53 protein-coding genes (2 of these 53 only partly in view) are annotated in these 56,613 nt (G+C 60.2%); 18 read left to right on the forward strand and 35 right to left on the reverse strand.

Going from position 1 to position 56,613, the window contains the following annotated elements; all coding sequences use genetic code 11:
- Positions 1-228: the 5' portion of a hypothetical protein gene (locus BLL52_RS10055; protein WP_139313363.1), read on the reverse strand. It extends 111 nt beyond the left edge of the window; only the first 228 of its 339 coding nucleotides appear in the window; its start codon is at positions 226-228; the stop codon falls past the left edge of the window.
- A 53-nt stretch (positions 229-281) separates the two neighbouring features.
- On the opposite strand from BLL52_RS10055, the gene polA reads away from it, so the two are divergent.
- Positions 282-3,143: a DNA polymerase I gene (polA, locus tag BLL52_RS10060; protein ID WP_075586538.1), complete on the forward strand. Its 2,862-nt coding sequence runs from the start codon at positions 282-284 to the stop codon at positions 3,141-3,143.
- 54 nt (positions 3,144-3,197) lie between these two features.
- On the forward strand, positions 3,198-3,860 hold the full coding sequence (locus BLL52_RS10065; RefSeq protein WP_075586539.1) for a hypothetical protein: 663 nt from the start codon (positions 3,198-3,200) through the stop codon (positions 3,858-3,860).
- Positions 3,861-3,955: 95 nt separating this feature from the next.
- On the opposite strand, the gene BLL52_RS10070 is transcribed toward BLL52_RS10065, so the two are convergent.
- The 3 genes from BLL52_RS10070 to BLL52_RS10080 form a co-directional block, all read right to left on the reverse strand.
- The gene (locus tag BLL52_RS10070; protein WP_075586540.1) at positions 3,956-5,329 is read right to left on the reverse strand and encodes a dihydrolipoamide acetyltransferase family protein; all 1,374 of its coding nucleotides are present in this window, start codon (positions 5,327-5,329) and stop codon (positions 3,956-3,958) included.
- Positions 5,330-5,332: 3 nt separating this feature from the next.
- Positions 5,333-6,337: an alpha-ketoacid dehydrogenase subunit beta gene (locus BLL52_RS10075; RefSeq protein WP_075587180.1), complete on the reverse strand. Its 1,005-nt coding sequence runs from the start codon at positions 6,335-6,337 to the stop codon at positions 5,333-5,335.
- Between the two features lie 155 nt (positions 6,338-6,492).
- Complete coding sequence (locus tag BLL52_RS10080) at positions 6,493-7,734, reverse strand: 3-methyl-2-oxobutanoate dehydrogenase (2-methylpropanoyl-transferring) subunit alpha (protein ID WP_075586541.1); 1,242 nt, start codon at positions 7,732-7,734, stop codon at positions 6,493-6,495.
- A 220-nt stretch (positions 7,735-7,954) separates the two neighbouring features.
- On the opposite strand from BLL52_RS10080, the gene BLL52_RS10085 reads away from it, so the two are divergent.
- Positions 7,955-8,866 (forward strand): dienelactone hydrolase family protein, encoded by a 912-nt coding sequence (locus BLL52_RS10085; RefSeq protein ID WP_075586542.1) that lies wholly within the window; start codon positions 7,955-7,957, stop codon positions 8,864-8,866.
- A gap of 73 nt (positions 8,867-8,939) precedes the next feature.
- Here the strand turns inward: BLL52_RS10085 and BLL52_RS10090 are convergent, their stop codons facing one another.
- The 3 genes from BLL52_RS10090 to BLL52_RS10100 all read right to left on the reverse strand — a co-directional run bounded on the left by BLL52_RS10090 (position 8,940) and on the right by BLL52_RS10100 (position 10,930).
- The gene (locus BLL52_RS10090; RefSeq protein WP_241839110.1) at positions 8,940-9,401 is read right to left on the reverse strand and encodes a high-potential iron-sulfur protein; all 462 of its coding nucleotides are present in this window, start codon (positions 9,399-9,401) and stop codon (positions 8,940-8,942) included.
- A gap of 190 nt (positions 9,402-9,591) precedes the next feature.
- A complete protein-coding gene (locus tag BLL52_RS10095) occupies positions 9,592-9,840 on the reverse strand; it encodes a hypothetical protein (RefSeq protein WP_075586543.1) in 249 nt (82 codons plus the stop codon).
- 172 nt (positions 9,841-10,012) lie between these two features.
- Positions 10,013-10,930: a LysR family transcriptional regulator gene (locus BLL52_RS10100; protein WP_241839112.1), complete on the reverse strand. Its 918-nt coding sequence runs from the start codon at positions 10,928-10,930 to the stop codon at positions 10,013-10,015.
- 116 nt (positions 10,931-11,046) lie between these two features.
- On the opposite strand from BLL52_RS10100, the gene lysA reads away from it, so the two are divergent.
- Positions 11,047-12,297, forward strand: coding sequence for a diaminopimelate decarboxylase (gene lysA, locus BLL52_RS10105; protein WP_075586545.1), 1,251 nt, complete (start codon positions 11,047-11,049; stop codon positions 12,295-12,297).
- 3 nt (positions 12,298-12,300) lie between these two features.
- On the opposite strand, the gene BLL52_RS10110 is transcribed toward lysA, so the two are convergent.
- The 5 genes from BLL52_RS10110 to BLL52_RS10130 all read right to left on the reverse strand — a co-directional run bounded on the left by BLL52_RS10110 (position 12,301) and on the right by BLL52_RS10130 (position 15,434).
- Positions 12,301-12,744 carry a Spy/CpxP family protein refolding chaperone gene (locus BLL52_RS10110; protein WP_075586546.1) on the reverse strand — a complete coding sequence of 148 codons (444 nt, stop codon included), beginning with the start codon at positions 12,742-12,744 and terminating at the stop codon, positions 12,301-12,303.
- Positions 12,745-12,898: 154 nt separating this feature from the next.
- Complete coding sequence (locus BLL52_RS10115) at positions 12,899-13,351, reverse strand: copper chaperone PCu(A)C (RefSeq protein ID WP_075587182.1); 453 nt, start codon at positions 13,349-13,351, stop codon at positions 12,899-12,901.
- 47 nt (positions 13,352-13,398) lie between these two features.
- Positions 13,399-14,016 (reverse strand): SCO family protein, encoded by a 618-nt coding sequence (locus BLL52_RS10120; RefSeq protein WP_075586547.1) that lies wholly within the window; start codon positions 14,014-14,016, stop codon positions 13,399-13,401.
- A gap of 74 nt (positions 14,017-14,090) precedes the next feature.
- Positions 14,091-14,447: a DUF2946 family protein gene (locus tag BLL52_RS21395; RefSeq protein ID WP_075586548.1), complete on the reverse strand. Its 357-nt coding sequence runs from the start codon at positions 14,445-14,447 to the stop codon at positions 14,091-14,093.
- A 75-nt stretch (positions 14,448-14,522) separates the two neighbouring features.
- On the reverse strand, positions 14,523-15,434 hold the full coding sequence (locus tag BLL52_RS10130; RefSeq protein WP_075586549.1) for a sulfurtransferase: 912 nt from the start codon (positions 15,432-15,434) through the stop codon (positions 14,523-14,525).
- Between the two features lie 354 nt (positions 15,435-15,788).
- On the opposite strand from BLL52_RS10130, the gene BLL52_RS10140 reads away from it, so the two are divergent.
- Positions 15,789-16,718 carry an MORN repeat-containing protein gene (locus BLL52_RS10140; protein WP_075586551.1) on the forward strand — a complete coding sequence of 310 codons (930 nt, stop codon included), beginning with the start codon at positions 15,789-15,791 and terminating at the stop codon, positions 16,716-16,718.
- A gap of 96 nt (positions 16,719-16,814) precedes the next feature.
- Here the strand turns inward: BLL52_RS10140 and BLL52_RS10145 are convergent, their stop codons facing one another.
- From BLL52_RS10145 to BLL52_RS10160, 4 genes are all read right to left on the reverse strand, one after another.
- Positions 16,815-17,702, reverse strand: a complete 888-nt coding sequence (locus BLL52_RS10145) for a DMT family transporter (RefSeq protein WP_075586552.1) — start codon at positions 17,700-17,702, stop codon at positions 16,815-16,817.
- Between the two features lie 169 nt (positions 17,703-17,871).
- Positions 17,872-18,999, reverse strand: coding sequence for an aromatic ring-hydroxylating oxygenase subunit alpha (locus BLL52_RS10150; protein ID WP_075586553.1), 1,128 nt, complete (start codon positions 18,997-18,999; stop codon positions 17,872-17,874).
- A 119-nt stretch (positions 19,000-19,118) separates the two neighbouring features.
- Positions 19,119-20,837, reverse strand: a complete 1,719-nt coding sequence (locus BLL52_RS10155; RefSeq protein WP_075586554.1) for a GGDEF domain-containing protein — start codon at positions 20,835-20,837, stop codon at positions 19,119-19,121.
- Complete coding sequence (locus tag BLL52_RS10160; RefSeq protein WP_075586555.1) at positions 20,834-21,892, reverse strand: extracellular solute-binding protein; 1,059 nt, start codon at positions 21,890-21,892, stop codon at positions 20,834-20,836. Before BLL52_RS10160 ends, BLL52_RS10155 begins: the two co-directional genes overlap by 4 nt.
- Before the next feature lie 135 nt (positions 21,893-22,027).
- Between BLL52_RS10160 and xseB the strand changes: the two genes are divergently transcribed.
- From xseB to BLL52_RS10180, 4 genes are all read left to right on the forward strand, one after another.
- Complete coding sequence (gene xseB / locus BLL52_RS10165; protein ID WP_139313364.1) at positions 22,028-22,273, forward strand: exodeoxyribonuclease VII small subunit; 246 nt, start codon at positions 22,028-22,030, stop codon at positions 22,271-22,273.
- Entirely contained in the window at positions 22,270-23,304 is a 1,035-nt protein-coding gene (locus tag BLL52_RS10170; protein ID WP_075586557.1) for a polyprenyl synthetase family protein, read from the forward strand. Before xseB ends, BLL52_RS10170 begins: the two co-directional genes overlap by 4 nt.
- A gap of 81 nt (positions 23,305-23,385) precedes the next feature.
- Positions 23,386-25,257, forward strand: coding sequence for a 1-deoxy-D-xylulose-5-phosphate synthase (gene dxs / locus BLL52_RS10175; RefSeq protein WP_075586558.1), 1,872 nt, complete (start codon positions 23,386-23,388; stop codon positions 25,255-25,257).
- Between the two features lie 135 nt (positions 25,258-25,392).
- Positions 25,393-26,475, forward strand: a complete 1,083-nt coding sequence (locus BLL52_RS10180) for a TRAP transporter substrate-binding protein (RefSeq protein WP_075586559.1) — start codon at positions 25,393-25,395, stop codon at positions 26,473-26,475.
- 77 nt (positions 26,476-26,552) lie between these two features.
- On the opposite strand, the gene BLL52_RS10185 is transcribed toward BLL52_RS10180, so the two are convergent.
- From BLL52_RS10185 to BLL52_RS10200, 4 genes are all read right to left on the reverse strand, one after another.
- Positions 26,553-28,358, reverse strand: coding sequence for a TRAP transporter large permease (locus tag BLL52_RS10185; protein WP_075586560.1), 1,806 nt, complete (start codon positions 28,356-28,358; stop codon positions 26,553-26,555).
- Positions 28,359-28,372: 14 nt separating this feature from the next.
- Positions 28,373-28,981, reverse strand: a complete 609-nt coding sequence (locus BLL52_RS10190) for a TRAP transporter small permease subunit (protein WP_075586561.1) — start codon at positions 28,979-28,981, stop codon at positions 28,373-28,375.
- A 299-nt stretch (positions 28,982-29,280) separates the two neighbouring features.
- Positions 29,281-29,613: a branched-chain amino acid transporter permease gene (locus BLL52_RS10195; RefSeq protein WP_075586562.1), complete on the reverse strand. Its 333-nt coding sequence runs from the start codon at positions 29,611-29,613 to the stop codon at positions 29,281-29,283.
- The gene (locus BLL52_RS10200) at positions 29,610-30,329 is read right to left on the reverse strand and encodes an AzlC family ABC transporter permease (protein WP_083633891.1); all 720 of its coding nucleotides are present in this window, start codon (positions 30,327-30,329) and stop codon (positions 29,610-29,612) included. Before BLL52_RS10200 ends, BLL52_RS10195 begins: the two co-directional genes overlap by 4 nt.
- Before the next feature lie 27 nt (positions 30,330-30,356).
- Between BLL52_RS10200 and BLL52_RS20765 the strand changes: the two genes are divergently transcribed.
- Positions 30,357-30,521, forward strand: coding sequence for a hypothetical protein (locus BLL52_RS20765; protein ID WP_156876206.1), 165 nt, complete (start codon positions 30,357-30,359; stop codon positions 30,519-30,521).
- Between the two features lie 79 nt (positions 30,522-30,600).
- Here BLL52_RS20765 and BLL52_RS10205 read toward each other — a convergent pair whose 3' ends face one another.
- The 15 genes from BLL52_RS10205 to gyrA all read right to left on the reverse strand — a co-directional run bounded on the left by BLL52_RS10205 (position 30,601) and on the right by gyrA (position 49,491).
- Entirely contained in the window at positions 30,601-31,485 is an 885-nt protein-coding gene (locus tag BLL52_RS10205; protein WP_241839113.1) for a patatin-like phospholipase family protein, read from the reverse strand.
- A 98-nt stretch (positions 31,486-31,583) separates the two neighbouring features.
- Positions 31,584-34,361, reverse strand: a complete 2,778-nt coding sequence (locus tag BLL52_RS10210; protein ID WP_075586564.1) for a sensor domain-containing diguanylate cyclase — start codon at positions 34,359-34,361, stop codon at positions 31,584-31,586.
- A 156-nt stretch (positions 34,362-34,517) separates the two neighbouring features.
- Positions 34,518-34,937, reverse strand: coding sequence for a DsrE family protein (locus tag BLL52_RS10215; protein ID WP_075586565.1), 420 nt, complete (start codon positions 34,935-34,937; stop codon positions 34,518-34,520).
- A 271-nt stretch (positions 34,938-35,208) separates the two neighbouring features.
- Positions 35,209-35,559, reverse strand: coding sequence for a ComEA family DNA-binding protein (locus BLL52_RS10220; protein WP_075586566.1), 351 nt, complete (start codon positions 35,557-35,559; stop codon positions 35,209-35,211).
- Between the two features lie 137 nt (positions 35,560-35,696).
- Entirely contained in the window at positions 35,697-36,725 is a 1,029-nt protein-coding gene (gene rfaD / locus BLL52_RS10225) for an ADP-glyceromanno-heptose 6-epimerase (protein WP_075586567.1), read from the reverse strand.
- The gene (gene rfaE1, locus BLL52_RS10230) at positions 36,722-37,651 is read right to left on the reverse strand and encodes a D-glycero-beta-D-manno-heptose-7-phosphate kinase (RefSeq protein WP_075586568.1); all 930 of its coding nucleotides are present in this window, start codon (positions 37,649-37,651) and stop codon (positions 36,722-36,724) included. The genes rfaD and rfaE1 overlap by 4 nt, the downstream gene beginning before the upstream one ends.
- The gene (lapB, locus tag BLL52_RS10235; protein WP_075586569.1) at positions 37,648-38,805 is read right to left on the reverse strand and encodes a lipopolysaccharide assembly protein LapB; all 1,158 of its coding nucleotides are present in this window, start codon (positions 38,803-38,805) and stop codon (positions 37,648-37,650) included. Before lapB ends, rfaE1 begins: the two co-directional genes overlap by 4 nt.
- Positions 38,795-39,136 (reverse strand): LapA family protein, encoded by a 342-nt coding sequence (locus BLL52_RS10240; protein WP_075586570.1) that lies wholly within the window; start codon positions 39,134-39,136, stop codon positions 38,795-38,797. The genes lapB and BLL52_RS10240 overlap by 11 nt, the downstream gene beginning before the upstream one ends.
- 102 nt (positions 39,137-39,238) lie before the next feature.
- A complete protein-coding gene (locus BLL52_RS10245) occupies positions 39,239-39,550 on the reverse strand; it encodes an integration host factor subunit beta (protein ID WP_075586571.1) in 312 nt (103 codons plus the stop codon).
- 83 nt (positions 39,551-39,633) lie between these two features.
- Complete coding sequence (gene rpsA, locus BLL52_RS10250) at positions 39,634-41,313, reverse strand: 30S ribosomal protein S1 (RefSeq protein WP_075586572.1); 1,680 nt, start codon at positions 41,311-41,313, stop codon at positions 39,634-39,636.
- A gap of 133 nt (positions 41,314-41,446) precedes the next feature.
- Positions 41,447-43,465, reverse strand: coding sequence for a bifunctional 3-phosphoshikimate 1-carboxyvinyltransferase/cytidylate kinase (locus BLL52_RS10255; RefSeq protein WP_075586573.1), 2,019 nt, complete (start codon positions 43,463-43,465; stop codon positions 41,447-41,449).
- Positions 43,466-43,487: 22 nt separating this feature from the next.
- On the reverse strand, positions 43,488-44,357 hold the full coding sequence (locus tag BLL52_RS10260) for a prephenate dehydrogenase (protein ID WP_075586574.1): 870 nt from the start codon (positions 44,355-44,357) through the stop codon (positions 43,488-43,490).
- Positions 44,358-44,436: 79 nt separating this feature from the next.
- A complete protein-coding gene (gene pheA / locus BLL52_RS10265) occupies positions 44,437-45,519 on the reverse strand; it encodes a prephenate dehydratase (RefSeq protein ID WP_075586575.1) in 1,083 nt (360 codons plus the stop codon).
- A 123-nt stretch (positions 45,520-45,642) separates the two neighbouring features.
- Entirely contained in the window at positions 45,643-46,734 is a 1,092-nt protein-coding gene (serC, locus tag BLL52_RS10270) for a 3-phosphoserine/phosphohydroxythreonine transaminase (RefSeq protein ID WP_075586576.1), read from the reverse strand.
- A gap of 69 nt (positions 46,735-46,803) precedes the next feature.
- On the reverse strand, positions 46,804-49,491 hold the full coding sequence (gene gyrA / locus BLL52_RS10275; protein ID WP_075586577.1) for a DNA gyrase subunit A: 2,688 nt from the start codon (positions 49,489-49,491) through the stop codon (positions 46,804-46,806).
- A gap of 246 nt (positions 49,492-49,737) precedes the next feature.
- Between gyrA and ompA the strand changes: the two genes are divergently transcribed.
- The 8 genes from ompA to glnA form a co-directional block, all read left to right on the forward strand.
- On the forward strand, positions 49,738-50,367 hold the full coding sequence (ompA, locus tag BLL52_RS10280; RefSeq protein WP_075586578.1) for an outer membrane protein OmpA: 630 nt from the start codon (positions 49,738-49,740) through the stop codon (positions 50,365-50,367).
- 315 nt (positions 50,368-50,682) lie between these two features.
- Entirely contained in the window at positions 50,683-51,096 is a 414-nt protein-coding gene (locus BLL52_RS10285; protein ID WP_075586579.1) for a hypothetical protein, read from the forward strand.
- 6 nt (positions 51,097-51,102) lie between these two features.
- Positions 51,103-52,524: a bifunctional enoyl-CoA hydratase/phosphate acetyltransferase gene (locus BLL52_RS10290; RefSeq protein ID WP_075586580.1), complete on the forward strand. Its 1,422-nt coding sequence runs from the start codon at positions 51,103-51,105 to the stop codon at positions 52,522-52,524.
- Between the two features lie 8 nt (positions 52,525-52,532).
- A complete protein-coding gene (locus BLL52_RS10295) occupies positions 52,533-53,720 on the forward strand; it encodes an acetate/propionate family kinase (RefSeq protein ID WP_075586581.1) in 1,188 nt (395 codons plus the stop codon).
- A gap of 62 nt (positions 53,721-53,782) precedes the next feature.
- Positions 53,783-54,538 carry a 16S rRNA pseudouridine(516) synthase gene (locus BLL52_RS10300; RefSeq protein WP_075586582.1) on the forward strand — a complete coding sequence of 252 codons (756 nt, stop codon included), beginning with the start codon at positions 53,783-53,785 and terminating at the stop codon, positions 54,536-54,538.
- Between the two features lie 135 nt (positions 54,539-54,673).
- Entirely contained in the window at positions 54,674-55,546 is an 873-nt protein-coding gene (locus tag BLL52_RS10305) for an EI24 domain-containing protein (RefSeq protein ID WP_083633892.1), read from the forward strand.
- The gene (locus BLL52_RS10310; protein WP_075586583.1) at positions 55,512-56,351 is read left to right on the forward strand and encodes a competence/damage-inducible protein A; all 840 of its coding nucleotides are present in this window, start codon (positions 55,512-55,514) and stop codon (positions 56,349-56,351) included. The genes BLL52_RS10305 and BLL52_RS10310 overlap by 35 nt, the downstream gene beginning before the upstream one ends.
- Before the next feature lie 220 nt (positions 56,352-56,571).
- A protein-coding gene (gene glnA / locus BLL52_RS10315) for a type I glutamate--ammonia ligase (protein ID WP_075586584.1) crosses the window boundary here: on the forward strand, positions 56,572-56,613 show its start. 1,374 nt of this gene lie beyond the right edge of the window; 42 of the gene's 1,416 nt are visible here — the first part of the coding sequence; the start codon lies at positions 56,572-56,574; the stop codon falls past the right edge of the window.

A 56,613-nucleotide genomic window follows, 5' to 3' on the forward strand; every position in this document is an offset into this window, starting at 1 on the left:
CACTTCGTCAATGCGCGTGGCGGCATCTTCGACAACGATGTGCTGCGTGATCTGCTCGGGCGCGCGTTTCGCGGCGTCTGCTGCACTGGCAGGTTGAGCGGCTGGTGGGCTGGCCACCGTCTGGGCTTGTGTCTGGGCCTGCGCCGAGCCGCAAAGCAGCAGGCACAGGGGCAGGGCGCAGGCCAATGCGCGGGCAGAAAGCTGCGTGGAGGTGTGTGTAAGGTGCATCATTTGATTGTAGTTGTGCCGCTATATCCCGGTGTCGCAGGCAAAATGCCGCCATGACTACTGCCCCAACCAAAACACTGCTGCTTGTTGACGGCTCCAGCTACCTGTATCGCGCCTTTTTTGCTGGCGGGGACGCCATGAGCGTGACCCTTGCCGATGGCAGCGTTCAGAAGACCGGCGCCATCCGCATCATGATCAACATGCTGCAAAGCCTGCGCAAAGAGGTGCCTGCCGCTTTTGCGGTGTGTGTTTTCGATGCCAAAGGCCCTACTTTTCGCGACGAGATTTACCCCGCCTACAAGGCCAACCGCTCGCCCATGCCGGACGACCTGCGCGCCCAGATCGAGCCCATTCACGAGGTGGTGCGCCTGATGGGCTGGAAGGTGCTGGCCATCTCCGGCGTCGAGGCTGATGACGTGATTGGCACCCTGGCCGCTACTGCCGACGCGCAGGGCATGCAGGTGATTGTCAGCAGCGGCGACAAAGACCTGGCGCAGCTGGTGAATGAAAACATCACCATCATCGACACCATGAATGGCCGTCGCCGCGACGTGGCGGGCGTGACGGCTGAATTTGGCGTGCCGCCGCACCTGATGCGCGACTACCAGGCGCTGGTGGGCGACACTGTGGACAACGTGCCCGGCGTGCCCAAGGTCGGCCCGAAAACCGCCGCCAAGTGGCTCAATGAATACGGCTCGCTCGATGCCATCGTGGCCCAGGCCGACAGCATCAAAGGCGCGGTGGGCGAGAACCTGCGCAAGTCGCTGGACTGGCTGCCCACCGGCAAAACCCTGGTCACCATCAAGACCGACTGCGATCTGAACGACTGGCTGCCCGCGTTGCCTGCTATGGATAAAATAGCTGTTGGCGCAATGAATACGGGGGCTTTGGCCGTTTTTTATGATAAATATGGGTTCAAAGGCCTGGCGCGAGCGCTGGCTGCCAGTGCGCCGGACGCCGCTGGCTCAGGCATTGAGGTCGGATCCGCGACGCGCAGCGCAGACGGCTCTGACCCCATTTCCGCACGATCACCCACCCGCGAACGCGATCTGTTTGACGACTCCGATCCCACTTCATCAGCCGACCCAGCGCCAACCGCCAAACCTGTCAGCACGCTGCGCTACGACACCATCCTGACCTGGGAGGCCTTCGATGCCTGGTTTGCCAAGCTGCAAGCCGCCGATTTGGTCGCCATCGACACCGAAACCACCTCGCTTGACGAGATGCGTGCGCGCATTGTGGGCATCAGCTTCTCAGTCACGCCTGGCGAAGCCGCCTACATTCCGCTGGCCCATGCTTACCCGGACGCCGCTGCGCAACTGCCGCTGGGTGAGGTGCTGGCCAAGATGAAACCCTGGCTGGAGGATGCGGCGCGGCACAAACTTGGCCAGCACATCAAGTACGACCGCCACGTGTTTGCCAATCACGGCATCGAGGTGCAGGGCTACGCGCACGACACCATGCTGCAAAGTTATGTGCTGGAAGTGCACAAACCGCACGGCCTGGCCAGCCTGGCAGAGCGCCATCTGGATCGCAAAGGCATCAGTTTTGAAGACCTGTGCGGCAAGGGTGCCAACCAGATCTGTTTTGATCAGGTGGATATTGCCAAAGCGTCCGAGTATTCCTGTGAAGACTCCGACATGACGCTGGATGTGCACTGCGCCTTGTACCCACAAATTGCCGCCAACGACAAACTGAAGTTTGTCTACGAACTGGAAATCGCCAGCAGCGAAACGCTGTACCGCATTGAGCGCAACGGCGTGCTGATCGACGCGCCGACACTGGCGGCGCAAAGCCATGAGCTGGGCCAACGTATCTTGCAACTCGAAAAAGAGGCGCACGAGCTCGCTGGCCAACCCTTCAACCTGAGTTCGCCAAAACAGATTGGTGAGATTTTTTTCACCCAACTCGGCCTGCCCATCGTCAAAAAGACCGCCACCGGCGCGCCGAGCACCGACGAGGAAGTGCTGGAAAAACTCGCCGAAGACTACCCCCTGCCCGCCAAAATTCTGGAGCACCGCGGCCTGGCCAAGCTCAAAGGCACCTACACCGACAAGCTGGCGCAACTCGCCCTGCCCAGCGACGGGCGCGTCCACACGCACTACGCGCAAGCCGTGGCGGTGACCGGGCGCCTTTCCAGCAACGACCCGAATCTGCAAAACATCCCGATCCGCACCCCAGAAGGCCGGCGTGTGCGTGAGGCCTTTGTGGCACCAGCAGGCTGCCTCATTGCCAGCGCTGATTACAGCCAGATCGAGCTGCGCATCATGGCGCACATCAGCGGCGACGCCGCGCTGCTACTGGCGTTTCACGACGGCATGGACGTGCACCGCGCCACAGCAGCGGAGATTTTTGGCGTCGATACCGCCCAGGTGAGCAGCGAGCAGCGGCGCTACGCCAAGGTCATCAACTTCGGCCTGATCTACGGCATGAGCGCTTACGGCCTGGCCAAAGCGCTGAGCATTGACAACACCGCTGCCAAAAACTACATCGCCCGCTACTTTGAGCGCTACCCCGGTGTGAAGCACTATATGGACCAAACCCGCACCCTGGCCAAAGCGCAAGGCTATGTGGAAACCGTGTTTGGCCGGCGTCTGTACTTGCCCGAGATCAACTCGCCCAACGGCCCGCGCCGCGCGGGTGCCGAGCGCGCCGCCATCAACGCGCCGATGCAGGGCACCGCGGCGGATCTGATCAAGCTCAGCATGGTCAAGGTGCAAAGCGTCATTGACGAACAAAAGCTGGCCACCAAAATGATCATGCAGGTGCACGATGAGCTGGTGTTTGAGGTGCCAGAGTCAGAAGTGAACTGGGTGCGCCACGAGGTGCCAAAACTCATGGCCGGTGTGGCGCACCTGAGGGTGCCGCTTCTGGCCGAGGTGGGTGTGGGCTTGAACTGGGATAAAGCGCATTAGGCGCAGGAAGCGCACCAAGCGCGGCGATACAAGGAGCATGTGACGATGGAACCGATGACAATTTTTGCCCTGACCGGCGCGGTGCTCGCAGCATCCCTGGTTTACGTGGTCATGAAAGTGAGCCACTTTGGTGAGAGTCAGATGCTGGCTGACAAGTTGTTGAGGGTGGAGACCGAAGCCGCCAACACCAAGAAAGAACTTCAGGGCTATAGCCACTACATCACCTGTCTAGACGCCAGTCGCCAAACCGCTGGCGATGCTCTGAAGGGGCCGGTGCTCACGCTCACCCGCGAGTATGTGCAGGTGGAGAAGCTGGCCAGAGGCCAACACCAACTCAGTGCCGACGCCACCGTGGTGGTCAGGTACGCGGTGGAGTTTGCCTATGCGCTGAATGTGAGCTCGGCCGGGCTGGCGCTGGCCCAAGCGACCAACGGTGTCAGCTTGAAGATCACCCGCCCCAGCTTGCTCGGCGACCCAAAAATAAAGACCCTGTCCAGCCAGATCATCTGCGCCCTGGATGTGCCCGACAAGCAGGCGGTGCTGGCAGATTTACAGGGAAAATTTGCGCCTCAAGCACGGGGCTATGGCGCCACCCTGGCGGGTGAAGAGACAGTGCGCAACTTGTGCAAGCTCAAGGCGATGGAGGCCGTTCGAGACGCAATGGCCCGGCAATCCGGCGTGCGGCACGTACCAGCCGTGTTTGCCGAGGTGAAGTAAGCCGCACCGGTTTCTGCGTCGTCAATACCCAATCGGTCGACCCGTTATTGGGTACGGGCAGACACCAGTGGCGGCAGGCCTTGCAGGCGCATCGGCTAACTGATGAACAGCGTGGCGGGGCTTTCGAGGTAGCCGCGTAGGCGCTGGATGAACTCGGCAGCGTTCATGCCGTCCACCACCCGGTGGTCGAAGGAAGACGACACATTCATCATCTTGCGCGCCACCACCATCCCTTTCAGGATCACTGGCTTTTCAATGATGCGGTTGGGTCCAACGATGGCCACCTCCGGGTGGTTGATCACCGGGGTGTGGCTGATGCCTGAGAGCGGCCCCAAGCTGGTCAGCGTGATGGTGGAGCCGCTGAGCTCCTCGCGGGTGGCACGGCCGCTGCGGGCGACTTCGGCCAGCCGGGATATCTCGGCGGCGCAGGCCCACACATCCAGCGTTTCGGCATGGCGGATCACCGGCACCATCAACCCGCCATCGGTTTGCGTGGCCATGCCTAGGTGCACTGCAGCGTAGCGAGTGATGATGGCCGCGTCGTCGTCATAACGCGCATTCACCTCGGGGTGCTCGCGCACGGCCAGCACCAGCGCCCGGATCAAAAACGGCAGCAGCGTCAGGCGCCCGCGTGTTTTGCCAAACTCGGTGTTCAGCCTTGCACGCAAGGCCTCCAACTCGGTCACGTCGATCTCTTCCACGTAGGTGAAGTGCGGAATGCGGCGCTTGGCCTCCTGCATCTTCTGCGCAATCTTGCGGCGCAGTCCGATGACGGGCAGCGTCTCTTCACGCGTGAGGCGGGCGTAGCGGGTGTCGCCCATCGCTGGCGCGCCTGCGTTGCCGTGGGCTGCGGCCTGGTCCAGATCGCCATGGGTGATGCGCCCGGCCGGGCCAGTACCAGCAATTTGGCTCAGATCAATACCCAGCTCCCAGGCGCGCCGACGCACCGCTGGGGCGGCAATCGGGCGGTCGTCTGGCGCCGGCTCAGGCACGGTATTCGGTGCGGCGGGGGCACTGCTGCGGGCAGCGGCGTCGACGGGGGTGGCTATTGTGGTCGGTGTTGCGTGAGGTGCTGCCTCAGGCGTTGCAGGGGGCGCTGCAGCGGGGGAGGCGGCTAGCGTTGTCGCGGCGGCAGAGGGCACCGACACCGGTCGCAGCGCGGAAGGTGCCTCTGCTGAGTCGGGTACTTCATTAAGCATAGCTACTTGCGCTTGTTCTATTAGGGCTGCAGCCGTTTTGATGTGAATAATAGGCGTGCCCACCGCCACCACCTGGCCGACCGCCGCGTCCAGCGAGAGCACGATGCCAGCCACATGCGAGGGGATTTCTACGGTGGCTTTGTCGGTCATCACATCGGCCAGGATCTGGTCCTCGGCCACCTCGTCGCCCACGGCCACGCGCCAGGCCACCACTTCCACCTCGGCAATGCCTTCGCCAATGTCGGGCATTTTGATACTTTGAATGAGCATGGCTCAGGCCTCCATCACACGTTTGAACGCCGCCGCCACACGCGCCGGGCCCGGAAAATACGCCCACTCCTGCGCATGCGGGTAGGGGGTGTCCCAACCGGTAACGCGCTCAATGGGCGCTTCCAGATGGTAGAAGCAGTGCTCCTGAATCAACGCTGTGAGCTCGGCGCCCAGGCCGTTGGTGCGGGTGGCTTCATGCACGATGACGCAGCGGCGGGTTTTCTTCACGGACGCAATGAGCGTGTCAAGGTCCAACGGCCACAGGCTGCGCAGGTCGATGATTTCGGCGTCCACACCACTTTCACGCGCAGCCGCTTCTGCTACATAGACCATAGTGCCATACGCAATCACAGTAAGGGCTAGACCCGGTTTATACACAGAAGCTGAATCTAAAGGCACGGTGTAATAGCCGTCTGGCACATTGCCCAGTGGGTGTTTGCTCCAGGGCACCACCGGTTGGTCATGGTGACCGTCAAACGGGCCGTTGTAAAGCCGCTTGGGCTCCAGAAAAATGACCGGGTCGTCGTTTTCAATCGACGCAATCAGCAGGCCCTTAGCGTCAAACGGGTTGGACGGCATCACCGTGCGCAGCCCACACACTTGGGTGAACATGGCCTCGGGGCTTTGGCTGTGGGTCTGGCCACCGTAAATGCCGCCGCCGCAGGGCATGCGGATAGTGATCGGGCAGGTGAAGTCGCCCGCCGAGCGGTAGCGCAGGCGCGCCGCCTCCGAGACGATCTGGTCGGTGGCCGGGTAAACATAGTCTGCAAACTGGATTTCAACCACCGGGCGCAGCCCGTAAGCGCCCATGCCCACGGCCGTGCCGACGATGCCGCCCTCTGAGATGGGTGCATCAAACACGCGCTGGTTGCCGTGCTTTTGCTGCAGCCCCTCGGTGCAGCGGAACACGCCGCCAAAGTAGCCCACGTCCTGGCCGTAAACGACCACATTCGGGTCGCGCGTGAGCATCACGTCCATGGCACTGCGCAGCGCCTGGATCATGGTCATGGGGGAGGTGGCCCCCGTGCGGTCCTCGCTATCGCTCGAACCGGGGTTTGTCGCTTCGCGTACTGCACTGCCCCCCGAGGGGGCGTTCACTTGCTTGAGGCGGCTCGGCGCTGCGTTCAAGGGGGTGTTTTCGTTGCTGCTGTCGTTGCTCGCGCTCATGATGTTGCTCCCATCTCTGCACGCTGGCGGATCAGGTGCGCGGGCATGTCTTGGTAAACATCTTCAAACATGCTGGCCAAGTCAAGTGCATGGCTGTCAGCCAGGGTGCCGTATTTCTCGGCTTCTTTCTGCGCGGCCAGCACTTGGGCTTCAAGCTCTTTTTGCGCGGCTTCGTGTTCAGCATCCGACCAGGCCCCTGAGACGATCAGGTGTTGTTTCAGCCGTTCAATCGGGTCGCCAAGCGGGAAACGCTGCAAGTCGTTGGCCGGGCGGTATTTGCTGGGGTCGTCGCTGGTGGAGTGGGGGCCGGCGCGGTAGGTGACCCACTCAATCAGGGTCGGCCCAAAGCCGCTGCGGGCGCGCTCCAGTGCCCATTTTGTGGCGGCGTAGCAAGCCAGAAAATCGTTGCCATCCACGCGCAGGCTGGCAATGCCGCAACCCGCGCCGCGCGCTGCAAAAGTGGTGCCTTCGCCGCCGGCCAGGGCCTGGAAGGTGGAAATCGCCCACTGGTTGTTGACCACGTTGAGAATCACCGGCGCGCGGTACACATGCGCAAAGGTCAGGCCGGTGTGAAAGTCAGACTCTGCCGTGGCGCCGTCGCCAATCCAGGCGCTGGCCACCTTGTTGTCGCCCTTGATGGCGCTGGCCATGGCCCAGCCTACCGCCTGAATCACCTGCGTGGCCAGGTTGCCGCTGATCGAGAAAAAGCCCTGCTTCTTGCTCGAATACATCACCGGCAGCTGGCGGCCTTTCATCGGGTCACGCGCGTTGCTGTAAAGCTGGCAGATCATGTCCACCATGTTGTTGTCCGCGCGGGCCAGCAGCAGCCCCTGCTGGCGGTAGGTGGGAAAACACATGTCGCCCTCACCAATGGCCAGCGCGTGGGCGCAGGCAATGGCTTCTTCGCCCAGGCACTGCATGTAAAACGACATTTTTTTCTGCCGCTGCGCAATCAGCATGCGCGCATCAAACGCGCGAGTCAGCATCATGGCGCGCAGGCCGCGCTTGAGCAGCGCTAGGTCGACCTGCGGCGCCCACGGCCCAACAGCGTTGCCCGAGTCGTCCAGCACGCGGATCAGCGCAAAGGCCAGGTCGTTGGTTTGCGCTGCGGCGACATCGACCGGCGGGCGGCGCTTGGCACCCGCAGCAGACAGGGGGAGGTAAGAAAAATCAGTGTCACGGCCGGGGCGCCCGGTGGGCTCTGGCACGTGCAGGTGCAGCGGTTTGCGCTGGGGCATGAAAAGTCTCCTTGCGGGCTTATGGTCCGCCACAGAATACGTTGAATGACAAGCCGGTGCATCGGGTAAAGCACCTAGCCTGGTGGGGCTGCCAGAGTTGCAGGATCACTGCGGTGCCGACAGGCCGACAAAGCGCAGCCGTTAACGGCTTCTATTTCCCCACAAGATAACCGAACCATTGGGATCGTTAAGCTGTTGATTTAGATCAAAGGAGACGCCCGTGCTTGATGCCAACCAGACCCAGGATTTCTCGTCCCTGTTGCCCGGCCAGTCGACCGAGGCTGGGGCCAGCCGTCGCACCGCACTCAAGGTCGCGCTTGGCGTGGGCTACGCTGCGGCGGCCATGCCAATCATGGCGCAGACCGCCATCAAAACCTCGGCAGATGGCTTGCGCAGCGGCGAAGCCGTTTTTGACGTGGACGGTTTTTCGGTACCGATTTACTTTGCCGCCCCGGCGGGCAAAACCAACCTGCCGGTGGTGCTGGTGATTCAGGAAATCTTTGGCGTGCACGAATACATTGCCGACACCTGCCGGCGTTTTGCCAAGGCCGGTTTTCTGGCGATTGCGCCGCAGCTGTATGCCCGCCAGGGTGATCCCAGCAGCTACGGCGAAATGGCCCGGCTGATGAGCGAAGTGGTTTCTCGGGTGCCTGACGCGCAGGTGATGGGCGACCTGGACGGTGCAGTTAAGTGGGCCGGTGAAAACGCTGGCAACCTGAAAAAGGTCGGTATCACCGGGTTTTGCTGGGGTGGGCGCATCACTTGGCTTTACGCTGAGCAAAGCAACAAGGTCAAGGCAGGTGTGGCCTGGTACGGCCGCCTGGTGGGCGCGGCCTCAGAACTTACCCCGAAACATCCGCTGGACCTGGCTGGGCAAATCAAGGCACCCGTGCTGGGCTTGTACGGCGGGCAGGACGGCGGCATACCGCTGACAACCGTGAATCAGATGAAAGATGCGCTGGCAGACGCCGCTGCCAAAGGCAACGACGCCGCCCAGGCCAGCGAGTTTGTGGTTTACAAAGACGCGCCACACGCCTTTCATGCTGACTACCGGCCCAGCTACCGAAGAGAGGCCGCCGAAGACGGTTTTGCCCGGGCATTGGCCTGGTTCAAATCACACGGAGTTGCTTGAGCTCCGAGGTGAAACTATCAAAAACAATAGCTACCAGCACTTGATAAATAAGGGCTTAGGTGCTATTTTGTCTTTATACAGGAACCACTTTCACCCAGGCGCTGCACCAACCCTCGCCAGACACGTTCTTGCCTGGGAACAGGGGGCAGCCGCCGATTTTGTCGGTGGCCTTGCCTTGGTACAGACCGCAGTTGGCGCAGTGGCTACCAGCCACAAAGTTTTTGTATTTCACTTTGTCGGCATTGGCTGCGTTTTCCACATAGCCCAACATTTGGGCTTGAGAGCTGGCTGGGTCCGCCATGGGCATGCTGCCGCTCTGTGAAGATGTCGCGGGCGCTGTCATCGCGGGTTCTGAAGCTGGCGGCGGTGCTTCCATAGGCGGCGTTGTCACTGGATCCGCGATCGGCGCTGGAGGCGGCATTGGCGCGGGCTCCACAGGCGCTGGTGCGGGCTTGTCGGAGCAGGCAGCGATCATCGCCAGACCGGCCAGCGGGAAGATCTGGATGAAATTTCGACGGGTGGACGCTTTTTGCATGGTGAATTCCTCGGTCGTTGTAAACATGCCGGATCGGCATAGCGCACAGCATACTGGACGCCCGCGTCATTTTCGTGTGCGTTAGCTCACATAAGCGGCTTGGACGTTTGAGGATCTGTTTCCAAAAGTAAAACCAAAAGCAACGCCTGCAGCAGGTTGCGGCAGGTGGCTATGTGGCCTGCAGCGCCGATTAACCCAGCTCAAGCCTGGCTTGCAGGCGAGCGGCGCAGTTGCGCAGCGCAGCGGACGGATTTTGCGTCACCAAATGCAGCAAGTGGCTGGCGTAGCCGGTGTCGGTGTGCAAGCGCTCGGTATCGACCCACCAGCCCTGGCCAGTCATCAGCCACTTGAAATCAACCTCTTCCAGCAGCACCAGGCGCTCATCGGTCACGGCAAAACTTGCCGGGCCGGGTGATTTGTATAGCGTTTCAGTTTGCATAGCCTGCGCTCCTGGGATTGATGATTTTTGCCGGTCGCGAAAGGGGTTGTGCTTTGTGTGGCACTGCTTAGAAGTCTGCGCCTGTAATGCGAGTCTGTTGACTATAAAAACGGGCGAAAAGTTGGGCAGTTATGGCGTTTGGTGTCAAGCGTTTTTACCGTGAGCGGTCAAGTCAGGTTGGATCGCCCTGATGCGCCAGACAAGCGCTCATTTGCGTTGCGGTGGCGCACAGGGCTGCCACCAGCGCGTCGCGCAGCGGGTGTGGCGCGGCCACTTCTGGCAGCAGCAGGCTGACCTGAAAGGTGATCGGCACGCTTAAGCGACGCACCAGCAGGTCGGGCCCACACAACTCCAGCGCAGTCAATGGGTTGACGATGGCGGCCCCCAAACCCTGGCGCACCATGGCGCACACGGCGACAGCGCTGGCGGTTTCCAGGCAAGTGATGCGGGTCACATTGGCTGCAGCAAACATCTGGTCAATCGCCAGCCGATAAGGGTCACCTACGGCTAGGCTGATGAAGCGTTCGCCTTCAAAATGCTCTGGCGCTAGCACATGGTGACGCGCCAGCACGTGGCCGCGGGGTAACAACGCCACTTCGTTGGCCTGCAACAGCGGCTGCAGCGCCACGCCAGCCGGTGCCTCAGAGGTTTCGCTCAAGCCCAGGTCAAAGCGATGCTCACTCAAGGCCTGCTCCAGCCACGGTGACTCCAGCGGCACCACGCTCACCGCGGCCTCTGGCTGGGTCTGCTGGAACGCCAGCAGCGCGCGCGGCACCAGGGCTTGCGCCAGCGCAGGCAGGCAAGCCAGATGCAGCCGCCCGGCGGACAAGGTGCGCAATTCCTGCGCACGCGCGGCAATCTGATCCAGCCCGACGAACGAACGCTCAACTTCCTGCATCAGCGCCAGCGCCCGCACGGTGGGGCGCAAACGCCCGCGCACCCGGTCAAACAGCGTGAACCCCAGCAGATATTCCAGCCGGGCCAGCTCACGGCTCAGGGTTGGCTGGCTGGAGGCGCTCACCTCTGCCGCGCGGCTCAGGCTGCCGTGCAGCATGATGGCGCGAAACATGGCCAGTTGGCGGTGGGTCAAGGTCGGGGCGGTGGCTTGGGGCTGAGCGCGATGCATGCATCAACTATATCCATAGTGAATAGCTGGCGAAATAAATCGGCATTGATGGCATGGGTGAAGGCGGGCATCATCACTGCATGAACCCATTTACCCCCCAAACCCTGGCCACGTTAGCGAAAACCCACGCTACCCCGCTGTGGGTCTATGACGCCAGCACGATCGAGCGCCAAATTGAAGCGCTGCGCCCGTTTGACGTGATCCGCTTCGCGCAGAAAGCCAATTCCAACACCCACATCCTCAAACTGATGAAGCGCTGCGGCGTGATGGTGGATTCGGTGTCGCTGGGCGAGATTGAGCGTGCGCTGGCCGCAGGTTTTACGCCAGGCGTGCATGACGGCCATGCCGAGATTGTTTTTACCGCTGATTTACTCGACCGCGCTACGCTGGCGCGGGTGGCTGACCTGGGTGTGCCGGTGAACTGCGGCTCCATCGACATGCTGGACCAGTTGGGCAGCGTGAGCCCCGGCCACCCGGTTTGGCTGCGTATCAACCCCGGTTTTGGCCACGGCCACAGCAACAAAACCAATACCGGTGGCGAGCACAGCAAACACGGCATCTGGCACACCGATTTGCCGCTGGCCTGCGAGCGCCTGCGCGCCAATGGCCTGAAGCTGATGGGCTTGCACATGCACATTGGCTCGGGGGTGGATTACGCGCACCTGCAAGAGGTGTGCGGCGCGATGGTCGAACTGGTGGCAGTCGTCGCGGTGCAAGGGCTGGATCTGCAGGCTATATCGGCGGGCGGCGGCCTGTCGATTCCGTATCAAGCGGGTGAACCGCAAATCGACACCGCGCATTACTTCAGTCTGTGGGACGCCGCGCGCCAGCAGATTGCCGACCTGCTGGGTCACCCCGTGGTGCTGGAGATTGAGCCGGGGCGTTATCTGGTGGCTGAGTCCGGCGTGCTGGTGAGCGAGGTGCGCGCCACCAAAACCATGGGCAATAGCGCGTTTGTGATGGTCGATGCCGGCTTTAGTGACCTGATGCGCCCAAGCATGTACGGCAGTTTTCACGGCATGGAGATCATTCACGCCGATGGCAGCGCGGTGCCAGGCGCTTTTCAGGACACGGTGGTGGGCGGGCCGCTGTGCGAGTCGGGCGATGTGTTCACCCAAGGCGAGGGCGGCGTGGTGCTCACGCGGCCATTGCCGGTGGCGCAGGTGGGTGACCTGCTGGTGCTACAAGACACCGGCGCCTATGGCGCGTCGATGTCATCCAACTACAACACCCGCCCGCTGATCGCTGAGGTCTTGATTGAGGACGGTCTGCCGCGCTTGATCCGGCGGCGTCAGACGGTGGCTGAGCTGCTGGCGCTGGAGGCGGTGTAATTTTTAGCGCAGACCTGTTAGGTACAGGTCTTTCAACTGCGCAAACTGCTCGGCAGACAGCGCCTTGCGCATGAATTCCACACAACGCTCACGGCCCTTGAAGTGGGCGACTTCGGCGTCCGCAATGTCTTTCATCAAGGCTTCACGCTGGGCTGTGGGCGCGTTGTCCAGAATCGCCATGCGCAGCTGGCCGCGCAGGGCAATGATCTTTTTCTGGATGGCGATGCGCCCGGGTGCGGCTTCTTTGCGGTAGGCGTCCAGGGCGCTGATCTGCTCGGAGGTGAGCTTCAGGTCAACCTCGTATTTCATGGTCAGCGGCATCAGTTCCACCACCGGGGTAGCGCCGTCGCCAGGGACCGATTTGGCTTGCGCCAGCGACGCGCTGGCGACCAGCGCAGCAACCATCAGTAGTTTGACGAGCAGGGGGGAGGCTGTTTTGAATGACATGGGTGTTTCTTAAAAAGTTGATTAGGTGAGCAGGGCGGGGGCACAGCGTCTTATTCCGTTTCCATATCAATAGGATCTGTTGTTGCTTCGCCTTGCCGTGCGTCTGCACTGTCTGCGGCTTCGCGCTTAAGCTCCTATCGATCTGAAAATGGAATTAATGCTTCATCGGCATGTTGCCCGCGCCCAGCGCGGTCACCGGCGCTTGAACTTCCTGCGTGAACTGCTTCTTGGTGGCGGTGTCTTCAAACACCAGCGTGATCGGAACCACGTCGCCGCCTTTGAGCTGTTGTTTGAGTTCGATCAGCATCACGTGGTAGCCACCGGGCTTGAGTTCCAGCACGCGGCCGGGCACGATGTCTAGGCCGGGGATCTGGCGCATTTTCATGATGTTGTTGTCCATCACCATTTCATGGATTTCCACCACATTGGCCACCGGCGACTTGGCGGCGACCAGTCGCGTGTCTTTGTCGGCGCTGAGTTGCATGAAGGCGCCGCTGGCTTGCTGCATTGGCACTGTGCCGCGCACCCAGGCATCGGTGATGGTGATCTGTGCTTGCGCCACGACAGCGGTGGTCAGAAGGATCAGGGAGAGGGTCAGTTTTTTCATGGTCAGGGTTTCGGGTTGGATTGAGTGGGTAGGTGGATAGGTAGGCATCACGGTGTTTTTAGAAGCAGGGCAATGTCATGCGCGTAGTCTTTCGCGGTTTGCTCATGGCGCATGGCTACGCGCAAGTTGCCGCTTGGGTCAAACAGGTAAGACAGGGCCGAGTGGTCCATGGTGTATGAGCTGCCGGTGGGCACTTTTTTGTAGTACGCCTTGAAACTGTCGGCGGTTTCACGGGTGTGCTGGGCGTCGGTGGACAGGGCCAGAAAGCTGGGGTCAAACGCATCCATGTAGGCCTTGAGGATCGGTGCCGTGTCGCGCTCGGGGTCAACCGTGACGAAGATCACCTGCAGGCGTTCGCCGTCTGCACCCAGCAGCTGCTTGGTCTCTACCGCGCGGGTCAGCGCGGTGGGGCAGACGTCCGGGCACTGCACAAAACCAAAATACAGCATCACCACCTTGCCTTTGAAGTCGGCCAGGGTGCGCTCTTGGTTGTTGTGGTCGGTAAGTTTGAAGTCTTTGCCGTACGGCACGCCGGTAATGTCCAGCCCCTTGAACTGGCCGACCACGGGCTCGTCAGAGCGGCTGCAGCCGCCCGCCAGGGCGACCAGCAGCGCCAGCGCAGTGCCTGCCAGAACCTGAACTCTGTTGCGGTTTGTGAAAGTCATACATTTCCAGAATAAGCATTAAAACTGCCTCTAGCCCTTATGCGATAAGCGCTAGAAGCTATAAAAACGATAGTTCAGGAAAAGACGGGCGGTGCGCGGGCCTGCCACGGCTCGTGCGGTTGGGAAGATGGTTGGGCGGTGAGGGACGGTTGCGGTGCACCAGGCGCCTGCTGCGTCAGCTGTGCCAGCAGGATGATCTGCGGTGGGGGCGCCCCCAGGTTGGCGCACAACGGGCAATCCAGGCCACGGCTGCCCAGCTCTACCGCGCCATCGTCGGTTTGTACGATGACTTTCATGGCCCCCGCACTTGAGCAGATCAGGCTCATGGCCTGCGGGTTGATCAGCGGCGAGGCCACTGCCGCACCCAGCGACAAAACAAACCACAGCGCCACCCAACGGGTGAACTGGCGCAAGGTGTGGCTGGTCAACATCGGCGCGATGTTACTCCTGTGACTTGACCTGTGTCACGATCCGGGGTGTGGCCGTCAGCCGCTGCCCCTTAACGCTCAGCCCTGAGCCACCGCCCGGGCAGGGTCGCTGCACCATTCGCTCCAGCTACCCGCGTATAGCCGGGTGCGACCCAGGCCCGCCACTTCCATGGCCAGCAGATTGGGCACCGAACTCACGCCACTGCCGCAGTGGTGCACTACCGTGGCGGGGTCGCGCTGGCCCAGCAAGGCGTTGAATTCAGTTCGGAGCTGGTCGGCAGACTTGAAGAAGCCGTCAGCCTGCAAATTGTGGGCAAAAGGGCGGTTCAAAGCGCCCGGAATGTGGCCTGCCACCGGGTCGATGGGTTCGACTTCGCCCAGAAAGCGCGGTGTGGCGCGGGCGTCGAGAATGGTCTGCGTCGAGCGGCCCAGGTTGTTTGCTACGTCTTCTGTAGTGATCCAGGCAACCAGCGCAGGGGCTAGCGTGAAATTGGACGCTGAACCCGCTGAACCCGTTGATCCCGCTGTGCCTGCTGAAACCGCTGAACTCGCTTTACCTGCTGTACCCGCCCCGGACGCAACCGCACCACCCGCTGCCACCCAAGCCTGCAGGCCACCGTCCAGCACCGCCACCGCCTCATGGCCCAGCCATTTCAGCAGCCACCACAGCCGCCCGCAGTAATTCAGGCCCTGGCGGTCATACACCACCGCTTGCATGTCATTGCTGAAGCCCACGCCAGCCAGCCAGGCGGCCACCGCCTCACGCTGGGGCAGCGGGTGGCGGCCGCCACACAGCGCCTGCGTCGGGTCAAAGCAGCACAAATGCCGATCCAGGTCGGCCCGCACGGCACCGGCGATGTGGCTGTCAAGGTATTGCACATCGCCCTGCTTGGGTTGTAGCAACTCGAAACTGCAGTCAAACACCATCAGCGGCTGGCCGCTGGCGCGCAGGTTTAGGAGTTGTTCAACGGAGATCAGGGTGGTGGACATCGGGCGGTTCCTTGAGTGGGGTGACATTTTGTGTAGATTGTCCATGCTTCGGCTGGGCGAGACGGCCAGTGGTCCGCAGTTCAAGACGGGGCTGTGAGCCATTGGCCCCTGGCGTTCGTCGGTTGATCGGCAGCAACCACTCGCCAGCCCTTTGGCCCGCACGTTCACGCTCATCAGTTGGCCGAGGCACCCAAGCCAAGCCAAGCCAAGCCAAGCCAAGCCAAGCCAAGCCAAGCCAAGCCAAGCCAAGCCAAGCCAAGCCAAGCCAGCGGCCAAGCCAGCGGCCAAGCGCGGGCTAGAATAATTTGCTTGCATTCCCGGCGCACTGAACACCAACACCGCCATTTGCCCAACATGTACACACGCCCACCGATTCGCGCCATCATTGCCGCCTCACTCTGCCTCAGCGCAGCCCTGATCGTCATCTCACCAGCGTCAGCCGCCGAAAAAAAAGGCGAATGGCTTAGAACCGAAAAATCCTGCGAATTCTCTTCCTGGAACGCGATGCCTGTGCCTGACGAAAAAATCGAATGGACGGGAGCGTGCAAGGATGACGTTGCACACGGCACCGGCAAGCTTCAGTGGTACCGGGATGGCAACCCCACTAGCTACGAGCAGGGCCAGTGCGCAAACGGTAAATGGCATGGCCGCGTGGTTAGCTACATCAATGACCATGTCCGTTACGAGGGCAACTTCGCTTACGGCCGCCGCATCGGCCTGACGCGGCAGATCTACGACAAAGTCATTCTGGAAGGGCTTAAGACGCAGAGTCCCTACAAGGAGTGGATCGCGCAAGGCTATTGGGAGAAGGACGAGTTCGTGCTGCCCATGCTCTACAGCCGTTTTCAGGACCGACGCATCTGCCCCAAAGCCGAGCAGGACAAAGACCAGTGTCAGAGCCAGGCGAGCGCCTTTATCGCTGCAGAGGAAGCTGCCATGACGACGATTAACCAGTTGGGGCGTTGCCTGAATCAGGCTGAGGCACTAGCGCAGGTGTATGCCGATTTCAAGCCCGACAAAAAAATGTTGAATTACTACGGCAACGCCTACAACAAGATATCTGCGGTGGCGGTCAAGCGCGGGTTCGGTGAGCACATGGAAGCGGCTCAAGTTGACACCCAGCCAGCCATGTTTGACGACGTGCAGCGCGCGTTAGGCCCTAGGCTCGATGCCTTGCGTCAGCAAGACGAGGATGACGGTGCTGCCAGACGCGCCCAAGCCAAGGCGAGCATTAAAGCCTTGGCGCCCTATTTCAAGAAAAACTGTTCGGTCTTCGCCAAGTGATATGAAGCGGTCTTCTCCCTAGCGGCCAGGGGGCCGCCAGGGTCTTCATTGGCATGCCAGTCTTCGCGGTTTGTGAAGCCAGACGCACGCAAGGCCTCAGTGATCTTCGGCGGGTGTATTGGGCAAAACACGGGTGCGCAGCACGGTGGCGGCCACGCCGCTGACCACGATCACTGCCATGCCGAGCCAGGCGATGGGCGCAATCTGCTCGTCAAACAGCAACAGGCTATAAAACGCGGCGAACACAATGCCAGCGTATTGCAAGTTGGCAACCAGCAGCGTGGGGCCACGGCTATAGGCGCGGGTCATGGCCCACTGGCCAAGCGAGGCCAACACGCCAATGGGTAGCAGCCAAGCGCCCGCTTGCCAGCTGACCGTATGCCAGTCGGTGAAGCCGTCAAACAGCACGCCGATCAGCCCGGCTGCTGCGGTGCCAATGGAAAAGTAAAACACGGTGCGCCCCTCTGGCTCGCCAACCTTGCCCAAAGCCGCAACCTGCAGGTAAGCCATGGAGGCCCCCAAACCTGAGAGCAGGCCGATCAGCCCGGCAAACAGCTGGTTCTGGTCCAGTGTGGGGCGCAGCATCATCACCACCCCGGCAAAACCGGCCAGCACGGTGGCCATCAGCGGGCCTTGCGAGGTGGATTTGCCATACAGCAGCGCGCCGCCCACCACAAAAGCCGCCACCCAGACACCGCTCATGTAATTGAGCGTCATGGCGGTGGCCAGCGGCAGGTGGGCGATGGCGTAAAACCAACTGGTCAGCGAAAACACGCCGATCACGCTGCGCCATGCGTGCATCATCGGCACCGGTGTGGCCAGCCCAATGCCACGGCCGCGCATAACTGCCCCCATGAAAATCACGCTGATCAAGCCACGGTAGAACACCAGCTCCCAGAGGCTGAAACTGCCTGATGCCACCTTGATGCCGACCGCCATGGTGGCAAAAAAGAAGGCCGCCAACACCATCCACAGGGCTTGCATTTTTATATAAGAAATACGGCTCTAGCCCTTATCAATCAAGGGCAAGCAGCTATGGTTTATTTGTGCTGAAAGAAATCAGGTTAGCGGTGACCGAGGGCGTTGTTCTTGCCGTTGTGGATGTGATTGGACTGGTTTTTGGGGCGGCCTGAGTCGCTTAAGTGTCCGTGCCTCACCTCGCTATTTGCCTCCGATACCAGTCGTGAAAATGCTGCATGCCGTCTTCCATCGGGCTCTGGTAGGGGCCCACTTCGTTGTCGCCACGGTGCATCAGGGCGCGCCGTCCGGCGTCCATGCGTTCGCCAATCTCGTCGTCTTCGATGCAGGTTTCCATGTAGGCGGCTTGCTGGGCTTCAACAAACTCCCGCTCGAAAGCCGCGATGTCCTCGGGGTAGTAGAACTCGACCATGTTCATGGTTTTGTCCGGACCCATCGGGTGCAGGGTGGACACGGTGAGCACATGCGGGTACCACTCCACCATGATGTGCGGGTAGTAGGTGAGCCAGATCGCGCCGCGTTCAGGCGGTTTGCCGTCGCGGTAGGCCAGCAGGGCATCATGCCAGCGCTGGTACACCGGTGAGCCGGGGCGGCCAAAACCGCTGGACACGCCTACGGTTTGTACCGAGTACTGTTCGTTGAACTCCCACTTCAGGTCGTCACAGCTGACAAAGCTGCCCAGCCCCGGGTGGAAGGGGCCGACGTGGTAGTCCTCCAGATAAACCTCGATGAACGTCTTCCAGTTGTAGTTGCATGTGTGCAATTCCACCTTGTCGAGCACAAAGCCCGAGAAATCAAGCTGCGCGCGGGTGGCCATGCCAGCCAGATCCGCGGCAATGTCGCAGTGGGTGCCTTCAAACAGCAGGCCGTTCCACTCTTGCAGAGGGTAGTTGTTCAGGCTCAGGCAGGGGTCTTGCGGGAAGTGCGGCGCGCCGATCAGCGTGCCAGCGGGCGCATCACCATGGCCGCTGTAGGTCCAGCGGTGGATCGGGCAGACGATGTTGCCTGCGCTGCCACTCTGGTCGAGCGAGCCGCGGCCCTTGAGCATCAGCGCCTGGCGGTGGCGGCAGACGTTGGACACCAATTCGACGCCCTTGCCGGTGCGCAGCAGCATACGGCCTTCTTTTTCCTGCGCCAGGGCGTAGTAATCGCCCACATTGGGCACACTTGAGGCGTGACCCACGTAACGTGGTCCCCGCTGGAAAAGGGTTGCTTGTTCGCGCTGGTACAGCGCGTCATCAAAATAAGCTGAAACTGGTAGTTGGCCGGTGGCCTGCTGCAGTTGAAGACTTAAATCAGACATGGGTGACCTGACCTAAAGACTCCCCACAGGGAGATGCACCAAAGGTGCAGAGTGAAAAAAACCAGCTAAAAGCTGGCACAAAGCAGGAACCATTGTAGCCGGGGGCTCCGGCGGCCGAATCAACCCTCAGGGGCAAACCCAAAATTGTTGCGGCTGGCGCTTTTGATACTGTACATGGCGCTGTCAGCGCTGCTGAGCAGGGCATCCGCCGTGTCGCCGTTTTCCGGATACACACTAATCCCCATGCTCAAGCCGATGCTGCACAAGTGGCCGTCATAAAACCAGGGCTCGCGCATGGCGTCAAGGAGCTTTTGCGCCACGCTGTCGATCTGCTCGCGCTGCACCGGGCTTTCCAGCAGCACCACAAACTCGTCACCGCCCAGGCGCGCCACGGTGTCGGTCTTGCGCGTGTTGGCTTGCAACTGCTGCGCCACCCATTGCAGCGCGGCGTCGCCCGCATCGTGACCCCAGTTGTCGTTGATTTTCTTGAAGTGGTCCATATCGATGAACATCACGGCCAGTGCTGACTGGGTTCGCTTGGCGCGCTGCAGGGCATTTTCCAGGCGCTCCATGAACAAGCGCCGGTTGGGCAGGCCAGTCAGCACGTCGTGCCGCGCCAGGTGTTCCAGCTCCACCCGGTTGGCTTGCAATTCGGTGAATTGCTGGCGAATTTGCAGCTGCATGTGGTCAAAGCTGCGCGCCAGCTGGCCCAACTCGTCCTGGCGGTGCACGGGCAGCCCGGCAATGGGTTGCTCGGGGGTAAAGCGGGCGACCGCCGTGCTCATGATGTTGAGGGGCCGGGTCACCCAGCGCGCCAGCAGCAAAGCCAGCGCAAATCCGGTCAGGGCAAGCCCGCCGGCAATTTGCAAAATGGTCATGCCCAGCGCGTGCGAGCGGTTCAGCACACTGCTGCGCGGCTGCGCCAGCCCCAAAATGATCTTGCCCTCGCCGTTGGCGATCTTGACTTTTCTGGACAGGAAGGCCGCCACCATCGGCATGCTGGCGTGGGTGCCAGTGTTGGCTTCCAGTACCACCTGGCTAACTTGGTCATCCACCAGTGCCCGGGTGGCCGGGAACTCGTCTTGCATCAACACCCGTCGCCCGGCATCGAAGCCGAAGGTCTTGCTGCTGTCTGGGTGGATCAAAAAGTCACCCTGCTGGTTGGCCAGAAAAAGCTGGAATTCAGCGGGCAAGTCGGCCGCCAGCCGGGTAAACGCGCCTTTAAGATCCAGGTTGACCACGATCACCCCCAGCGCCCGACCCTGTGCGTTGGTCACCGGCGAGGCCATTTGCACGGTGGGTTGACCCAGCCCGGCATGGGCACCGCGCTCGCGGTTAATGACAATGCGCGACAAGTAGGTGCTGCCTGCGGGCAGCTTTAAAGTGTCTGACACATAAGGGTAGTGGCGTTTTTCCTGCAGGTCGTCGCCCTGCACGCGCAGCAAAGTGTCGCCGTCGCGGTCCACACGCACCCGCTCCAGCCCGTAGCTACTGGCGGAAATCAGCCGCATCTGGAAGTAGGCGGGGTTGGCGCTCATCAGCAACTCAAACAAGGTGGCCAGTTGCTCGGCTTGCGCGGCCTGGCCGGCGGGTGGCCCTTGCAGCAACGCTAGGCTGGCCGGGTAGTGCGCCAGCAGTTGCAGGTCGCGCGAGGCGTCCTGGCGGATATCTGAAACGCGCCGCGCTACCACCTGGGTGGCAGTCATCAGCTCGTCTTTGGCAGCCTGCACCAGCAACTCACGCGCCACCTGGTAGGCATACAGGCCGGTCATGCCCGCCATCAGCAGGCTGACCAGCGCCAGCACGCCGCCGAGCCGCGTGGCCAGCCCCCACCTCATGGGGCCAACACCTTGGCAGCACGATCACCGGAATAAATGCGCTCCCAGAGCTGCTGGCGGCGCGCACTGTCTTCCACCGGCTGCAGCCAGACCAGGCGGTCTGTAGGGCGCAGCTGAGACGGCTCGTTGACGGTGTTGGCCAGGCCCTGGCGCATTTCCAGCGCCTGGCTGGGCGCGGCCTCCAGCAGGTAATTGATCCAGGCGTGCGCCAGTGCCGTGTTTTTGGCTTGGCGGGTGATGGCCCAGGTGTCTAGCCACGCTAGCGTCCCTTCTTTGGGAATGGCGTAGCCGACATCCGCGCCCGCCGCCCGCAGCAGCTGCAGTTGCTGCGAGCCGTAGTTGGCCAGCATCAAGGTAGCGCCTTTTTGCCTGAACAGCGCTACGGACTCGTCGGGCTGGGTGTAAAAACCCAGCGCATTGCGCCGCAGTCCAATCAGCTGGTTCACCACGGCAGGCCATTGTTTGCTAGCCAGCTGAAACGGGTTGCTGATGCCCATAGATTGCGCCGTCAGCGAAAAATTATGCGTGCTGCCGTTGTAAAGCAGTACTTTGCCGCGGTACTGCGGGTCCCACAGCGCGGCAATGGAGGTGGGTGGTGTCTTGACCTTCTGGCGGTCATAAATCAGGCCCATCTCAGCGTAGGTGTAGGGCACACCAAACAGCTGGCCTTGGTGCACCAAGCCGCTGATGCGCTCCAACTGGCGAAATCGTGGCAGCTGCCGGGCTGTGTTGGGGATTTGGGCGATGTCAATGGGCGCGACCAGCAGCGCCCGGACATAGCGCTGCAGCTCGGCGGTGTTGACTGCAAACACATCAAAGTCTTGCCCGTTGTTGCGTTGCACACGCTCCCACAAGGCGTCATCCGAGTCGATGTAGGTGATGTTGACCTGGCTGCTTGTGCGTGCTTCAAAGGCCCGGACCAAGTCGGCGTCGGCATACCCTGGCCAGCTCAGCACCCGCAAAGTGTCCGCGCAGGCCAACTGCGGCAGTAGCACGGCCAGCATCCAAAGGCCAGACCAACGCCCGGTTTGTAAGAGGGTTTCTAGGCTGCGCATGGCGGTGTGCCAAAAATGTTGATTTATCTCAATGATTTACCAAGACCCTTTGATCGTACAGGCATTTTGTGTCTCTTATAACGGGGGTTGGCAGCGCCTAAAATGCACCACTTTGCACCCAGGGATAATCCGCCTATGGCTACAGCTTCCAAACACGCACCAGCGGCAACCCCCGCCAGCTATGAAGCCGCCTTGCAGGAGCTGGAGCAACTGGTTGCCAAGCTGGAAGCGGGTGACATGCCGCTGGAGCAGTTGCTCACCCAGTACCAGCGCGGTGCCGAACTGATGAATTTTTGCCGTGATTGCTTGGCTGCCGTGCAAGCGCAGGTGAAGGTGCTGGACCAAGGCGTTTTGAAAACCTGGACTTCGGACGAACGATGACACTTCCTGTTGCGCACCCTTTTGACATCGACCTCTGGATGACACGCCAGCTCGCTGCTGTAGAGCAGGCGCTGGACCAATGGGTTTCGGTAGACGCCTCGGCGCATCTGGCGCACCAGGCCCCCTCTGAATTGATGGCCGCCATGCGTTATGCGGTGCTCGATGGTGGCAAGCGCCTGCGCCCGTTGCTGGTCATGGCGGCCTGTGAGGCGGTGCAGTTCGGCGGGACCGCGACCAGTAGCGGCGACGAAGACGCTGACAAGGCGGCCCGCCGGGGTGTGGCGCTGCAGCCAAGCACCCACCACTTGTCGCACGACGGGCTTGAAATGCAGCGCGTTGCGCTGCGCGCAGCCTGCGCGGTGGAACTGATTCACGCCTACTCGCTGGTGCACGACGATATGCCTTGCATGGACAACGATGTGCTGCGCCGTGGCAAACCCACGGTGCATGTGAAGTTTGGTGAGGCCAGTGCGCTGCTGGCCGGCGACGCTTTACAGGCACTGGCCTTTGAGTTGCTGGCACCTGAGCCTTCAGAGATGCCGGTGGCGCAGCAGGCGCACCTGTGCCGTTTGCTGGCGCGCGCCTCCGGCTGCACCGGCATGGCCGGTGGGCAGGCGATAGATCTGGCCAGTGTCGGTTTGCGCTTGACCGAGAGCGAGTTGCAGGAAATGCACCGCCTCAAAACCGGCGCGCTGTTGAACGCCAGCGTGATGATGGGTGCCGCTTGCGGCCACACCTCACCGGCGGTATGGTCTGCACTGCAGGACTTCGGCGCTGCCATTGGGCTGGCTTTTCAGGTGGTGGACGATGTGCTCGATGTCACCGCCGACTCAGCCACCCTGGGCAAAACCGCCGGCAAAGACGCTGACAGCAACAAGCCCACCTATGTGTCACTGATGGGGCTGACTGAGGCCAGCGCCTTTGCCCAGTCGCTCAAAGTGCGGGCACTGGATGCCCTGAAGCGCAGTGGCTTAGCCGAGGTGCGCGCCTTGCAGGGGCTGGCCGAGATGGTGGTTGATCGCACACACTGAGTGCTGTAACTTATATAGAAAAAGTGCCTCTAGCCCATATGTATCAAGCGCGAGTAGCTATTTAAATCAGAGCATTTATCCATGACACACACGTATCCACTGTTGCAGACCATCAACTCGCCAGACGATCTTCGGCGGCTCAATCGCTCCCAGCTGGAGCCGTTGTCCACCGAGCTGCGGGCCTATCTGCTCGACAGTGTGGCCAAAACCGGTGGGCATTTAAGCTCCAACCTGGGCACGGTGGAGCTCACCGTGGCGCTGCACTATGTGCTCAACACGCCCTATGACCGCATCGTTTGGGATGTGGGCCACCAGACCTATCCGCACAAAATTCTGACCGGGCGGCGCGACCGCATGCACAGCCTGCGCCAGTTGGGCGGTTTGAGCGGCTTTCCCCGGCGCGACGAGAGCGACTTTGACACCTTCGGTACCGCGCACTCCAGCACCTCCATCTCGGCGGCGCTGGGCATGGCCTTGGCCAGCCGCCTGAAAGGCGAAGACCGGCATGTCACTGCAGTGATTGGTGATGGTGCCATGACGGCCGGCATGGCTTTTGAAGCCCTGAACAACGCCGGTGTGGCCGACTGCAACCTGCTGGTGATCCTCAACGACAACGACATGTCGATCAGCCCGCCGGTGGGCGCGCTGAACCGGCACCTGGCCAAGCTGCTCAGCGGCCAGTTTTACGCGGCGGCCAAAAATGCCAGCAAAACCGTGCTCAAGGGTGCACCGCCCCTGTGGGAGTTGGCCAAGCGTTTTGAAGAATCTGCCAAGGGCATGGTGAAGCCGATCACCTTGTTCGAGAAATTCGGCTTTAACTACGTCGGCCCGATTGACGGGCACGATGTGGACACCCTGGTGAGCGTGCTGGAAAACATCAAGCAGCTCAAAGGCCCGCAATTTCTGCATGTGGTCACCAAAAAAGGCCAGGGCTACAAGATGGCGGAAGTGGACCCGGTGGCCTACCATGGCGCGGGAAAGTTTGACCCGGCGGTGGGTCTGGCTAAGGCCAGTGCGCCAGCCAAGATCACTTTCACCGAGGTGTTTGGCAACTGGCTGTGCGACATGGGCGCGGCGGACAACCGGCTGGTGGCCATCACCCCGGCGATGCGCGAGGGCTCGGGCATGGTGGAGTTTGAAAAACTCTTTCCACAGCGCTTTTTTGACGTCGGCATTGCTGAACAGCACGCGGTCACCTTTGCCGCCGGGCTGGCGTGTGAGGGGCTGAAGCCGGTGGTGGCGATTTACTCCACCTTTTTGCAGCGCGCCTATGACCAAATGATCCATGACGTGGCCATTCAAAACCTGCCGGTGGTGTTTGCGCTGGACCGCGCTGGCCTGGTGGGGTCTGACGGCGCCACCCATGCTGGCGCGTATGACATTGCGTTCATCCGCTGCATTCCGAATATGAGCCTGGCCTGTCCAGCCGACGAAAACGAATGCCGCCAACTGCTCAGTACCGCCTACGCTCAGGAAACCCCGGTGGCGGTGCGCTACCCGCGTGGCGCGGGTGCAGGTGTTGCGGTGTCGTGCGCGTTGGAAACGCTGCCATTTGGCAAGGGCGAGATCCGCCGCACCGGCAAAAAAGTGGCTATTTTGGCTTTTGGCACCCTGTTGTACCCAGCGTTGCAAGCGGCTGAAAAGCTCGATGCCACGGTGGTCAATATGCGTTGGGCGAAACCGCTCGATACTGAGCTGTTATTGCAAATTGCCGCTGACCATGAGATGCTGGTCAGCGTTGAAGAGGGCTGCACCCTGGGCGGTGCGGGCAGTGCGGTGCTGGAGGCGCTGGCGCAGGCCAATTTGATGCGGCCCGTGTTGCAACTGGGTCTGCCCGACAAGTTCATCGAACATGGTGATCCGGCTAAGTTGATGACCATGATGGGGCTGGACGCTGCAGGTATTGAAGCTGCAATTCAGGCGCGTTTTGGGGGTTTGATGACCCCCGTTTGAGAAGGATTTGCCAGTCATTGCGGGTAAACCCGCCCAATCCACGGGATGCGGCTTCGTAAACTTATCCGGCTTCAATGACTGGTTGGGTTGCCCGCAAGGCGCCGTGGTCAAGCACTTAACAACAGGAGTTAATCGATGGATCGTCGTTCTATTATTAAAAATGCAGGTATTGCGGGAATTTTGGCTGCAGGTGCCGCGCCCGCTGTGCACGCGCAGGCGGCAGTGCGTTGGCGCCTGGCGTCGAGCTTTCCCAAATCGCTCGACACGATTTTCGGCAGTGCCGAAATGTTTGCCAAAACCGTCAAAGCTCTTTCAGGCGGCAAGTTTGAGGTATCAGTGCATGCGGGTGGCGAGTTGATGCCCGCATTCGGCGTGGTGGACGCCATTCAAAACGACACGGTTGAAATGGCGCAGACAGCGCCGTACTACTTCACCGGCAAAAGCCCCATCTTTGCCTTTGGTTGTGCGGTGCCCTTTGGCCTCAACGCCCGCCAGATGGACGCCTGGATGGAGCACGGCAACGGGCGCAAGCTCATGGATGCGTTTTACGCCAACTACAACATCAAGAGCCGCAGCGCCGGCAACACCGGCACGCAAATGGGCGGCTGGTACCGCAAAGAGATCAAGACCGTTGCCGACCTCAAAGGCCTGAAGATGCGTCTGGGGGGTGGTCTGTTTGGTGAAGCCATGCAAAAGCTCGGTGTGGTGGCACAAAACATGGCCGCTGGCGATGTGTATCAAGCGCTTGAAAAAGGCACGCTTGACGCCACCGAGTTCGTCGGCCCGTACGACGACGAAAAGCTGGGTTTCAACAAAGTCGCCCCGTACTATTACTACCCCGGCTGGTGGGAAGGCGGTGCCGAGTTGGCGTTCTTTATCAGCGCCAAAGCGTATGCAGCCCTGACGCCTGAGTTCCAGGCCATGGTCGACGCCGCAACCGCGGTGGCGGCGCGTGACATGACCGCCAAGTACGATGCCTTCAACCCCATCGCGCTCAAGCGCTTGGTAGGTGCCAAGACCCAGCTCAAGGCTTTCACCAAGGAAATTATGGACGCCGGCTTCAAGGCTTCCATGGAGGTGTTTGCCGAGAACGAGGCCAAGTCACCTGAATTCAAGAAAATTCACCGGGACATGCGGGCCTTCCAGCGCGACCAGCTTCTGTGGGCCCGCTATTCCGAGCTGCGCTTTGACAACTACATGTCGGGCGTGAAGCTGTAAACCTTAGGGCGACGTGGGCCGGGCGCATTTGTCTTGGCAAGCGGCGTATTGACGCCAAGGCTTGCGAGGCAATGCGCCTATTTCTTTTCCTGAACAATCGCCTGTTCTGAGTCCTTCAGCGGGTCATCAAACCCCTGGGCCTCGCCTGCTGCGGGATCGTCGTTGGCGCCAGGGCTATCGGGTGAAGCTTCAATGAGGTTGGACTCGGGCGGGCCAGCGTCCTGAAAGTCGAGCTCTTGCATCTGGTTTTCCATCTGCAAGCGGATTGCATCCATGTCATAGACCTCTTTTTTCTCGAGGCCGCTGGAGACGATGCCAGGGAACGCGATGATCAAGCCGACCATGATCACTTGAATCACCACAAAAGGCACTGCGCCCCAGTAGATCTGCATGGTGGTAATCGGCTGGATTAGTTTTTTGGTCACCCGGTCGGTGTAGGGCACTGCTGGCGCCACGCTGCGCAGGTAAAACAGTGCAAAACCAAACGGTGGGTGCATGAACGAGGTTTGCATGTTCACCGCCAGCAGCACGCCGAACCAGACAAGGTCAATGCCGAGCAATTGTGCGACCGGCGCCAGCAGCGGCACCACGATGAATGACAGCTCGAAGAAATCCAGGAAGAACGCCAGGATAAAGATCAGAATGTTCACCAGGATCAGGAAACCAATCTGCCCGCCGGGCAGGCCAGTGAGCAGATGCTCCACCCAGCGCGAGCCGTCAACGCCCTGGAACACCAAACTAAAGATGGTTGAGCCGATCAGGATGAAGACCACGAAGCATGACAGCCGCGTGGTCGACATCAGCGCCTGTTTGAGCAGCGACAGGTTCAGGCGTGCGCGCACTGTGGCCATGAGGATGGCGCCCACAGCGCCCATGGCGCCGCCTTCGGTGGGCGTGGCCACGCCGAGAAAAATGGTGCCCAGCACCAGAAAAATCAGCAGCAACGGTGGTATCAACACAAAAGTGACCCGCTCGGCCATGCGCGAGAGCAGGCCCAGCCCCGTAACTTTGTTGAGCATGGAGAGCACAAAGGCCAGCGTCACCCCGACACACATGGACACCACGATCGTCTCGTCTTTGGCGACTGCAGTCACGAGCTCGCCCGACCACCATGTGTGCACATCGGCGATGTGTGTAGCGAAAAACAGCGAGGCCCCCACTGACAGCACGGTCAGCACCAGCAGCGATGGCAGACCGCTGTTGCCATTGTCGGCGCGCAGGGTGCGCGCCTCTGGGGGCAGTGCTGGCACCCAGTTCGGGCGGATCAATGCGACCAGTACCACATAGCTCACGTACATGCCCATCAGCATGAACCCCGGAAGGAATGCGCCCTTGTACATCTCACCCACACTGCGCCCCAACTGATCGGCCAGAATGATGAGCACCAGCGACGGTGGAATGATCTGCGCCAGCGTGCCAGACGCAGCAATCACCCCGGAGGCGACGCGACGGTCGTAGCCGTAGCGCAGCATGATCGGCAGCGAGATCAGGCCCATGGAAATCACCGACGCGGCCACAACGCCGGTGGTTGCGGCCAGCAGCGCGCCGACGAAGATCACCGCCAACGCCAGACCACCGCGCACCGGGCCAAACAGTTGGCCGATGGTGTCAAGCAAGTCTTCAGCCATGCCACTGCGCTCCAGAACCAGCCCCATCAGGGTGAAGAAGGGAATCGCCAGCAGGGTTTCGTTCTGCATGATGCCAAAAATGCGCAGCGGCAGCGCCTGCAACAGCGCTTCAGGCAAGATGCCCAACTCAATGCCGATGAAACCAAAGAAAAGCCCGCAGGCACCCAGGCTGAAGGCCACCGGAAAGCCCAGCAACAAGAAAGCAATCAAGCCCATGAACATCACAGGCGCCATATTGGTCTGAAGGAATTCCATGCGTGTCCCTGGCTTCAGGCCGATTTGGTTTGAGCAGTCTTCGCTTGGGCCAGACGTTGAATGGCCTCAGCCAGTTCTTCTTCTGCGGTCTTGTCGACTTTTTTCACTGTGGGGTCGTCGATCAGCCCCTGCAGAAAAGCCACGCGTTTGATCACTTCGGCGACACCCTGCAGCCACAACAGGGCAAAGCCCAAAGGCATGACCGCGTAGACCGGCCAGCGGATCAGCCCGCCTACGTTGCCAGACATCTCGCCGCTGTTGAAACCGTTGAGAAAAAACGGTGTGCTGAACCAAAGGACGCCAGCGCACACCGGAAGCAGAAAAAACACAAAGCCAAAAATATCAATCCAGGTTTGGGTGCGCTTTTTCAGCCGACCATAAATCACGTCAATTTTGACGTGCTCGCCATTGAGCAGGGTGTAACCCGCTGCCAGCATGAAAGTGGCTGCAAACAAATACCATTGCACTTCCAGGAAAGCGTTGGAGCTGATGTTGAACGCCTTGCGCACCACCGCATTGATGGCACTGATCAGGGTTGATGCCAAAATCAGCCAGATGACATGTTTGCCAATAAACCGGTTGATCGCGTCGATGGTGCTGGCTAGCTTTAACAGCGCTTGCATGGTGTTTCCAACTCTCATGGTGGAGGCCGCAACACAGCCTCGCTATTTTTCGATCAGTCACAGAGTTTAGCGGGGCAGGTAACGGGCGAGGTTTAAAACCCTGTCAGCGCAGGAGTGACATACCCCAGTCGCTTGGGTGCTAAAAACATGACGCAAGGAGGCCCCAGGACTGCTTCCCGACGTGGCTTGAGTGACTGAAGCGCGAGCCAAAGCACGATGACCGGTGACAAAAGTGGCGTTGAGCAGCTTTTGCCCATTGCGCCAAGGAAGGCAAAACGCTAAGGCACCGCCTGCCAGCTTTAGGCCCGCAGCGTCGGGTTGCGCAGCAGCACATACAGCGCTGTGCCCAGCAGGATGCTCAGAAGCGGCTGGCGCCACCACCACTGCAGCGCGATCACGCAGGCCACCGCTGCCAGAACGCCCCAGGGGCCAGCCGGGTTGTCACGGGCGCTGCCCACCAGCGTGTGCACCAGCAGCAGCGTCATGATGGCCAGCGGCAAGAAGCGGCCCAGGCGCAGCACCATCGGGTGGTTTTGCAGGAATTTGGCGGCCATAAAAGGCAAAGCGCGCAAGCCAAAGGTCACAGCAGCCATCACGACCATGGCGCCCAGGGCGTAACCGGTGTCGATCATGGCGCCACCTCTTTAGCCACAGGGGCTGGTAGCAGCATGCCCGCCAACACGCTCAGCGAGATGGCAATCAGCAGCGCCTGCTGTGGCATCAGCGCCTGCGCTGCGGCGTAGCTGAGCAGCGCCACCCATAGCGGTGCAGCGCTGTGCGCGCCACGCCATTGCTCCACCACCAGCACCGCAAACAGTGCAGCCAGGGCAAAGTCCAGCCCGGCCAGCGGCACCTGCGCCTGCGTGCCTACAAGCGCGCCCAGCACCGAGCCCAACACCCACCAAGCCTGATTGAGCAGCGCCACACTCACCATCTGTGCGGTGGTGGTACCCGGCGCCAGCGTGGTGAGCACCGAGTAGGTCTCATCGGTCAACGCAAACACCAAATACCAGCGCGCCCATGGCTGGTGCGGCAGTTTGTTCAGCAGCGACAGACCATAGAACACATGGCGCAGATTCACCACCAGCGTGGCCAGCGCGATGGCGGCCAGCGGCAGCCCCCCAGCCAGCATCGGCACCATCATGAACTGCGCCGCACCGGCAAACACCAGAGCGCTGGCAGCGCCTGCCAGCCACCATGTGGCACCGGCTTGCACAAACAAAAAGCCAAAGACCATGCCCAGCGGCACATAGCCCATGGCCACCGGAATGGACAGCGACAGCACCGAGATGGGGGGTGCCGGATGAGTGGTCGAGTGGGCGGGCGGATCGGTTGGGGTAGGGCGCATGGGAAGGACGGAGCCCGGCAGGGGCGGGTGACGAGGTCTATTGAAGCGGCCCATTGTACTTGGCGGGCGGTGGTGGGCGTGGCGCACAAACGGCTCACCACAGCGGTCACACCGTTTGGCGACACGCGCCTGAGCGACGCGATGATCGGTATCGAGCGCTGTGCGGCGGTAATCCTGATGCGCGTCTGTTAGACGCCTTTTTGGCCTCTAGCCCCTATATGCAAAGCGCAGACCGCTATTTAAAATATAGTATGTGGCTATCGTGTACGGGTCACGGATGGCTGGCCTGCCAGCGCTGCACCGCCAGGCGAATCGCCGGCAAGGCCTGGGCTACGGCTCTTTCGCCTTCCAAAATAGCGCGGTCTTTCTGGTCAAAGTCGGTGGCGCCGAACTTGCCCACCTTGGGCCGGATGACCACGTCGGCACGCACCAACTCTTGCTCGCTCAGGCGTTTGATGATGATGATGATGGCCTGGTCGATCACATTGGACAGGCCGTCAAACACCACACGGCGCTCGAGTTGCGCCGAAATATCCACCGCCACAACGATGTCGGCACCCAGCTTGCGCACGGCGTCCACCGGCACCGGGCTCACCAGGCAGCCATCAACATAGGTTTTGCCCAGAATCTGCGTCGGCTTGAAAAACACCGGGAAACTGCTGGAAGCGCGCACTGCCTGCCCGGTGTTGCCACGGGCAAAGTCCACCCGCGCGCCGTTGTCACCCTGGGTGGCTACTGCCACAAACGGCTTGGCCAACTGTTCGATAGGGCGGTTTTTCACCAACTCGTTCACATAGTCCTGCAGCTTCTGGCCAATCACCAGGCCCTCCCAGGGGCTGCGCAGGTTCAGGTCTCTCACCCGGCTTTCATCCAACGCAAAGGCCAGCTCCTGCAGCGCAAAGCCGTCCAACCCGCTGGCGTAGAGTGCGCCCACCACGCTGCCCGCGCTGGTGCCGGCAATCAGTTGGGGTTGCAGGCCTTGCGCCTCCAGCGCCTTGATCACGCCCACATGCGCAAAGCCTTTGGTGCCGCCGCCACCCAAAGCGATGCCAATGCGTGGCTGGCGCGGTTTGGCTGGCACGGTAGGTGCTGCGACAGGCGTTGGGGCGGGCGGCGGTGCGGTGCTGCAGGCTGCCAGCAGGCTTGCGGCAGACACAAGGAGGGAACGACGGTGCATAAAATTTTAAATGTTTTAGGGCTCTAGCCCTTTTGCAATATGCGCGGATAGCTACTAAATTGATAGTATTGCAGCAACTATGTCGGGTTCTCGCCGAGCACCACCCGATTGCGCCCCGCTTCCTTGGCGCGGTACATGGCCTGGTCAGCGTGGTGCAGGATGGCGTCCTGGTCGGTCTGGCCGGGTTCAAACACGGCGACACCCACGCTGGCGGTGCAATGGTGCTCAATGGGTTGGTCGGCGGGCGTCTGCGTGGCGGCGTCGGGCTGCAGCCGGTACACCTGCGACAGCGAGTCGCGGATTTTCTCAGCCACCGCCAGCGCTTGCGTTTTGGAGGCGTCCAGTGTGGCATCCAACTCGCTTAAGACCACTACAAACTCGTCACCGCCCAGGCGCGCCACCGTGTCCATTTCACGCACACAGCTCTTCAGGCGGCTGGCCACTTCAATCAAGAGCATGTCACCCACCCCGTGGCCGTGGGTGTCGTTGAGGGGCTTGAAGTTGTCCAGATCCAGAAACACCACCGCGCCGAAATGCTCGCTACGTTTGTTGACCAGCAGAATCTGCGCCAGCCGATCGGTCAGCAAGCGGCGGTTGGGCAGGTTGGTCAGTGGGTCGAAAAACGCCAGTTGCCGCACTTGTTCCTCGATGGCTTTGCGCACTGATATGTCTGAGAACAAAGTCACATACTGGCGGGTCACGCCGCGTTCGTCGCGCACCGCGCTGATGGTCAGCAGCGCGGGGTAGACCTCGCCGTTTTTGCGCCGGTTCCAGATCTCGCCACTCCAATGGCCGTTGATCAGCAGGGCTTTCCACAGTGCCTGGTAGAAAGCGGCATCCTGCCGGTCTGATTGCAGCAGGCGGGTGTTTTTGCCAATGACCTCGCCGCGCGAGTAGCCGGTGATCTGTGAAAAAGTGTCGTTCACATTCAGGATGTTGCCCTCAATGTCGGTGATGCTGATGCCTTCATGCGCGTGGCTGAACACGTTGGCTGCCATCTCCAGGCGCAACTGGGCAAGTTTGCGATCGCTCACGTCGCGTAGAAAAGCGAAAATTTCGCCGCCGCTTCCAGCGTTGGCGGTCAGGCTGGCTTCCACGTCCCACAGCGAGCCATCCTTACGGCGGTGGCGGGTTTCAAACTGCTGGCGCCCGGTTTTGTACAGATGCACCATGCGCGCGGCAACCTCTTCGGGTTTGTCGGTGGCTTCCAGGTCCAGCACCGACATTTGCAGCAGTTCGTCCTGGGTGTAGCCTGACATGGCGCAATACGCCGGGTTGACCTGCAGCACCAGTCCGCGGCGGTCAAAGCGCAAAAATCCGTCTAGCGTGGTTTGCAGCACGTTTTGCAGGGCGATAAAACTGCGTTGCAAGGTTTCCTGAACTTGTTTGAGCTCAGTGATGTCCTGGATGGAGCCCACCAGCTTGCGCACCACGCTTTTCGCGTCACGCTGGGCCTCGCCGCGCGCCAGGTAATAGCGTTGCGAGCCGTCGCGGCGCAGGGTGTGCAGCTCCACCTCAAAGGGAATGGCGTAGTAACGCGCCCGGTCAACGGCCTCTTTCAGGCGCAGAGCGTCTTGCTGCGTGTACATCCTGAGTTGCTGCCCAAAAGTAGGCGCGCCTTTGGCTGGGTCAAGCCGGAATAACTGAAACAGCTCGTCTGACCAGGTCACCGTGTCGCTTTCCAGATCCCACTCCCAGCTGCCCAGATGGGCTAGCGCCTCGGTGCGCGACAGCATGTCCTGCTGGGCCAGCAGAGCCTGGTTGCGCTCGGCCAGCGCCGTCAGCAGGGTGGTGAAGGCCTGAACCATTTCGCCAATTTCACCCGGCGCGTTGGGGGGCAGGTCCAGCTCGGCGTTTTGCTCAGGCTTGTAGTGGCTTAGCGCCCGCACAGTGTCGAGCACGGGCGCGAGTTGGCGCCGGGCCAGCCACCAGGTCAGCACGCCGGCCAGCAAGGTGAGTAGCAGGGTGGCGTACACGGTGCGCTGCTGCATGGCGCGGATCGGGGCAAAAGCTTCGGCCGTAGGCAGTACGGCAGAGATGATCCAGCCGGTGCTGGGCACGGCCACATGCGAGACCAGAACCTCCTGACCGCGCGAGTTAGTGAAGACTTGCGAACCCTGAAAGCCGTTGATGAACCTGTCCAGCGCCGGGAAAACGCCCGCGGCAGGCAACTGCTCCATGACGCGTTTGGTGTCGGTGGCTGCAATCACCCGCCGCTGCCCCGGCTCAAGCAGAAGGTAGCGGCCTGTGCGGCCATACCGGTTGACGGTGACTTCGCTCAGAAAACTGGGTTTGTTCAGTTGCGTCAAGCCGACCACAGCACCAATGATCAAGCCATTGGCGTCATGCACTGGGGCCGCCATGTCGATCATCGGCACCCCATGACGTGGGTCAAGGTACGCCTGGCCGACGCTGCTGCGATCCTGCGCCATGGCAAATTTCATCGATGTCAGGTGCGGGTGGGTGCGCCCGGTGCGGTCTGCACTGCGGGGTGCGTCGGCAAGGCTCAAGCCGCTGGCGTTCAAAATCATCAGCCCATCGTTGAATTCGGTTGCCAAAATGGGGTGGCTGTCCAGTCGGCTTTGCAGCGCTGGCAGGCTTTGCATCTGCTCGGCGTCGATCTCCTGGGCCACCAATCGCAGCCAGGCAAGCCGCTCCGACAGGCGCTCGTCAATGTGCTGAGCCAGCAAGGAGGCAACAGTAAATTGCTGCGCGCCGAGGCCTTCCTGCATGTCGCGACGCAACTCGAAACTGGCGTAAAAAGACAGGCTCCACAGGCTGGCCAGAAATATGGCCATGGTGGTCAAGGTGAAGCGCGTCTTGAGTGAATGGCGCGCCAGAAAGTTGAGCTGCATAGCGTCATGCTACCGCTAAGCCCAACACTTGAAAAAACGGTTGTGGTGCGTGCACAAAAAAAAGATAAGAAAATAGCCTCTAGACCTTATAAATAAAGGGCTTATAGCTACAAATTAAGGTCCAGAAAAAGCGGCTCAGAAGTACTGTCGACGCACTCAGGGCTTGATGTAACCGTAGCCTTGACCTTGTAACTGGCCGATGCGCACCACGCCCGACTGGGTGAAGCCGGCATCCATCACAAACACATCTTTCTTGATGTCCATGGCGCGCAAGGTGAGCTCGCAGACTTCAAATTTGACACCTTTGGCCACCAGGTCAGAGATCAGCGGGCCGTATTCGATGTTGGGGTTTTTCTTGTCTTTGGCGCCTTCCATCAGAAAGTTCACGCCATCACCCACCGCCACCGCGATGATTGTGGTGTTGGGGGCAGTGTCCATGTAATTGCGCAGGGTGCGCAGTCCAGCCGTGGCCTGGGTGTCGCTGTTGTCGAAGTGGTAAACCACTTTGTCCTGGGCCAGCGCCAGGGTGGCGGCCAGAGTCATCAGCAGGGCAGAAAAGAAGTTGCGCAGGTGCATGGGGCGTCTCCGGTTTGGGTTGTTGTGAATGGTTAAGCGGCTATTTTGGATGAAGGACGCCGGGTTGGGTTGTGCCGGCGTTGCATGGCCACTCACACTATTTGGCCACCACTTGCCGCGCGCTGGGTTTTATGAGCCAAATCATGGTCGAGCCCATGAATATAAGGCGCTAGTAGCTATCAAATAATTGAAGACTATGTCACTGGCGCAGCGTTGCCAGCAGCCGTAAAAAAAACCCGCCGCAGCGGGTTCTTGGGGCTGGTGCACTGGCTTATTTCTTGGCTGCGCTGGCAGCAGGTGTGGCGACTTCGGCCTTGGCTTGCTTAGCGTCAGCTTTTTTGGCAGTGGGCGTGGTGCCTTTAAAGGCTTCACCGTTGACAGTCAGGCCTTCAGCGGAAAACTTGGCAGCGTTGCGGTCGCCCACACCATTGACGCGGTCGACTAGGTCAGCCCAGTCCTTGAAGTCACCCTTTTTGCGCTCGTCCAAAATCTTGGCAGAAATACCCGGGCCAATGCCCTTGATACTGTCCAGTTCGGCAACGCTGGCTTTGTTGACATCCACAGCGGCGAAGCAGGTGGCCGCGTACAGCATGGCCACAAAGGTCAAAAGTTTCTTTAACATGGGTTAACTCTCCTGAGGTTGGGTGGTTTTGTCGTGTGATGCTGACAGGGTGCCGGGGCACAAGTCAGTCACCAATTCAGTGTACGGCGAGCGCTGGCGCAAGCCCAAGAGATATTTGTAGCTATGTGCACAAAGTGTTAGGTTTTTGGGTTGTGTTGCAGCATCCAAGCCACGTAGCTCGCCACGCCGGTCTGCACGTCGGCAAAGTTATGCTTGCAGCCGGTGGCACGCAGGGCGCTCAGGTCCGCCTGGGTGTAACACTGGTACTTGCCACGCAGCGCGTCGGGGAAGGCAATGTATTGCAGCAGGCCTAGCTCAACCAGTTCTGGCAGCGACAGCGCAGGCTGGCCCTCCAGCTGGCGCATGGCGTTGACGACCGAACTGGCCACGTCGTTGAACGGCTGGGCGCGGCCGGTGCCCAGGTTAAAGATGCCAGAGATGCCCGGGTGATCAAAAAACCACAGGTTAACGGCCACCACATCGTCAATGAACACGAAGTCGCGCATTTGCGAACCCGCCGCGTAGCCACCGTAAGCGTCAAACAGCTTGACTTTGCCGTCCAGCTTGAACTGGTTGAACTGGTGAAACGCCACGCTGGCCATGCGCGCCTTGTGCTGCTCACGCGGGCCATACACGTTGAAATACCGAAAACCCACCACCTGCATGGTTTTGCCGGCCAAGGCGCGCTCGAATTGCAGACCGCATTCGCGGCGCATGCGCTGGTCAAACAGCAGCTTGGAGTAGCCATAGACATTCAGCGGATGCTCAAAAGCGGGTTCTTCACGGAAGGTGTCCGAGCCACCGTACGTGGCGGCGCTGGAGGCGTACAGCAGCCGCGCACCGCGCTTCTGGCATGCGTGGTAGAGCTGTAACGATGTTGCAAAGTTGTTTTGCATCATGTACTTGCCGTTGCTTTCCATGGTGTCACTGCAGGCGCCTTCGTGAAAGACGGCTTCCACCTGGCCATAGGAGCTACTGGCGTACTCGTCGTAGAACACGTCAGCATCGACATAGTCGGAGATCTGCAAATCTGCGATGTTGCGGAATTTGTCGCCTTGCGTGAGGTCATCCACAGCGATGATGTCGCTCAGGCCGCGGGCGTTCAGGCCCTTGATGATGTTGCTACCAATAAAACCGGCCGCGCCGGTGACAACGATTCGGGTCATGCAAACAACTCCTCGTAAGAAACAGTGGCGGTGCCAAATTTGCCTACCACCAAGCCACCCGCCCGGTTGGCCAGCGGCAGGGCATCACGCAGACTCAGTCCAGCCGCCACCATGGCGGCCATCGTGGCAATCACCGTGTCACCTGCGCCGGTCACGTCAAACACCTCCCGCGCCTGCGCACTCACGCTGACCTGGCCTTGGGCATCAAACAGCGTCATGCCTTCTTCGCTGCGGGTGACCAGAATGGCCTGCAGGCTAAGGCGCTCGCGCAGGGCCTGGGCTTTGACTTGCAAATCGGCCTCATCCTGCCAGTCACCAATCACCTGTTGTAATTCAGCCCGATTCGGGGTGATCACCGTGGCCCCCTGGTAGCGTGAGTAGTCGGTGCCTTTGGGGTCGATCAGGATCGGTATGCCCGCTGCATGGGCTCGCGCAATCATGTCGCTCACATGGGCCAGGCCGCCTTTGCCGTAATCAGAAAACAGCACCGCGTCGTGTTTGGGCAGCAGGTCAATGAATGCGGCGGTTTGCGAGGCCAGGACTTCGGTCTTGGGGGTGTTCTCGAAATCCATACGCAGGAGTTGCTGCTGGCGGCCAATCACGCGCAGCTTTACCGTGGTTTTGAGCTGCGCATCCCGCCCAAAATGCGCCTGGATGCCGGTCTGTGCCAGCAGGGCTTCGAGTTTGTGGCTGGCTTCATCGTCACCCACCACGGTCAGCAGGGAAGATTGCGCGCCCAGCGTCACCAGGTTGTAGGCCACGTTGGCAGCACCGCCCATGCGCTCATCCTCGCGGGTGACGCGCACCACCGGCACCGGGGCTTCCGGGCTGATGCGGTCCACGGCGCCATACCAGTAGCGGTCCAGCATCACATCACCCACCACCAGCACGCGGGCCTGACTTAATTTTGTTTTGGTAATGGTCATAACTCTTCCACCCGCTTGGCGGGGTAACTGTCCCAGGTTTGGCAACCCGGGCAATGCCAAAAATGCTGGCTGGCCTCAAACCCGCAGGCCGCGCAGCGGTAACGCAACAGCGGCTTGATGGCGTGGTCCAGCGCGCGTTGCACTTGCGGGTGAAACTGCTCGTCTTCAAATTTCTCACCTGCAATCCAGCGGGTGGCCGCCACCAAAGAGGGCTCGCGCTCCAGATGACGCGCGTACCAGTCATGATCGCTCAAGCCCGCAGCGGGTTGGCTGGCCGACAGCCGGACGATGGCTTGCAGCACGTCGAGCGAGGTATTTTCCGCATAGAGTGCCTGCAGACGCGTCAGGGCCGGTGTGACATGACCCAGCCTGAGTGCGATGTCTGCCAATGGCCCGGCCATGAGGGGAATGGCGGTGGGCGCCTGCGCCATCGCATCCAGCAGCGTTTGCTGGGCGGCGGCTAGCTCGCCCGCGTTGGCTTGAAGCTGTGCCAGTGCCATGCGCGCCCGGGCCGCTTCAGGCGCCTTGGTGATGGCCTCTTGTAGGCGTGCTCGGGCTGCGTCCGGTCGGCCTTGCGCGAGGTCGTCAGCGGCTTGCTCACACAGATAGTGCGCCAGCCGCTGGCTAAAGTTGCCTTGACGGGCGCTTTCCAGCTTGTGGGCCACCTCGGCGGCCAGCGCCCAGTCGCGGCTGCGTTCGTAATTGGCCAGCAGTGCCAGTCGGGCTTCGGTTTCAAAAGCGGTGCCTTCGAGCTTGTTGAGCGCTTCTTCAGCTCGGTCTAGCAGACCTGCTTTCAGAAAATCAAGCGCCAGCGCGTGCTGGGCACGGTGGCGGTCAGTCTGGCTAAGGTCACCACGCGACAGCAGATGCTCGTGCACCCGCACCGCACGCTGGTACTCGCCACGCCGGCGAAACAGATTGCCCAGCGCAAAGTGCAGCTCGGAGGTGTCGGGGTCGCTTTGAACGGCTTCAATAAACGCGTCAATGGCTTGGTCCTGCTGCTCGTTGAGCAGGAAGTTCAGGCCCCTGAAATAAGCCTTTGGGGCTTGGCGGTTTTCAAACCGGATCTGCCGCAGATCAAACCGGGATGCCAGCCAGCCCAGCACAAACGCCAGCGGCAGGCCGAGCAAAATCCAGCTCAGATTAAATTCCATCGGCATAGGAAGGTTTTGATGCCGGCACCAAGGCCGATGCCCCCAGAGGAGATGGACTGGTTGTGGCTGTCCAGGTTGGGGTTGCGGTCGGCGCAGGTGCAGCATTGGCCAGGCGGCGCTGGCGCCACCACCACGGCACCATGCCCACCACGCCCACCGCCACACCGGCGGCAAAGGCGGTCAGTACCACCAGCACTTGTGGTGCTTGCCACTGGTTGCCAAAGAAAAAATGCACCGTAGTGTCTTGCTGGTTGTTCAGTGCAAAAGCGAACAGAGTAAAAAAAATGGCTGCTTTGAGCAACCACTTCACTGACCAGATCAATTTGTTCATTGGCGTGTTCCCATGTGCGCAAAATTCTAACGCTGGCAGTTGTCAAAACACCCTCTGGCAGCCAAAGATGCCAGCCAGTCGGCTTGGTTGGCCCAAGTGACGTCAGTTGGGGGTGGTTTGGCTCAATTCTGCAGTACGTTGGTCCACCGCTTCACGCAGGGCTTTGCCGGGTTTGAAATGCGGCACACGCTTTTCTGGAATGGCCACGCTTTCGCCACTGCGCGGATTACGCCCCATGCGCGGTGCGCGGTAATTGACAGAGAAACTGCCAAAGCCACGGATTTCGATGCGGTGGCCACGCACCAGCGCGTCGTTCATTGCCTCCAGAATCGCCTTCACGGCAAACTCGGCGTCACGCAGAGTGAGTTGGCTGAAACGGGCAGCGAGTTCTTCAACAAGATCAGAGCGGGTCATGGTGTAAGGCTTGAAGCGAAGAAAAAAAACGACCGGTGCACGCGGGTGCAGCCGGTCGTCAGATCAATGGAGCAAAAACCCGATCAGTTGTTGTCCAGCTTAGCGCGCAGCAAAGCACCCAGGCTGGTGGTGCCGGCGTTTTCGCGGGCAGACTGCTGGCTCAAAGTGGCCATGGCTTCGTTCTGGTCAGCAGCATCCTTGGCCTTGATGGACAACTGGATGTTGCGGGTCTTGCGATCCACGTTGACGACCACAGCAGTGACTTCGTCGCCTTCTTTCAGCACATTGCGGGCGTCTTCGACGCGGTCGCGACTGATTTCAGAGGCACGCAGGTAACCAATGATGTCTTCGCCGAGGTCGATTTCAGCACCCTTGGCATCGACGGTTTTGACCTTACCAGTGACCACGGCACCCTTGTCGTTGATGGTGGCAAAGGTGGTGAAGGGGTCGGAATCCAACTGCTTGATACCCAGAGAGATACGCTCGCGGTCCACGTCCACGGCCAGCACCAGGGCTTCGACTTCCTGGCCCTTTTTGTACTCGCGCACAGCGGCTTCGCCGGTTTCGTTCCAGGACAGGTCAGACAGGTGCACCAAGCCGTCGATGCCAGCAGCCAGGCCGACGAACACGCCGAAGTCGGTGATGGATTTGATCGGGCCCTTGACGCGGTCGCCACGCTTGGTGTTTTGGGCGAACTCTTGCCAAGGGTTGGCCTTGCATTGCTTCATGCCCAGGCTGATACGGCGCTTGTCTTCGTCGATTTCAAGAACCATGACTTCGACTTCGTCGCCCAAGGTGACGATTTTGCTCGGAGCCACGTTTTTATTGGTCCAGTCCATCTCAGAGACGTGGACCAGGCCTTCGATGCCCGGTTCCAGTTCCACAAATGCGCCGTAGTCGGCAATGTTGGTGATCTTGCCGAACATGCGGGTGCCTTGCGGGTAGCGGCGGTTCACGCCCATCCACGGGTCATCACCCATTTGCTTCAGACCCAGGGAGACGCGGTTTTTCTCGGTGTCAAACTTCAGGATCTTGGCAGTGATTTCCTGGCCAGCGGTCACCACTTCAGACGGGTGACGCACACGGCGCCAAGCCATGTCAGTGATGTGCAGCAGGCCGTCAATACCGCCCAGGTCCACAAACGCACCGTATTCGGTGATGTTCTTGACCACACCGTGAACAATTGCGCCTTCTTTCAGCGTGTTCATCAGCTTGGAGCGCTCTTCGCCCATCGAAGCTTCAACAACAGCGCGGCGGCTCAGCACCACGTTGTTGCGCTTGCGGTCGAGCTTGATGACCTTGAATTCCAGAGTCTTGTTTTCGTACGGAGACAGGTCTTTGGTAGGACGGGTGTCGACCAGCGAGCCGGGCAGGAAGGCGCGGATGCCGTTGACCAACACGGTCAGACCACCCTTGACCTTGCCGCTGGTGGTGCCAGTGACAAATTCACCGGTTTCCAGGGCTTTTTCCAGGCTCATCCAGGAAGCCAGACGCTTGGCGGTGTCGCGCGACAGGATGGTGTCGCCATAGCCGTTTTCGATGGAGCCGATGGCCACGGAGACAAAGTCGCCGACTTGCACTTCGGTTTCGCCCTGATCGTTCTTGAATTCTTCCAACGGCACATAGGCTTCAGACTTCAGGCCAGCGTTGACCACCACGAAGCTGTGCTCAATGCGAACAACTTCGGCGGTGATGACTTCACCGGGGCGCATTTCTGTGCGTTGCAGGGATTCTTCAAACAGGGCGGCAAAAGATTCAGACATTTTTTTTGTGGCTGTAACACCACGGGGTTAAGTTTTGTGAACCTCAACTGCAGTGCGCCAGTGCAGCGCGATAAGGCAGATGAGGGCCGGTGCAAAGGCGTGAGCCCTTGCCATTTTTAGCTCTTGTGAACGATCAAAAGGGCTGTTTGCCCTGCCACCAGCCAAGTACCAGATCCACCGATGTTTCAACCGATAAATCCGAGTTGTCCAGCAACACGGCGTCTTGTGCGGGTTTTAAAGGTGAGGCACTACGGGTTCGGTCCCGCTCGTCTCTGGCTTCCAAATCAGCGCGAAGACTGTCGAGTGTAGTCGAAATCCCTTTTGAAATCAACTGCTTGAAACGCCTTTGTGCGCGCTGTGGTGCGCTGGCGGTCAAAAACACCTTGAGTTGAGCTTGTGGAAAGATCACCGAGCCCATGTCGCGACCGTCAGCCACCAGGCCGGGCAGGCGGTGAAAGCTGTGTTGCAGGGCCACCAGCGCGGCACGCACCGGCGCCAGCGCTGACACTTTGGAGGCGTTCATGCCGTTTTCTTCGGTGCGGATGGCCTCGGACATGTCCTCGCCGTTCAGCAGAATCCGGTTGCCAGCGAATTCGATGCGCAACTGCGGCAACAGGCTGGCGATTTGCGCCTCGCCGCTACTGGCAATGGGCAGTCCGGCGCGGCTAGCAGCCAGCGCGGCGATGCGGTACAGCGCGCCTGAATCCAGAAAGTGGTACCCGAGCCGCATGGCCAGTTCAGCCGCCAGCGTGCCCTTGCCCGAGGCTGTGGGGCCATCAATACAGATCACAGGGACGTGCTTGGGGCTGGTTTGAACCAGTGAAAACAACGCCTCAAAGTAGTCCGGAAAGGTCTTGGCGACACATTTGGGGTCTTCAATGCGCACCGGGAGACCTGCCGGATTAAAGGCGGCGAGTGAGAAACACATGGCAACGCGGTGGTCGTCATAGGTGTGGATGCTGGCGGCTTTCCAGGCCCCCACGCTGGCAGGTGGTGTGATGCGAATGTAGTCTGCACCTTCGTCCACCGTGGCACCCAGCTTGCGCAGCTCACAAGCCATGGCGGCGAGGCGGTCGGTTTCCTTCACGCGCCAGCTGGCAACGTTGCGCAAGGTGGTGGTGCCATCGGCGTAGAGCGCCATCACCGCCAGGGTCATGGCAGCGTCGGGGATGTGGTTGCAGTCCAGGTCAATGGCCTTGAGCGGCCAGGCACCTCGGCTGATCTCCAGCCAGTTGGGGCCGCTGGTAACCTGCGCGCCCATCATTTGGGCGGCTTCCACAAAGCGGATATCGCCCTGGATAGAGGCCGCACCCACTCCCAAAATCTTGATACCTTTTTGGCCTCTAGCCCTTGCTGCTATTGCGCCAAGCGCTATAAAATAGCTTGCAGACGAGGCATCGGCTTCGACATAAATTTCGCCCGGTGTGCGGATCTGGCTGCCCGCCGGGATGGTGAAACGCTGCCAACCGTCACGCTGCACCACCACGCCAAACTGCGCCAGCAGGTTCAGGGTGATCTCGATGTAGGGCCGCGAAATCAGCTCGCCGACCACCTCAATCACCACGTCATTGCCGAGCGCGGGGGCTCGGTGCATGGCTACCAGCGGCAAGGCCATCAGCAAAGCGGTGAGGAATTGGCTGGAAACATCGCCACGAACCTGGATGGGTGCCGACAGGTTCAGCGTCGGCTGGCCAATGCGCAGCGGCGGGTAGCCGGATTTTTCAAGATAGTCGATCTGGCAGCCGAGCTGGCGCATGGCATCGACTAAATCACCAATCGGGCGCTCATGCATGCGCGGCACGCCGCTTAGCTCATAGTCACCGCCCATCACTGCCAACGCGGCGGTGAGCGGCCGAATGGCCGTGCCGGCATTGCCCATGAACAGCTTGGCTTGTGCTACTTTTGGCTTGCCGCCCAAGCCTTCTATGGTGACGGTGCTATGGTTTTGGTGAACACCGCAGCCCAATTGGCGCAGTGCCTCAAGCATGACCCGGGTGTCGTCGGAGTCCAGCAGGTCATGCACGTCCGTGCTGCCTTCGCTCAGTGCGGCCAGCAGCAGCACCCGGTTCGAGATACTTTTGGAGCCGGGCAGGGTGATGCTGCCGCTGGCGGTGTTCAGCGGGGGGATATCGAGGAAGGCGGTTGCGTACATCGCAAGGACGGTTTGGAAAATGTCAGGGCAACTGGTTCATGCGCCAGTTGCTGCGGGTGGCGCTGGCCTGGGTGATCAGGGCGTCCAGCATCTGCGGGTCTGCCGCCTGCATGGCGGCCTCAAACAGCGCCAGCTGGTCGCGAAAGTTCTGGCTCTGCGCCAGTAACTCGGCCCGGTTGGCCAGCAGGATGTCGCGCCAGACCAGCGGGTCGCTGGCCGCAATGCGGGTGAAGTCACGAAAGCCCGGTCCGGCCAGTTTCATGAACTCCTGGCCTCTGAGTTGCCCGGCCACCGAATTCATCAGCGTAAAAGCCAGCATATGCGGCAGGTGGCTCACTGCGGCAAATGCTGCGTCGTGTGACTCCGGGGTCATGTTCACCACCTTACAGCCCAGCGCGCTCCAGACTTCGGCTGCGCGTTGGGTGTGGCTCGGCAAGGTTTTCTCGGTGGGGGTCAGGATGACCTGTTTGCCGTTGTACAGATCGGCATCGGCGTTGTCCACTCCCGCCAGCTCCTTGCCCGCAATCGGGTGTGCCGGGACAAACGAGCCGACCTGCTCGCGTAGGCCGCGTGCTGCGGCTTGCACCACGTCGCTCTTGGTGGAACCCACATCCATGATCAGCATCTTCGGCGTGACCATGTGTTTGATGGCTTTGAAGGTGGCCTCTGATGCCGCCACCGGCACCGCTACCAGCACGATGTCAGCACCTGAGACGGCCAGCAGCGCCGAGGGTGCCTCGACATCGATCACGCCCATCAGCCGGGCCCGTTCGGTGGTGGAAGGCGACCGGCTGTAACCCACCACCCGTTTCACCAGCCCGGCCTTTTTCAGCGCCAAGGCAAAAGACCCACCCATCAGGCCGCAGCCGATCAAACCCAGTTGTTCAAACATGAAGACTCCCGGCAGGTCTGAACGGCTCGCGTGCCTGTGGCATCGGTGAAAACAAGTAGGGTCAGGTGCTGCTGCATGCTCACTCTGCCAGCGGGTAAGTGCCCAGCACCTTGTAAAACGCGCACAGGCTGCGCAATTCTTCCAGCGCTGCCGCCACATTCGACTGCGATGGGTGCCCGGCCAGATCGATGTAGAAGTAATACTCCCACTGGCCAGAGCGCGCCGGGCGCGACTCGAACCGCGTCATCGATACTTTGTGGCGCTTCAACGGCACCAGCAGGTCATGCACCGCGCCAGGGCGGTTGGTGACCGAGACGATCAGGCTGACGCAGTCATTGCCGGTGGCCTGCGGCGCCGCCAGGGTTTGCGGCAGGCAGACCACCGCAAAGCGGGTGCGGTTGAAGGCGTCATCCTGAATCGCGTAAGACACCACGTGCAGGCCAAATTCGCTTCCTGCGCGTTCGCTGGCAATGGCTGCCCAGGTCGGGTTGGCGGCGGCCAAGCGGGCGCCTTCTGCATTGCTGGGCGCAGCGCGCCGGTCAGCGTGGGGCAGGTGGGTGCTGAGCCAGTCTTGGCACTGCGCCAAGGCTTGCGGGTGGGCGTAGACCACTTCGATGTCGTCGAGCAACGGGGTCAGGCGCAGCAGGTTGTGGCGCACCAGGAAACTGGTTTCGCCGATGATGTGCAGCGGGGAATTCAGCAGCAGGTCCAGCGAGCGCGAAATCACGCCCTCGGACGAGTTTTCGATGGGCACCACACCAAATTCAGCGCTGCCCGCGGCTGTGGCGCGAAACACTTCATCAATGCTGACGCACAACACGCGTGCCATGCTGCCACCAAAATACTGAATGGCGGCCTGCTCGCTGAAGGTGCCCGCTGGGCCCAGGTAGGCCACGCGTAGCGGCGCTTCCAGAGCGCGGCAGGCCGACATGATTTCGCGCCAGATGATGGCGATGCTGTGGGTTTTGAGCGGGCCTTGGTTGCTGGCCTGCAGGTTGGCGATGACTTGGTTTTCGCGGTCCGGGCGGAAAACGACCGAACCTTCCACGCGCTTGATTTCACCTACTTCATGGGCCAGCGCGGCGCGTTTGTTTAGCAGCGCGATGAGCTCCAGATCCACCGCGTCGATCTGGCTGCGTAATTCAGGAAGGGTTTTGGCCATGATGGTTGGTTAACGTGAAAAAACAGGGCTGGGATAAGGATAGTCGTCGTGCCGTGGTCAGTCAGGGGTCACGCCGGGCGCACCGATGTCAGCAAAGGTGCCTGTCTGACCAGCCCGCTGGCATCAGCCGTGTTGCGCTTCAAAGTCGCGCATGTAGCTCACCAACGCCTGCACGCCTTCGATCGGCAAGGCGTTGTAAATGCTGGCGCGCATGCCGCCGACCGATTTGTGGCCTTTGAGCTGCAACAAGCCGCGTTCGCGGGCACCCGCCAGAAAGGCGTCATTCAGAGCCTCGTCGCGCAGGTAAAACGGCACATTCATGCGCGAGCGGCAGTGTTTCTCGACCCGATTGAGGTACAGCGCAGAACTGTCAATCGCACCGTAGAGCAACTCAGCCTTGGTGATGTTGCGCGCTTCCATGGCGGCTATACCACCCTGGCGCTTGAGCCACTTGAAGACCAGTCCGGCGATGTAGATTGAGTAGGTTGGCGGCGTGTTGTACATCGAGGCGTTGTCGGCCACCGTTTTATAGGTGAAGGCACTCGGGCAGATGGGCAAAGCGCGGTCCAGCAAGTCGTCGCGCACCACCACCAGGGTCAAGCCAGCGGGGCCGAGGTTTTTTTGTGCGCCACCAAAAGCCAGCCCAACGCGGCTCCAGTCCACCGGGCGCGAGGCCACGTGGGACGAAAAATCAATCACCAGCGGCGCGTCACAACCCAGCGCCTTGAGGTTAGGCAAGGCCTGGTACTCCACGCCGTTGATGGTTTCGTTGCTACAAAGATGCACATAGGCGGGCTGCTTGCTGAGCTGCCAGCTGGCAGGGTCGGCCAGCATGGTGAAGCCGCTCGACTGAGTGTTTGCGGCTTCGTGCGCGGTGCAATAGCGCGCTGCTTCCTGTGCCGACTTCTGGCTCCAGCTGCCGGTGACGACAAAGTCTGCCGTTTCGCCACGCGACAGGTTCAGCGGCACGATGGCGTTTTCCGCCAAGCCGCCGCCTTGCATGAACAGCAACTTGAAATGGCTTGGCACTTCTAGCAGTTCGCGCAAATCGGCTTCGGCCTCGGTAGCAATTTGGCCAAACTCTTTGCCACGGTGGCTCATTTCCATCACGCTCATGCCGCTGCCGTGCCAGTCCAGCATCTCGGCGGCAGCCTGCGCCAGCACCTCCTCAGGCATGACGGCCGGGCCAGCGGAGAAATTAAAAGGTCTGTTCATGCTGAAAATTTATAAGAAATTAGCCTCTAGCCCTTATAGACAAAGCGCTAGTAGCTATTTATTTGATAGTTATTGCGTATCCGGCGTGGGCGTGTCATCGGGGGATTCATCTGGTGACGCATCCGATGTGTCATCTGCTACGTCGTCCACTGCCTCATCAGCCAGCTTGGTAATGGCGTCGTTTTCCACAATGCGCTGCAGACCGCTGAGCTGCGAGCCTTCATCGAGCCCGATCAGGGTCACACCTTGCGTGGCGCGGCCAAGTTCGCGGATCTCGCTGACGCGGGTGCGCACCAGAACGCCCTTGTCGGTGATCAGCATGATTTCGTCGTCGGCGTGCACCAGCGTGGCAGCAACGACCTTGCCATTGCGCTCAGACTGCTGAATGGCGATCATGCCCTTGGTGCCGCGGCCGTGGCGGGTGTACTCGGTGATGCTGGTGCGTTTGCCGTAGCCGTTTTGGGTGGCAGTCAGCACGCTCTGCGATTCGTCTTCAGCCACCAGCATGGCGATCACGCCCTGACCCTCATCGAGCATCATGCCGCGCACGCCGCGTGCCTGGCGACCCATCGGGCGCACATCGTTTTCATCAAAACGCACCGCCTTGCCACCGTCGCTGAACAGCATCACATCATGCTCGCCGTCGGTCAAGGCGGCGCCAATCAAAAAGTCGCCGTCGTCCAGGTCCACGGCAATGATGCCGGCTTTGCGTGGGTTGCTGAATTCGACCAACGCCGTCTTCTTGACTGTGCCCATGCTGGTGGCCATGAACACATACTGGTCTGCCGGGAAGGTGCGCTTTTCACCGGTGAGCGCCAGCACCACGGTGATTTTTTCGCCCTCAGCCAGCGGGAACATGTTGACGATGGGGCGCCCACGCGAGCCGCGTGAACCTTGCGGCACTTCCCAGACTTTCAGCCAGTACATGCGGCCACGGTTGCTAAAGCACAGCAGGTAATCGTGGGTATTGGCAATGAAAAGCTGGTCAACCCAGTCGTCTTCCTTGGTGGCGGTGGCTTGTTTGCCACGGCCACCGCGCTTTTGCGAGCGGTATTCACTCAGTGGCTGGCTCTTGATGTAGCCGCTGTGGCTCAGGGTGACCACCATGTCGGTCGGGGTAATCAGGTCCTCGGTGGAGAGGTCAAACGAGCTATGCTCGACTAGGCTGCGACGCGCGCCAATTTTGGTCATGCCAAACTCGGTTTTGATGGCGGTGAGTTCGTCGCTGATGATGGTGGAGACGCGCTCCGGGCGGGCCAGGATGTCCAGCAGGTCGTCAATCTCGGCCATGACCTCTTTGTATTCAGCAACGATCTTGTCCTGCTCCAGGCCGGTGAGGCGCTGCAGGCGCATTTGCAAAATTTCCTGGGCTTGGGTATCCGACAGGCGGTACAGGCCGTCTTTACCCATGCCGTATTGCATCTCCAGCCCGCCCGGGCGATAGTCGTCGGCATTCACCAGCGCGCCATCGGCGCGGGTGCGGGTGAGCATTTCGCGCACCAGCTTGCTGTCCCAGGGGCGCGTCATCAACTCCAGCTTGGCCACGGGCGGCGTGGGTGACTCGCGGATGATGCGAATGAAATCGTCAATGTTGGCCAAAGCAACCGCCAGGCCTTCCAGCACATGGCCGCGTTCGCGCGCCTTGCGCAGGTTGAACACGGTGCGGCGTGTAACCACTTCACGGCGGTGGTTGATGAAGACTTCAATCAGGTCTTTCAGGTTGCACAGCTTGGGCTGACCATTGATCAGCGCCACCATGTTCATGCCAAAGGTGTCCTGCAACTGCGTCTGCTTGTACAGGTTATTGAGCACCACCTCGGGCACTTCGCCACGTTTGAGCTCAATCACCAGGCGCATGCCGGATTTGTCAGACTCGTCCTGAATGTGGCTGATGCCCTCGATCTTTTTCTCATGCACCAGCTCGGCCATGCGTTCCTGCAAGGTCTTTTTGTTGACCTGATACGGCAGCTCGTCGACGATGATCGACTGGCGTTGGCCCTTGTCGATGTCTTCAAAATGGCACTTGGCGCGCATCACCACCCGGCCACGCCCGGTGCGGTAGCCGTCTTTCACACCATTGATGCCGTAGATGATGCCGGCGGTGGGGAAATCAGGCGCTGGAATGATTTCCATCAGCTCGTCAATCGACGCCTGTGGGTTCTTCAGCAGGTGCAGGCAGGCGTCTACCACCTCGTTCAGGTTATGTGGCGGAATGTTGGTGGCCATGCCCACCGCAATACCGCCGGAGCCGTTGACCAGCAGATTGGGCAGGCGCGTGGGCAGCACCAGCGGTTCTTTTTCAGAGCCGTCATAGTTCGGGCCGAAGTCGACGGTTTCCTTGTCCAGATCGGCCAACAACTCATGGGCGATCTTGGCGAGACGGATTTCGGTGTACCGCATAGCGGCTGCGTTGTCGCCATCGACCGAGCCGAAGTTGCCCTGGCCATCGACCAGCATGTGGCGCATGGAAAAGTCCTGCGCCATCCGCACGATGGTGTCGTACACCGACTGATCACCGTGCGGGTGGTATTTACCAATCACGTCGCCAACAATACGCGCCGACTTCTTGTAGGACTTGTTCCAATCGTTGTTCAACTCGTGCATGGCAAACAACACGCGCCGATGCACCGGTTTCAGGCCGTCGCGCGCGTCCGGCAAAGCCCGCCCGACAATCACACTCATGGCGTAGTCGAGGTAGCTGCGACGCATCTCGTCCGCAAGACTGGTGGGCAGGGTTTCTTTGGCGAATTGGGTCATAGGGCGTTGAGGCGAGGCAAAAGCGATGTAGGTCGACCATTTTAGGCGTTCACACTGTGGCTGGACAGCAACGAAACCATCTATTAGTTGACGCGCTGGCGCAAAGCGCCGCTCTCATCGCCAGTGCTACCTTATTTGATGTAAATCTCTGTGGCACAATTGAGCGACCGATTCACGTGATAGGCACCGTGGGTCGTCAGTTTTAGTATCGCCGCGTCGCTGCGGCCTTTTTCATCTAGGAGAATCATGAAAAAATTGAACAAATTAGCGATGCTGATCGCTACCGCAGCCATCGCTTGCGCCGCTGGTGCACAAACCGTTGACAACTGGCGTGCCACTGACGGCACCGCTGTGAAAAACGGCACCAACGAACTCTGCTGGCGTGACAGTTCCTGGACGCCTGCAACTGCAGCAGTTGGTTGCGACGGCGCCATCGTGGCCGCCAAGGCTGCTCCTGCAGCGGCTGCTGCTCCCGCACCTGCTGCTGCTGCACCGGCTGTTGTTCCTGCCCCCGTGGCTGCTGCCAAGGTAACTTACGCCGCTGATGCTTTCTTTGACTTCGACAAAGCTGTTCTCAAGACTGATGGCAAAGCCAAGCTCGACGATCTGGTTGGTAAGGTCAAGGACGTCAACCTGGAAGTCATCATTGCTGTGGGTCACACTGACGCCGTGGGCTCTGATGCTTACAACCAAGGTCTGTCCGTAAGGCGTTCTGAAGCTGTCAAGGCCTATTTGGTGTCCAAGGGCATCGAAAAGAACCGTGTTTACACTGAAGGTAAGGGCGAGAAGCAACCCGTCGCTGACAACAAGACCTCTGATGGCCGTTCCAAGAACCGCCGTGTAGAAGTTGAAGTCGTGGGAACTCGCGGCAATTAAATTGCGGTAGCCTCACCGGCCAATTAAGAACCCGCTTCGGCGGGTTTTTAATTGGCTGTGCGCCAGGGGTTAACTCAGTTTGTTCGCTGTCGGCCTAGCGCTACGGCATGTTCAGGCCGAGTCGCTTTGTTCAAAACGGTTGTCTTTTGGGTTGAAGCTTCAGTCGCTGGTTGGCAAGTCTCAAGCCATCAAGGGGTTTGCCCTAAAATTGCGGCCTATGTAGGCGCCGGGTGATTTGGCTGTCAAACCCGCAACTCTGGTTGCTAGAGTCCCCAGCTCGGTTGCAAGCCATGTTCAATTGAAAGCAGGCCAACGATGCAGATTCAAGATGAGTATGTGCAGCGCCTGGTTGCTTCACTGGAGTCCTTGAGCGAGCGTATTGCACGCTTGGCGATCGGTCTGGGTGTCCGGCTGGATGACCAACATGCGGTTCAAAAACTCATGGATCAGTCACAGATTCCGCCGATTGCGACAGAACGCAGGGCTGCTTTGGCTGACGGCAAGATGGTTTTTTCAGCAATGTCTGGAGACCGGCGGGCAGCGCACCTGCGGGAGGAGCTTCGCGGCTTGCTGGTGTTGCGCTACCACCTTGAAACCGTCATCCTGACCGACAACGGGCTGCCCTTGACCCGGCAAATCATCGAACAAGCGGAAGAACATTTGGTGCACAAGGGGTTCAAGCCCGGTGCCGACGGGCTGGATCTCGACAATTTTTTCAACTCAAAGTAGGCCACTATGAATCACGCTCCAGATCAGGAACTGATTGAAAACTATGTTTTCGACGAAATTAGCATTGGTCAAAGCGCACGTTTATTGCGCGTGCTCAAGTTGGAAGACATTCGGGCTTTCGCTGCGGTGTCGGGCGATACCAACCCCGCCCACATGGATCCTGAGTACGCCAATGACACGCTCTTTCACGGTGTGATTGCGCACGGAATGTGGAGTGGCGCGCTCATTTCAGCCTTGCTGGGAACGCAGTTTCCCGGCCCTGGCACGATTTACCAGGACCAGGCGCTGCATTTTGCAAAACCGGTCCGGGTGGGTGACACACTCACGGTGACGGTCACGGTGACGTCGAAAAATGCAGACAACCACAGTCTTGAGCTCGATTGCCAGGTGATCAATCAGAAGGGTACTTGCGTACTCAGTGGCACTGCCCGCGTGTTGGCACCGACGATCAAGGTGCGCTTGCCGCGTGTTGCAGCACCGCAGATTCAGTTGTATGACCCGCAGGTGCGCTTCAAGCATCTGCTGGCGATGGGGGACAAGCTTGAGGCGGTGCGCTGCGCTGTGGTGCACCCCTGTGATGAAGGTTCCTTGAGTGGGGCCATGGATTCAGCCCGTTACGGCCTGATCGTGCCGGTGTTGATTGGCCCGGAGGTGCGCATTCGCCATGTGGCCGAGGAGGCGGGCATTGACCTGACGGGTGCCGAGATCATCAACCAGCCGCACAGCCACGCTGCTGCCGAGACCGCAGCAGAGTTGGCCGCCACGGGCAATGTAGAGATGCTCATGAAAGGCAGCCTGCACACCGACGAGTTGATTCAAGCGGTATTGTCCAAAGCCGTGTTGCGCACCGGCCGGCGCATGTCGCATGTTTTCCGTTTCGACGTGCCGCTTTACCACAAGCCCCTGCTGATCACCGATGCTGCGCTGAACATTCGGCCCACTCTGCAGGAAAAAGTCGACATTATTCAAAACGCCATTGATTTCGCCCGCGTCATGGGCGTGGCCACGCCCAAGGTGGCTATTTTGTCTGCGGTGGAAACGGTCAATCCAAATATTCCATCGACGATCGATGCGGCTGCGTTGTGCAAAATGGCCGACCGCGGGCAAATCACCGGCGGCGTGCTGGACGGCCCGCTGGCCTTTGACAACGCCATTTCGATGCACGCGGCGCAGATCAAACACATTACCTCGCCCGTGGCTGGGCATGCCGATATTCTGGCGGTGCCTGATCTGGAAAGCGGCAATATGCTCGCCAAGCAACTGGAATATCTGGCCGGAGCGAGTGGTTCCGGGCTGGTGGTAGGTGCGCGCGTGCCGATTGCCTTGACCAGCCGCGCTGAAGCCCCGGCCAACCGGGTAGCTTCCGCACTTTTGGGCTTGCTGGCTGCGCACAATGCGCGCCGCAGCCAACCTCGAGCCGCTTGGTAGGAGTTTTCATGGCCATTCTTTCGGTGAATGCGGGCTCGTCCTCGCTCAAGTTTTCTTTGTATCCCATGGTTAGCGGCGCGGTTCAGTCGCAAATACTGTCTGGCCTGATTGAAGGGCTGGAGCCCGATGGCGCACCACAGATGAGTTGGAGCTACCAGGGGCAGAAGGAAAAGCGGGTGTTGAATGTCACCGGAGAAAGCGTCTTTGCCCAAGCCTTGTTGAGTCTGCGTGACTTGCTGGCGCAGCTACCCGGCGTGCCCACCCTTAGCGCGGTCAGCCACCGGGTGGTGCATGGTGCCTCCGTTTACCGCGCCAGCATGCTGGTGACCGACGAGGCGCTGGACCAGTTGTCGCAGTTCAATTCTTTGGCACCGCTGCACCAGCCACACAACTTGGAGGGTATTCGTGCCTTTCGTGAGGCTTTTGTGGGCATTCCGCAAATCGCCTGCTTTGACACGGCTTTCCATGCCACGCTGCCCGAGGTGGAATACCGTTTTGCCTTGCCCGAGTCGCTTTACCAGCAGGGCTTGCGCCGCTACGGTTTTCATGGGTTGTCGTACCAGTATGTGATGGGTGCCCTGTTGGAATATTCAGACCGTGCCAAGGGCCGGACCCTGATGGCCCATCTTGGCAACGGTGCCAGCCTATGTGCCGCACGAGGTGGGCAGAGTTGCGCCACCACCATGGGGTTTTCAGCGCTTGAGGGCTTGATGATGGGCTCGCGCACAGGCTCGTTGGACCCGGGGGTGTTGCTCTATTTGCTGGAGCATGGATGGGACCATGATCGCCTGCAAAAGCTGCTATACAAGCAAAGCGGACTGCTGGGCATGTCGGGTATTTCGGCTGATATGCGGCGACTGCGTGCCGATGGTTCTGCAGCCGCCAAACTGGCGATTGATGCCTTCACTTACCGCGTGGTGCGTGAAAGTGGTGCGCTGACGGCTTGCATGCAGGGTCTGGACGTGCTGGCCTTCAGCGGCGGGATTGGTGAGCATGACCTGACGCTGCGCGCTGAGGTCGGGCAAAAGCTGGCGTATTTGGGTGTGCTGATTGACCCTGAATTGAACGCTCGGGCCACCGGTAGCGAAGTCATGGCCATTCATGTGGCTGCCAGTGCGGTCGAGGTTTGGGTGGTACCCACTGATGAAGGCGTGGTGGCCGCGCGCGAGGCGGCGCAATTGATCGCCGCGCTGTAGCGCTGGTCAAGAAGAGGCGCGTTCGCCGTGGCCATCAACCCCGGCTTTGCGATACTGCGTGCATGCAACTACAAGACATTCTCTACACTCAGGGCTTTGGTACGCGGCGGGTGTGCGCCGGTTTGGTGCAGCAGGGTAAGGTGCAGGTTTTTAAGGAAAATGAGCCTCTAGCCCTTGTCACCATTGCGCAAGCAGCTATGGAATTTGAAGCGCCTGGTTTGCGCTTCAGGGTTCATGGAACAGACTGGCCCTATGCCGAAAAAGCCTACATCCTGCTGAACAAGCCCGCTGCCACCGAGTGTTCACAAAAGCCTTCAACCTACCCCAGCATCTACACCCTGCTGCCAGCACCGCTGCGCCAGCGACCGCAAAAAGGGGCGGTGCAGGGTGTGCAGGCCGTTGGAAGGCTCGACCAGGACACCACCGGCATGCTGCTGCTGACCGATGACGGCCAGTTCATTCACCGCATGAGCTCGCCGCGCCACCATGTGCCCAAGGTGTATGAAGTCACCGTCAAACATCCGCTCGATGAGCGTCAGGTGAGCCAGCTGCTGGCTGGCGTTGTACTGGATGATGACCCCAAGCCGGTGCGTGCAGCGGCCTGTGAGGCTGTGTCCGAATGCCACCTTCGCTTGACGCTCACCGAGGGCAAATACCACCAGGTCAAACGCATGCTGGCGGCGGTCAGCAACCGGGTGGAGGGTTTGCACCGCTCGCAAATAGGCGGCCTGCGTTTGCCCGATGCCTTGCTGCCCGGCCAGTGGCACTGGCTCGATGCGGCCGACCTGACGCTGATCCAGCAGCCCGCAGCGTGCTGAACTGGCAGGCCTTGGATCAACCTGCTTTTGGTCGCTGGTCACTAACCATGTCGTCGGCCGTGCAATCGGCCATTCATCCGCTGATGCACCCGGCTGGCTGGCGAGGCGGGTAAAGCCCTCGGGTATGCTTATGCTATGACTTTGCTCTTAGATTCGTTCTGGCGCGCCATGCTGGATTGCCTTCGGCCCCGCGTGATGCTGCTGTCTTTGGCACCGCTGTTGCTGACGGCGGTGCTGTCTTACCTGCTGGGTAGCCTGTATTGGGATGCCAGCCTAGCCTGGGTGCGGGCCAGTCTGGAGGCTTCCAGCATCGTCAGTCTGGTTTCTGGGTGGATGCAGACGATGGGGCTGAGTGGCGTCACCGCGTTTTTGGCGCCGCTGATCGTGATTTTTGCGGTCATGCCCGCGGTGGTAGTGCTCTCACTGCTATCCGTGGCGCTGCTCATGACCCCGGCGCTAACATCGATGGTTGCTGCCAAGCGTTTTCCGGCGCTGCAGCGCAGGGAGGGCGGTTCCTTGGCGCTGGGCTTGATCTGGGCGCTGTTCTCCACGCTGTTGGCACTGCTGGCTTTGGTGATTTCGATACCTCTTTGGTTTATTCCTCCGTTGATTTTGGTGCTGCCGCCGCTGATATGGGGTTGGCTCACTTACCGTGTGATGGCGTTTGACGCACTCGCATCCCACGCCAGCCATGAGGAGCGGCGGGAATTGTTTCGTCGGCACCGGCTCAGGCTGTTGGGCATTGGGGTGTTTTGCGGCTATCTGGGTGCCGCGCCGAGTGTTATCTGGGCTTCTGGCGTGCTGTTTGCTGCAGCTTTTGTGGTGTTGGTGCCGTTGGGTATCTGGCTCTACACCTGGGTTTTCGCCTTGTCTTCTGCGTGGTTTGCGCACTATTGTCTGGCAGCGTTGCAGGCTCTGCGGGATGAGCGGCAAGAGCTCAAACCGCCTGTCATCCACGCGTTACCATCGGATCATGACGCCCGACTCCACCCCCCTTTCGACCTCTGATCTACGTCCCGGTTTTCGCCTGATCATCGTTGGCGATGAGATCTTGTCTGGCAAACGTGCTGATAAGCACCTGTCCAAAGTGATTGAACTGCTCAAGGCACGCGGCTTGGCCCTGGACCATGCCGAGTATGTGGGCGATGATCCTGAGCGCATCACGGCTGTGCTCAAGCGCGCTTTTGAATCCGGTGATGTGGTGTTTTCGACCGGGGGTGTCGGCGCCACGCCGGACGACCATACCCGCCAGTGTGCAGCGCGTGCCTTGGGCGTTGCGCTGGCGTTGCACCCGCAGGCCAAGGAACTGATCAAGCAGCGCATGCAGGACATGGCGCTGGAGCAGGGCAAGGTCTATGACGCTACTGCTGTTGAGAATTTGCATCGCCTCAACATGGGCGTTTTTCCTCTCGGCGCCCGGGTGATTCCCAACCCGTACAACAAAATTCCAGGTTTCAGCGTGGCGCAGGTGCATTTTCTGCCGGGCTTTCCGGTGATGGCTTGGCCCATGATCGAGTGGGTGCTGGACACGCAGTACGCCCACTTGTTTCAGACGCAGGCCTGGCTGGAGCGCTCAGTGATTGTGATGGGCGCTATGGAGGTTACGCTGACGCCATTGATGGAGCGCCTAGAGCAACAGCATCCCGGTATCAAGGTGTTCAGCTTGCCCAGCGTAGATCACTCGCAATGGGGCCGACACATTGAATTGGGCGTCAAAGGCGCCCCTGAGTTGGTCGCATCCGCTTATGCCGCTTTGATGGCTGGTTTGGCGCTTTTTGATCTCAAGCTAGGCCCCGAATTGGTGCGCACCTGAGTCTTTCGTTTATGGCGCAAGAAAAGTGCACTGGTTTGGTGCGGGCGGCGTTAAAAATGTGCGCGAAGTCGCCGTGTTTTGCGCTTGAAGTCTCGAAAGCTTTGTTCAAAGACAGTGCAAAATAGCGGACTTGTCCCGATTGCTTCGTTGCCCTCTGGACTGGCATAAAAACTGCATTCGTTTCCTCAGACCCTTTTTCAACAGCAACCAGGAGTATTTGATGGCCAAGACCGTCGCAGATGTCATGAAGATGGTGAAAGAC

The organism is Rhodoferax antarcticus ANT.BR (assembly GCF_001938565.1).
GTDB lineage: Bacteria > Pseudomonadota > Gammaproteobacteria > Burkholderiales > Burkholderiaceae_C > Rhodoferax > Rhodoferax antarcticus.

Bases quoted from the DNA above. Each gene is read 5' to 3' on its own strand.
- polA (WP_075586538.1), top strand. From the start codon at position 282: ATGACTACTGCCCCAACCAAAACACTGCTGCTTGTTGACGGCTCCAGC.
- BLL52_RS10065 (WP_075586539.1), top strand. From the start codon at position 3,198: ATGACAATTTTTGCCCTGACCGGCGCGGTGCTCGCAGCATCCCTGGTT.
- BLL52_RS10070 (WP_075586540.1), bottom strand. From the start codon at position 5,329: ATGCTCATTCAAAGTATCAAAATGCCCGACATTGGCGAAGGCATTGCC.
- BLL52_RS10075 (WP_075587180.1), bottom strand. From the start codon at position 6,337: ATGACCATGATCCAGGCGCTGCGCAGTGCCATGGACGTGATGCTCACG.
- BLL52_RS10080 (WP_075586541.1), bottom strand. From the start codon at position 7,734: ATGCCCCAGCGCAAACCGCTGCACCTGCACGTGCCAGAGCCCACCGGG.
- BLL52_RS10090 (WP_241839110.1), bottom strand. From the start codon at position 9,401: ATGCAAAAAGCGTCCACCCGTCGAAATTTCATCCAGATCTTCCCGCTG.
- BLL52_RS10095 (WP_075586543.1), bottom strand. From the start codon at position 9,840: ATGCAAACTGAAACGCTATACAAATCACCCGGCCCGGCAAGTTTTGCC.
- lysA (WP_075586545.1), top strand. From the start codon at position 11,047: ATGAACCCATTTACCCCCCAAACCCTGGCCACGTTAGCGAAAACCCAC.
- BLL52_RS10110 (WP_075586546.1), bottom strand. From the start codon at position 12,744: ATGTCATTCAAAACAGCCTCCCCCCTGCTCGTCAAACTACTGATGGTT.
- BLL52_RS10115 (WP_075587182.1), bottom strand. From the start codon at position 13,351: ATGAAAAAACTGACCCTCTCCCTGATCCTTCTGACCACCGCTGTCGTG.
- BLL52_RS10120 (WP_075586547.1), bottom strand. From the start codon at position 14,016: ATGACTTTCACAAACCGCAACAGAGTTCAGGTTCTGGCAGGCACTGCG.
- BLL52_RS21395 (WP_075586548.1), bottom strand. From the start codon at position 14,447: ATGTTGACCAGCCACACCTTGCGCCAGTTCACCCGTTGGGTGGCGCTG.
- BLL52_RS10130 (WP_075586549.1), bottom strand. From the start codon at position 15,434: ATGTCCACCACCCTGATCTCCGTTGAACAACTCCTAAACCTGCGCGCC.
- BLL52_RS10140 (WP_075586551.1), top strand. From the start codon at position 15,789: ATGTACACACGCCCACCGATTCGCGCCATCATTGCCGCCTCACTCTGC.
- BLL52_RS10145 (WP_075586552.1), bottom strand. From the start codon at position 17,702: ATGCAAGCCCTGTGGATGGTGTTGGCGGCCTTCTTTTTTGCCACCATG.
- BLL52_RS10150 (WP_075586553.1), bottom strand. From the start codon at position 18,999: ATGTCTGATTTAAGTCTTCAACTGCAGCAGGCCACCGGCCAACTACCA.
- BLL52_RS10155 (WP_075586554.1), bottom strand. From the start codon at position 20,837: ATGAGGTGGGGGCTGGCCACGCGGCTCGGCGGCGTGCTGGCGCTGGTC.
- BLL52_RS10160 (WP_075586555.1), bottom strand. From the start codon at position 21,892: ATGCGCAGCCTAGAAACCCTCTTACAAACCGGGCGTTGGTCTGGCCTT.
- xseB (WP_139313364.1), top strand. From the start codon at position 22,028: ATGGCTACAGCTTCCAAACACGCACCAGCGGCAACCCCCGCCAGCTAT.
- BLL52_RS10170 (WP_075586557.1), top strand. From the start codon at position 22,270: ATGACACTTCCTGTTGCGCACCCTTTTGACATCGACCTCTGGATGACA.
- dxs (WP_075586558.1), top strand. From the start codon at position 23,386: ATGACACACACGTATCCACTGTTGCAGACCATCAACTCGCCAGACGAT.
- BLL52_RS10180 (WP_075586559.1), top strand. From the start codon at position 25,393: ATGGATCGTCGTTCTATTATTAAAAATGCAGGTATTGCGGGAATTTTG.
- BLL52_RS10185 (WP_075586560.1), bottom strand. From the start codon at position 28,358: ATGGAATTCCTTCAGACCAATATGGCGCCTGTGATGTTCATGGGCTTG.
- BLL52_RS10190 (WP_075586561.1), bottom strand. From the start codon at position 28,981: ATGCAAGCGCTGTTAAAGCTAGCCAGCACCATCGACGCGATCAACCGG.
- BLL52_RS10195 (WP_075586562.1), bottom strand. From the start codon at position 29,613: ATGATCGACACCGGTTACGCCCTGGGCGCCATGGTCGTGATGGCTGCT.
- BLL52_RS10200 (WP_083633891.1), bottom strand. From the start codon at position 30,329: ATGCGCCCTACCCCAACCGATCCGCCCGCCCACTCGACCACTCATCCG.
- BLL52_RS10210 (WP_075586564.1), bottom strand. From the start codon at position 34,361: ATGCAGCTCAACTTTCTGGCGCGCCATTCACTCAAGACGCGCTTCACC.
- BLL52_RS10215 (WP_075586565.1), bottom strand. From the start codon at position 34,937: ATGCACCTGCGCAACTTCTTTTCTGCCCTGCTGATGACTCTGGCCGCC.
- BLL52_RS10220 (WP_075586566.1), bottom strand. From the start codon at position 35,559: ATGTTAAAGAAACTTTTGACCTTTGTGGCCATGCTGTACGCGGCCACC.
- rfaD (WP_075586567.1), bottom strand. From the start codon at position 36,725: ATGACCCGAATCGTTGTCACCGGCGCGGCCGGTTTTATTGGTAGCAAC.
- rfaE1 (WP_075586568.1), bottom strand. From the start codon at position 37,651: ATGACCATTACCAAAACAAAATTAAGTCAGGCCCGCGTGCTGGTGGTG.
- lapB (WP_075586569.1), bottom strand. From the start codon at position 38,805: ATGGAATTTAATCTGAGCTGGATTTTGCTCGGCCTGCCGCTGGCGTTT.
- BLL52_RS10240 (WP_075586570.1), bottom strand. From the start codon at position 39,136: ATGAACAAATTGATCTGGTCAGTGAAGTGGTTGCTCAAAGCAGCCATT.
- BLL52_RS10245 (WP_075586571.1), bottom strand. From the start codon at position 39,550: ATGACCCGCTCTGATCTTGTTGAAGAACTCGCTGCCCGTTTCAGCCAA.
- rpsA (WP_075586572.1), bottom strand. From the start codon at position 41,313: ATGTCTGAATCTTTTGCCGCCCTGTTTGAAGAATCCCTGCAACGCACA.
- BLL52_RS10255 (WP_075586573.1), bottom strand. From the start codon at position 43,465: ATGTACGCAACCGCCTTCCTCGATATCCCCCCGCTGAACACCGCCAGC.
- BLL52_RS10260 (WP_075586574.1), bottom strand. From the start codon at position 44,357: ATGTTTGAACAACTGGGTTTGATCGGCTGCGGCCTGATGGGTGGGTCT.
- pheA (WP_075586575.1), bottom strand. From the start codon at position 45,519: ATGGCCAAAACCCTTCCTGAATTACGCAGCCAGATCGACGCGGTGGAT.
- serC (WP_075586576.1), bottom strand. From the start codon at position 46,734: ATGAACAGACCTTTTAATTTCTCCGCTGGCCCGGCCGTCATGCCTGAG.
- gyrA (WP_075586577.1), bottom strand. From the start codon at position 49,491: ATGACCCAATTCGCCAAAGAAACCCTGCCCACCAGTCTTGCGGACGAG.
- ompA (WP_075586578.1), top strand. From the start codon at position 49,738: ATGAAAAAATTGAACAAATTAGCGATGCTGATCGCTACCGCAGCCATC.
- BLL52_RS10285 (WP_075586579.1), top strand. From the start codon at position 50,683: ATGCAGATTCAAGATGAGTATGTGCAGCGCCTGGTTGCTTCACTGGAG.
- BLL52_RS10290 (WP_075586580.1), top strand. From the start codon at position 51,103: ATGAATCACGCTCCAGATCAGGAACTGATTGAAAACTATGTTTTCGAC.
- BLL52_RS10295 (WP_075586581.1), top strand. From the start codon at position 52,533: ATGGCCATTCTTTCGGTGAATGCGGGCTCGTCCTCGCTCAAGTTTTCT.
- BLL52_RS10300 (WP_075586582.1), top strand. From the start codon at position 53,783: ATGCAACTACAAGACATTCTCTACACTCAGGGCTTTGGTACGCGGCGG.
- BLL52_RS10305 (WP_083633892.1), top strand. From the start codon at position 54,674: ATGACTTTGCTCTTAGATTCGTTCTGGCGCGCCATGCTGGATTGCCTT.
- BLL52_RS10310 (WP_075586583.1), top strand. From the start codon at position 55,512: ATGACGCCCGACTCCACCCCCCTTTCGACCTCTGATCTACGTCCCGGT.